Raw genomic sequence first — 57,324 nt, 5'->3', positions numbered from 1 at the left:
GCCTCGAGCACTGCTGTCATCGCTCCATCTCCTCCTTCACGAGCGCTGCGAGCTCGTCTGCGCTCATGCCGAGCGACTTCGCATGCGTGACGACCGGCGCCAGGTGGCGCTGGACGAAGTCCCCGCGCCGTTCGGCGAGCAGCTGGGCACGAGCCCCGTCGGTGACGAACATTCCGATCCCCCTTCTCTTGTGGAGCACCCCGGCGTCGACCAGCAGGTTGACGCCCTTGAGCGCCGTGGCCGGGTTGATCCTGTGGAACACAGCGAGCTCGTTGATCGAGGGGACTCGCGACCCCTCGGGCATCGAGCCGTCGAGCACTGCCGATTCGAGCGCCTCTGCGACCTGCTCGAACAGCGGGCGTCCGTCGTCCACGAGCACCTCCATGTTGGTTAGTTACCTGACTAATTAACCATAGAACCGGGAGGCCGTCAACAGGAGATGTCCGCCCGACGCTCTAAAGTGAGTGCCATGGCTTCTGATCATCTGGTGTGGATCGACTGCGAGATGACCGGGCTGGACCTTGAGAACGACGCGCTCGTCGAGGTCGCATGCCTGGTCACGGACGCCGAGCTGAACGTGCTCGGCGACGGCGTCTCGGTGGTGATCCGACCCCCCGCCGCTGCCGTGGAGCAGATGAACGACTTCGTGACGAAGATGCACGAGAAGTCCGGACTGCTGCCCGAGCTCGAGCACGGCACCACGATGGAGGACGCCCAGCAGCAGGTGCTCGCCTACGTCAACGCGCACGTGCCCTCAGGCACCCGCCCGCCGCTCGCAGGCAACACCGTCGGCATGGACAAGGCGTTCCTCGAGCGCGACATGCCGCAGCTCATGGAGCGCCTTCACTACCGTGTGGTCGACGTCAGCTCGCTCAAGGAGCTCGTCCGACGCTGGTACCCCCGCGTCTTCTTCCAGGCTCCCGACAAGACCGGCGGCCATCGCGCACTCGGCGACATCAAGGACTCGATCACGGAGCTGCGCTACTACCGGGAGACCGTGCTCGTCCCGCTGCCGGGACCGGACTCCGACGAGGCACGCGAGGCCGCCAAGAGCGTCTCCCCCTCCAAGGAGGCCGACGCAGCCACGACCACCGGCTGACGAAAGTGTCCCCAGCACCCGCCCAGGCAAGGTACACTTTTCGCTGGCCCTTCCCGTAAGGGTCGATGGTGGCTGTAGCTCAGCAGGTAGAGCATCGCGTTGTGGTCGCGAGGGCCGCGGGTTCAAGTCCCGTCAGCCACCCCAAGGAGGTCGAGAGGCCCCCGGCTGAGGCCGGGGGCCTCTCGCGTCTCCCGACCGATATCGTGGTGCCGTGCACCCCGCAAGGGGGACACCGATCCAGGAGGTGGACATGTTCGGCGCAGTGACCGGGGCCGCTCTGACAGGAGCAGGCCTCTCGGCGGCGGCCGGCCTCAACGCCTTCATCCCGCTGGTGATCGTCGGCGTCTTCGCCCGCTTCACCGACGTGATCGAGCTCCCCTCCGAGCTGCTGTGGCTCCAGTCCTGGCCCGCCATCATCATCGGCCTCGTCCTGCTGGCGGCCGAGATCGTGCTGGACAAGATCCCCGGGGTCGACACCGTCAACGACCTCATCCAGACCGCGGTGCGCCCGCTCGTCGGCGGCGTCATCTTCGCGGCGAGCTCCTCGGCCGCCGAGTTCGGCGACCAGACGTTCTGGACCGATCACCCGCTCGTGGCAGGCATCGTCGGCGCCGTCGTCGCCGCGGCCGTCCACATCTCCAAGACAGCGTCACGGCCTGCCGTGAACGCGTCGACCGGCGGCACCGGCGCGCCGCTCGCGTCGTTCGCCGAGGACGCGATCGCCGTAGGCCTGTCCTTCCTCGCGATCTTCATCCCGATCCTCGTGGTCGTGGTGTTCATCGTGCTCGGCATCATGGTCTACCGGATCGTCACGAGCGGACGTCGCCGCCGCAAGCACAAGTCGCTGCTCCAGACCAAGAACCGGCTCGCGCGCGAGGCGGAACAGGCAGAGGGCAAGGGCTCGCGCCGCGAACGCTGGAAGGCCTGGACCAACGAGTACCGCGAGCGTCGCGGCTCACGCGGGAGCAGCTCCGACTCGGACAGCGCCCCCACGCCCGCCACCGGCGAGACGCCTCCCAGCGCGGCGACCCCTGAGGCCGGCACGCCCGGGCCCACGACGCGCTCACGTCGCGAGCGGCGGGATCAGCCCTCGGCCTGACGCGGCTCCACGTCGAAGTCCGCCAGGAAGTCCTCCACGAAGTCGTTCGCGGGATTCTCCGTGACCTCCTCCGGGGTGCCCAGCTGCTCCAGCACACCGCCACGGCTCAGCACCGCGATCCTGTCCGCCAGCAGCACCGCCTCCCGGATGTCGTGCGTCACCATCATCACCGTGGTGCCCAGATCCTTCTGGATCGACGCGAACTCCCGCTGCAGCCTGCGTCGGCCCTGCGGGTCCACCGCGCCGAACGGCTCGTCCATCAGCAGCACAGGCGGCCGCACCGCGAGCGCTCGCGCCACGCCCACGCGCTGACGCTCACCGCCGGAGAGCTCGTGCGGATAGCGCGTGCCGTACTCGCCCACGGGAAGCCCCACGAGATCGAGCAGCTCCTCCACGCGGGCCTGTGAGTCAGCCTTGGACCATCCGAGCAGGCCGGGCACGGTGGCGACGTTCTGCGCGACGGTGCGATGCGGGAACAGCCCCACGTGCTGGATGACGTACCCGATCCCTCGGCGCAGCTGAACCGGGTCCTGGTCCATCACGTCGGAGCCCGCCACAGCGATGCGCCCGGCGCTGGGCTCCACGAGCCGGTTCACCATGCGCAGCGTGGTCGACTTCCCGCAGCCCGAGGGGCCCACGAGCGCGAGGATCTCGCCCTCACGCGCCTCAAGGTCGAGCGAGCCGACCGCGACAGTGCCGTCGGGGTACTCCTTGCGCACGCCCTCGAAGACGATCCCGGTGCTTCCCATCCGGCCACCGTAGCCGGTCCACGTCGCCGCGCGCACTCCTCGTGCCGCGCCCGGCCGGCTCGCGAGCGGCGCCGGACGCGCCCCTCGCCACCCTGTGTACGCTGGCACGATGGACGAGGTCCCCAACCCGTGGTTCTCGTGGACGTACCTCGAACGCAACTCCGATGAGGTGCTGCGCCAGCTCTCGATCCACACCACGCTGACGCTGCAGGCGATCGCGATCGCCGTGCTGATCGCGCTCCCGCTCGCGATCGTCGCACGCCGGATCCCGCGCCTCGCCGGCCCCATCATGGGCTTGAGCGGCGTGATGTACACGATCCCGTCGTTCGCCCTCTTCGCCCTCCTCGCACCGTTCACGGGCATCGGACGCACCACGGTGCTGATCGGCCTCGTCATCTACGCGCTGCTGGTGCTGGTGCGCAACACGCTCGTCGGACTCCAAGGCGTGGACGCCGACGTGGTCGACGCCGCCAAGGGGCTCGGATACACGCCCACCCGCCTGATGTTCGCCGTGGAGCTGCCGAACGCGCTCCCCTCGATCCTCGCCGGCCTCCGGATCGCCACCGTGTCGACCGTCGCGCTCGTGACGGTCGGCGTGGTCGTCGGCTATGGCGGCCTGGGCCAGCTGATGTTCCGCGGCTTCCAGTCGGACTACCGGGCCCAGATCCTCACGGCGTCGATCCTGTGCCTGCTGCTGGCGCTCGTGCTGGACCTGGCGCTCGTGCTGCTGGGACGGCTCGCGATGCCCTGGACGCGAAGGAGGCAGACCGCATGAGCGTGATCTCCGACGCGTGGGACTACCTCTCGGACCCGACGAGCTGGACCGGCCAGTACGGCGTCCTGCGTGAGGTGGCGCCTGGAGAGTGGGTGCTGCCGCAGGACTCGATCATCGCGTTGACGATCGAGCACCTGGGGATGTCGCTGGGAGCCGTCCTCGGCGCGACGGCGGTCGCACTTCCCCTCGGCGTCTGGCTGGGCCATCTGCGCAAGGGCGGCACTGCGACCGTGGTCGTCTCGAACGTCACGCGTGCCATGCCGACGCTTGCGCTCCTGACGCTCTTCGCCGCGTCCGCCATCGGATTCGGCAACCACGCCGTCGTCCTCGCCGCCGCGATCTTCGCGTTCCCGCCGATCCTGACCAACGCCTACACAGGCATGGCAGACGTGGACGCCGACCTGCGCGAGGCGGCACTGGGCCAGGGGCTCACACGCTTCCAGGTGGCGACGCGCGTGGAGCTGCCGCTCGCGTGGCCGCTCATCGCGGCGGGCCTGCGCGTCGCCACCGTGCAGACCGTGGCGACGGTGCCCCTCGCGGCGCTCGTCGCCGGAGGCGGACTCGGCGTCATCATCAACACGGGCCTCGCCACGCAGCGCTACGGACAGGTGCTCGCGGGAGGACTGATCGTGGCCGCGCTGAGCCTTCTGGTCGACTGGATCATGGGCCGCCTGCAGATCCGCCTGACGCCCGCACCCCTACGAGCGGATGCACGCGCCGCCGCATAGCGGTTGACTGGGGAAGGTGCCGGGTCGCGTCACCCGTCCCGCGGCGAGGCGGCTCCGAACACCATCGGCCCTGGTGCACGCCAGGGCGCAAGGAACAAGGGGGAACAATCCCGGCATCTCCGGGGTTGCAACCGTGACCGCCCACGACACGAGGAGCACCGATGCACACCCGTTCCGGCATCGTCGCCGCCGCGGCGATCTCCATGATCGCCCTCGCCGGCTGCACGAGCTACGAGGAGTCCGACACCTCGGGCTCGGCCACCGCCACCACCGGCTCCGACACGATGCAGGCCCAGGCCTGCGCACCCGTCGCCGGCGACACCCTCGTCGTCCTGGACGACGACATGAACCTTCAACTGTCCGACAACATGATCCCCGCAGTGAACGCCGACTCGGCGTCCGAGGCCGTGCTGGGCGCGCTCGACGCCGTCTCCGCCGCGCTCGACACCGACACGCTGATCCAGCTCAACAAGGCGGTGGACGTCGACCGACAGACGTCGGGTGACGTCGCCGCACAGTTCGTCGCGGACAACGGCCTCACCGCGCCGATGTCCGGTGAGGGCAGCCTCGTGATCGGCGCGGCCAACTTCTCCGAGAACATCACCGTCGCGGAGATCTACGGCGACGTCCTCACCGACGCCGGCTACGACGTCGAGGTGCGCACTATCGGCAACCGCGAGACGTACATGCCTGCGCTGCAGTCCGGCGAGGTGGACATCGTTCCCGAGTACGCCGCCACCGTCACCGAGTTCCTCAACAAGTCGATCAACGGCGCCGAGGCGGAGACCGTCGCGTCGGGCGACATCGACGAGACCGTCGCGGCGCTCGCACCGCTCGGCGAGGAGGTCGGGCTCGTCTTCGGCGCTGCCTCCTCAGCGCAGGACCAGAACGCCTTCGCCACCACACAGGGCTTCGTCGACGCCTACGGCGTCACCTCGCTGACCGAACTGGCAGAGGCCTGCGGCCCGATCGTGCTCGGCGGACCCGCCGAGTGCCCCGAGCGCGACTTCTGCCAGGTGGGGCTCGAGAACACCTACGGCATCGAGATCGACTCGTTCCTCTCGCTCGACGCGGGTGGCCCGCTCACCAAGACCGCCATCACCGAGGGCGACATCGCGCTCGGCCTGGTCTTCAGCTCCGACGGCGCGCTGGGCTGACGCCAGCGCCGCCACCATCACACGTTCGGGCACGCCGAGAGGCGCCCTGACGGGAACGCCGAGAGGGCGCCCCACGACGACGAGGGCCCGGTTCCGCGAGGAACCGGGCCCTCGTGGTGTCTCCAGGTGCACTTACCAGGCGCGATCGACCGGCCTTGGCTACTGTCGAGGTACGCCCACGAGAGGAGCACCGCCATGCCCGTCCCACCCGCACCCGAGGGTTACGCCCGGTTCCTGATGAAGAGCAAGTTCGGCGCGGGCCGCGACTTCAGGATCCTGGACCCCGCGACGGAGGCCGACCTGTTCCTCGTCGACGGGAAGATGGGCCCCAAGCCGCGCGCGGAGATCGTGGACACCCAGGGGACGCTGCTGTTCAAGGTGACAGGCAAGATGCTCGGCATCCCCAAGCGCATGGACATCGAGACCGCAGGCGGAGAGCATGTGGCCCACCTGCACGCCAAGCCGTTCCAGTTCGTCAAGGACAAGATCGAGGTGACGCTCGCCTCCGGCGAGGAGCTGCTGCTCGAGGGCAACATCATCGAGAAGGACTACACGGTCCGCCGCGCCGACGGGACGGTCGCGATGCAGATCACGCAGAAGTGGGTGACCGTGCGCGACAAGTACACGGTCGACGTGCTCGAGGGCGTGGAGCCTGGTATCGCCTTCGCGCTCGTGTGGGCGATCGACCGGTGGGTCGAGCGAGACTGAGCGGCCCTCGCACGAGACACCCGAGAACGACGAAAGCCCGGTCCGACTGGACCGGGCTTTCGTGACTGGTACGCCCCCAGGGACTCGAACCCTGAACCCGCTGATTAAGAGTCAGCTGCTCTGCCAATTGAGCTAGAGGCGCTTGCGACCGAGAGACAACATTAGCAGGCATCTGCCGATCTACGAAATCGAGCCGTCGCTAGGCGGCAGCACCCGTTCAGCGCAGTTCCTTGAGCCGTTCGTAGGTGGCCGCGAGCGCGATCAGCACCGCGCCCACGACAGCGAACGAGACCCATCGAGGGGCGAGCTGCTCGTCCACCGCGAACTGGGCGAGCGCGACCGCGATGGCCGTCGCTGCAGCGGCGACAGCGGGCGCGAGCCATCGCAGCAGCACCGTGGCGAAAGCCAGCAGAGCGACCGCGAATGTCAGGACCAGGGTGCGGGTCAACGCGCCTGGGAGCACGGCCAGCGCGATGATGCTGGGCACGAGCGCGATCGCAAGGCCGCCGCTCAGCGCAGTGAGGCTCGGCACCTGCGGGTCGCGCCGCATCCAGGCGACGCCCTCGGCGAGTGCCCAAGCGGCCGGCAGCACGGTGTAGGCCTCGACCGCGTAGAAGCCTGCCGAGAAGACGACCAGACCGAGTCCAACGCTGGCGAGCACGCCTGCGAGCCACCGAGCCTGGAGTCCTTCGTCCGGCATGACCGCGAGCCACGCGGCTGCGGCGACGAGCGCGGCGACGCCTGCTGACCTCAGGTCGGCGTCGCTGGCGGCATAGAGCGGGAGCACGAAGGAGGCGAGAAGCAACCCGATCAGCGCGTTGCCGGGCGCGACCCATCGCGCACGCAGCAGGGCTGCCAGTGCCGCCCCGTAGAGGCCGAGGGCCGCCGCCGCCGAGACGGGCGCGAGTCCCGCCGCGTGGCATGCCACCATGCCCGCCGCGCCGCACGCGATGGCTGAGGCGTGCGCCGTGATCTGTCTCGTCGCGGCGTCGTGCCACGCGAGGGCGAGGAGGACGCCTGCTGCGACGACGAGCACGCCCACCTGCGCCCACAAGTGAGGCCCAGCCCACAGCGAGGCACCGGCGATGAGCGCGACCGCGTGCCATCCGCGTATGGACAGGCGCGGCGCCACCGAGAGCACCAGCGCCGAAGCGGCCGCGGCTGCCACGAGGGTGAGCACGATCCATGCGGCCGTGGCGGGGACCGACGAGGCGGACGCGAGGAGCAGCACCGTGAGGATGGTGCCCAGCTGGCGGCGCCCGCGCTGGGTGGCGACCGCCGCGAGCGCCCCGGCAGATGCGAACAGGACCGGCTGCATGCTGAGGCTCGCCTCCGCTCCGGAGAGCCAGGGATCGGCGACCCCGACGATCCAGTCGCCGAGAGCGGATACGGCCGCGGGGAGAGCAGCCAGCGCGGGTGCGAGCACTCCCCACCCGGCGACGCGCGCGAGCTTCCGTGGGATCACCAGGAGCAGCCAGCATGCCGCCGCTGCCGAGAAGGCCGCTGCGACTCCTGCATCGATCCAGTCGCCGGTCGCCTGCCCGACGAGGGCTGGCGGAAGCAGCGGGCCGAGCGCGAAGGCGACCGGCAGGGTCGCGTGAGGGCGCCACCGCGCTCCGACCGCGAGCAGCGCCACCACGAGCGCCACGAGCAGGGCGCCCTGCCACCACGGAAGGGTGTCCTCCGACAGGCCCACCAGCGCCCGAGCGGCGAGCACGGCCGACCACGCGGATGCCGCGACGAAAGCGGAGGTCCGGGCGACGCGAACACTCCACCATGCCGCGGTCGCTGCGAGCAGCACTGCACCGACAAGCGAGGCGAGACCGACCGCGAGGCTCGTGGCGCCTGACTCCTCGAGGAGCCTCGTCGCCTGCACGAGCGCCGCGAGGAGCAGCACGACACCACCGATCTCGATGGCTGCGCCCGCGCCTGGGGTCAACGGATGGCCGTCGGCAGGTCTGCGGATCCTGAATGCCGCTGCCGCCACTCCCCCTGCGAGCAGCGTCGCCAGGACCGGTCCGCGCGCCACGACGACCTCGCGGGTCGAGTCGAGTGGCATCGTCAGCGCGAGCTCAGCGAAGGCAAGGCCGAAGGCCACGATCAGCGTCAAGGCCGCCGGCGCAAGCCCTGGCGCGGCCCAGGTCTGAGCGCGGGGAGCGAGGCGCGCGAGAATCCACACGGCCACGGCCCCTGCGAGGGTCACGGCTGCGGCCGCCCACGCCCATTCCTCCGTGAGGCGAGCGACCGTGGCGCCCACCGTCACCAGCGCCAGCCCGGTGCCGACTGCGGACAGCGCGCGCGGGAAGCGACGCACAAGGCCGAGCGAGGCCGCGAGCGGCAGCAGCACCGCCAGCCCTGCGATCACGAGGTGGGAGTCTGGGCTGCTCCACGCCGCGGCGCCACCGAGCCCCGCCAGGACGCCGATCACGACGGCCGCGATGCCGAGCACGCGACGGTCGCTCGCGTCGACCCATGCAAGCGCGGCCAGGCCTCCGACGAGCGCGGAGCCAAAGGCGGACAGCGCCAGCACGGCGCCGTCCGCCGGTGCCGCCACGAGCGCGAGCGCGGGAAGCGTCGCGGCGAGCAGCACGGCTCCCCCACGGCTCAGAACGCGCGCGGACGCCCAGCGCGGCCCGCTCTCCTCACTCCACGACCGCGTGAGGAGCGTGGAGCACGCGAGCGCCACGAGCCCGACCGGGACCCACGGCGAGAGCGATCCGCCCTCGTCGAGCGCCGCAGTGAGGCCGGCGCCGAGCGCGGCAGGGGCAGCGAGCGCAGCGGCTACCGCCGCGGGGAACAGCCCGGCGACCAGGTGGGCACGCAGCGCGACGAGCCGTCCGGCGAGGGCGAGCGCGGCAACGGCGACCACGGCCACCAGAAGCGGAGCGGCGCCGAGCACCCCCCACGCGTGCGCGGTGGCGGCAGCGACGCCGGATGCCACCGCGACGGTCGAGACCGCGCCCGCACGAGGCTCGCGCCCTGCGCTCGTGAGGAAAGCGCCGAGGCCGACCGGGAGCCACGCCCACAGGAGCGCGCTGCCCGACCAGCCGAGCGCGACAGCTCCTCCGGCGATCACGGGGACGAGCGCCCATGCGGCGAACAGCAGCGCGCGTCGCGGGGCTCCCTCGATCCACCAGGGCGCGAGCGCCGCCAGCGCGGCGGCAGCCGCGCTGCCCAGGAGCGTCCATCCGACGATGCCGAGGGAGTCGGCGCCTGCGACCGCGAGCCCGACGGCAGCGACTCCGAGCGCTCCCGTGGCGACGACGGGCACCCACGCGACGCGGCGGCGGGCGAGCAGCCAGCCTGCGGCGGCGCCCGCGGCGGCGGCCGCGGACGCGGTGAACGGCCCGAGCACGGTCAGCGCCCGCGCGAGCGCGACCACAGAGGTGCCCGCGAAGGCCATCGCCACCACTCCGACGGCACCCGCGGAGACCCCGAGTCCCTTTCGTGTGAGCCAGTGCGCGAGCCATCCGGTCCCGCCGGCGAGGGCGAGCAGCAGGAGCGCCTGCGCGGGAGGGAAGAAGGTCTGCCAGGTGACGGCGACGAACACCACCGCCGAGGCGATCAGCAGGACCGCGCCCGAGAGGCCCAACAGGACCGGCGCCGTCAACGACTCCCGCCACGCGCTCCGGCGGGGAGCGGCAGGCGCCCCTCCGTGGGGCACGGCCCGCGTCGGCGCGCCCGCAGCCGCAGGCCGCACGTCCGCGGGGGCTGCGCTCGCCTCAGGGGCGTCGTCCCGCCGAGCCGCGCCAGCCCACGCGGGCCCCGCAGCAGCGGATGTCTGGCCCGCAGCCGCCATGCTCTCGGCATAGGTGTGCGGCGCGATGCGCGTCTGGTTGAGGTGTGCGTAGGCGTTCTCGCGCTGGGCCGAGGCCTCTCGCCACCGCACGGCGAGCGCGTCGTACTCCGCCTGGAATCCCTGGAGGCGCGCGTCGAGCTCGGCGGTGCGGGCGAATGCGGGGTGCGTCAGGTCGGCCTGGCAACGCGGACAGCGGTCCTGCTCGCCGGGCCTGCACGGCCCTGTGCAGATCGGACATCTGACGTCCGTCGGCTCGTTCTGCTGCACCACGGTGCCCCCGTTCTCCCCGGCGCCAGAGTAGCGCCGCGTGGGACGCGGCCATCGGCACACGAAAGAAGCGGTGGATTCGTGTCGTGGGGCGGAATCCTGTGCACGGCGCCAGCGTTGTCGGCACCATGAGCGAGAACCGACTGAGCAAGGGCGACGCCGCCCCCGATTTCACCGCGACCACCGACCAGGGCACGTTCACCCTCTCGGAGCACCGTGGCGAGCACGTGATCCTGTACTTCTACCCTGCCGCGATGACTCCTGGCTGCACCACGCAGGCCTGCGACTTCCGGGACTCGCTGAGCGCGCTCAACGCCGCCGGCTACACCGTGGTCGGCATCTCGAAGGACTCTCCGGAGAAGCTTGCGGAGTTCCGCGAGAAGGAGGGCCTCACGTTCACGCTCGTGTCCGACGAGGACAAGAGCCTGCAGGAGACTTACGGCGCGTGGGGTGAGAAGAAGAACTACGGCAAGACCGTCGTCGGCTCGATCCGTTCGACCGTGGTCGTGGACCCCGAGGGCCACGTCGAGCTCGCGCAGTACAACGTGAAGGCGACGGGACACGTCGCCAAGCTGCGCCGTGACCTGAAGATCGACTGAGCGACCCCGCTACGCCGCGGCCGCTGCCCTGAGCGTCCCGACCACCGTGGCGTCGGGCTCGGGCCACGGCTCGGACGGCGCCGCAAGCAGGAAGCCCTGCGCGAAGGTGACGCCGTGCTCCGTGAGGTACCGCGCGTCGGCCAGGCGCTCCACGCCTTCGCCCACGAGCACCGCGCCTGCACGCCGTGCGAGGCCCACGATCATGTCCACGAGCGCCTGCTTGCCCGCGTCCTGAGCGACGCCTGTGACGATGCTCCGGTCGAGCTTGAGCGTCGCGGGCGCGAGCTCGGCGATCTGCTCGATCACCGCGTAGCCGGTGCCGGCGTCGTCGATCGCTGTGAGAGCCCCGCGCCTTCGCAGCTCGGCGACGGTCGGCTCGATCTCGGCCCAGCTCCAGCGCGCGTGCTCGGTGAGCTCGACGACGACTCCGGTGAGGTCAGCATGATCGAGCAGGGCTTCGCGCGTCTCAGGCCGCGCGAGCGTGTCGGGCTCCACGTTGAGCCCCAGGTAGGCCCCGTCGGGACGCGTAGGGAGCAGGCCCAGCGCGACACGGAGCACCGACGCCTGGAGCTCGGAGACGAGGCCGCGGTCGCGCGCCTTGGAGAACCAGACGTCGGGCGCCGCGCCCACGGCCTCATCGTGCTGGAAGCGGGCGAGCGCCTCGTACGCGATCACGCGGCCGTCGGACAGGTCGACCACAGGCTGGACGTGGATGCCGACCCCATGGCCTGCGATCGCGTCGTCGAGCAGCGCCGTCCAGCGCGCGTCGAGCCTGGTCGTGCCGAGCATCCGATCTCCCTTCGCGGCGCCCTCGCACCGTCCGCCCTATGAGACTGCGAACCGGGTCGGTGATGACGCGGATTCTCGACGTTTCGCGGAGCACCCGGTGACGGCCGAGGGCTCAAGCCGCCCCGTAGACTGGCGAGGCGCGCGAGTGGCGGAATTGGCAGACGCGCTGGATTTAGGTTCCAGTGTCCTCGGACGTGGGGGTTCAAGTCCCCCCTCGCGCACCATCCGTTCCCGGCACATGGCCGCGGAGACGACGACGCGGGGGCCGACCGTGTGGTCGACCCCCGCGGGAAGTCGGATGCCGGGCGCGTGCCCGACGGTGGGGTCAGTGACCCTCGGCGTCGTGCTCGGCGATCTTCTGGCGGACCTCGTCCATGTCGAGGCCCTCGACCGCGTCGACGAGCTGCTTCAGGGCGGGCCCAGGGAGGGCACCGGCCTGGTTGAAGACCATGATGCCGTCGCGGAACGCCATCAGGGTGGGGATCGCGGTGATCCCGTACTTGATGCTCAGCTCCTGGTGCTCCTCGGTGTCCACCTTGGCGTGCACGATGTCGGGGTGCTCGCCTGAGGACTCCTCGAAGATCGGCGCGAAGCGCTTGCAGGGGCCGCACCAGTCGGCCCAGAAGTCCACGAGGACGATGCCGTCCTTGGAGACGGTCTCCTCGAAGGTGTCGGTGCTCAGATTGACGGTAGCCATGTTTCCTCTCATCGGCGCTATATACCCTAGGGGGTATCGTAACGCATTCAGATCGACTCTTATTTCCCGGTGTTCAGGTTGTCACGCCCGGCGCGCATTTGCGAGGTGCCCGCCCCGGGCATGTAGAAAAGACTCATGACGGACATGGCCGAACTCCCCCCCGAGCCATCGGGCTGGCTCAGCGACAGAGAACTGCAGCACGTCCGAGGAGAGCTTCCCCTCCTGTACGTGAACGCAATCCCGGTCCGAATCAGTCCCACGGGCCAGCTCACGCATGTCGGACTGCTGCTGCGGGCCGACGACGGCATGATCTCCCGCGCCATCGTCGCCGGCCGCGTGATGTACCACGAGACCGTCCGCGACGCCCTCCTGCGCAACCTTGAGAAGGACCTCGGGACCGTCGCCCTGCCGCGGCTTCCGCTCAACCCGACGCCCTTCGCGGTCGCCGAGTACTTCCCCACCCCCGGCGTCACGCCGTTCCACGACACCCGCCAGCACGCCGTCGCGCTCGCCTTCGTCGTCGCCGTGGACGGTGACTGCGAGCCAAGCCAGAACGCGCTCGACATCTCCTGGCTCACGCCAGAGGAGGCCGCCTCCGAGGACATCGCGAACGAGATGGTCGGCGGGCAGGACGTGCTCGTGCGCCAGGCGCTCGCCTACTGCGGCGTGCTTCCGTAAGGGAGGGCCGACGACGCTGAACCTCCGGACACGCGGTGGCCGGGGTCAGCAGCGGGCCTGGCTCAGCGCGGCAGGAGCGCCGCGATGTGCGGGGCGAGCGCGCGGAACGCCGCCCCACGATGCGAGATCGCGTTCTTCACCTCAGGCTCGAGCTCCGCGTTCGTCACCTCCTGGCCGCACGCGATGAAGATCGGGTCGTACCCGAACCCACCCGCGCCCGCGGGCTCGCGCGTCAGCTTCCCGCCCATGATGCCCATCTCAGTGATCTCGCGGCCGTCCGGGTGAACCATCACCGCGGCGCACACGAAGGCCGCCTGACGGTTCGCGTCGGGGATGTCATCCATCTGCGCGAGCAGCAGCTCAAGGTTCTCGCGGTCGGCGCCGTGACGGCCGCTCCACAGCGCGGAGAAGATCCCTGGGGCGCCACCCATCACGTCGACGCTCAATCCTGAGTCGTCGGCGATCGCGGGAAGTCCTGTCGCCTGGGCGAGCGCCCTCGCCTTGATGAGCGCGTTCTGCTCGTAGGAGATGCCGCTCTCGACCGGCGCGGGAGCTCCGGCCTCGGCAGCGCTCAGCAGGTGCCCTCGCTCGAGGCCAGGCACGCGCTCGCGCAGGATGTCGTACACCTCATCGATCTTGTGGGCGTTGTGCGTCGCGAACGCGACGACCGGCGAGAGCCCTGACGAGTCGGCCATGCTCTCAGGCCTCCGTCGCGAGCGCGTCGTGCTGCAGCGCGGTCAGCTCGGCATTGCCGGCGGTGGCGAGCTCGAGCAGCGCATCGAGCTCCGCCTTGCTGAACGGCGCGCCCTCCGCGGTGCCCTGCACCTCGACGAAGCCGCCGTCGCCGGTCATGACGACGTTCATGTCGGTCTCCGCGCGCACGTCCTCCACGTAGGGGAGGTCCAGCATGGGCGTGCCGTCGATGATGCCCACGGAGATCGCCGAGACCGATCCGGTCAGCGGCTTCGCGTCGGCGGCGATCGCACCGTTGGCCTTGCCCCACGCGATCGCGTCGGCGAGGGCCACGTAGGCGCCGGTGATCGCAGCGGTGCGGGTGCCGCCGTCGGCGTCGATCACGTCGCAGTCGAGCACGATCGTGTTCTCGCCGAGGGCCTTCACATCCACGACAGCACGCAGCGAGCGCCCGATCAGGCGCGAGATCTCCATGGTGCGTCCGCCGATCTTGCCGCGCACGCTCTCGCGATCGTTGCGCGTGTTCGTCGCACGAGGAAGCATCGCGTACTCGGCGGTGACCCAGCCCTCGCCCGACCCCTTCTTCCAGCGGGGCACACCCACGGTGAAGGAGGCGGAGCACAGCACGCGGGTCCCGCCGAACGTCACGAGGCAGGAGCCCTCGGCGTTGGACTGGAATCCCCGCTCAAGGGTGACGGGACGGAGCTGGTCTGGGCGACGGCCATCGGCGCGAGAGGTCATGCTTCCCGAGACTACCCGGCCACGGAGACGTCACCTGACGCCCACAGCGCCCTCCGGCGGGAGGCTCCAGGGTCAGAGCGCGACGCGCATCCCCGCGTGCACTGCATCGAGCGGCCCGCTGTACTCGAGCGCGGCCTCGGCCACCGTCTCGTACGGGTCGATCCACGGGGGGACGTGCGTGAGCAGGAGCCGACCCACGCCCGCATCCTGCGCGACCTGCCCTGCCCGCATCCCTGTGAGGTGCATGCCGGGAGGGTTCTCGTCCTTCTCCAGGAACGACGCCTCGCACAGGAACGCGTCGGCGCCGCGCGCCACCTCGTCGAGCCCCGTGCACATGTCCGAGTCCCCCGAGTACGTCAGCGTGGTGGAGCCACCGCGCTCGGAGGGCCCCTCGATCCGCATCGCGTACGCGGGTACCGGGTGCTCGACCGCCGCGCAGGCGATTCTCATGGGTCCGATCGCCACCTCGGCGCCGGGCTGCCAGGGCGTGACCGGCAGGACGGAGGAATGCTCGTCCTCGCCGCGGAACTGTGCGATCCGGGTGGCGAGGCCGAACGGGCCATGGACCGGCATCTCCACGGGGCCGCGCGGGCTGTAGCGAAGGTAGACGTCGAGCGGCGCAAGATCTGCGCAGTGGTCGGGGTGCCCGTGGGAGATGAGGACGGCGTCCACGTCCACGGGGTCCACGTACCGCTGCAGGGCGCCCACCGATCCGGAGCCCAGATCGAGAACGACGCGCCACGTCCTGCCCGCGGCGTCGTCCGCCTCCACGAGATAGCAGGACGCCGGGGAGGCGGGGCCCGGACCGGAGCCGGAGCAGCCGACGATCGTGAGCCTCATCCCAACGCCTCCACCGTGCCGACGACGGGGCCGAGGAACCTCTGCGCGAGCGCCTCGAACCGCTCCGTCTCCCCCGTCGCGAAGAACCGATGCACCGGCACCGCCTGCGTGGACCGCTCGAGACCGGCCTTCACCAGCTCGCGGTAGACGTCGATCGCCGTCTCCGTCGCCGAGTCGACGAGGGTGACATCGGGCCCCATGACGTACCCGATCGCACCCGCGAGCATCGGATAGTGGGTGCAGCCGAGGATCACGGTGTCGACCTTCGCCTCCTTGAGCGGGGCGAGGTACTCCTCCGCCACCGCGATCACCTCGGGCCCGGAGGTCACGCCCGCCTCGACGAGCTCCACGAAGCGCGGGCAGGCCTGGCTCGTCACCTCGATCTGCGGTGCCGCCGCGAGCGCATCCGAGTACGCGCCCGACGTGACGGTCGCCCGGGTGCCGATCACGCCGACGCGTCCCTCCTTGGTGAGGGACGCCGCGCGCCTGGCGGCCGGGATGATGACCTCCACGACGGGCACGCCACGCTCACGCGAGAACCGCTCGCGGGCGTCGCGGAGGACCGCGGCCGACGCAGTGTTGCAGGCGATCACGAGCATCTTGACGCCGTCGGCCACGAGGCCGTCCATGATGTCGAGCGCGTGCTCGCGAACCTCCTGGATGGGCAGCGGGCCGTACGGGCCGAACTTGGTGTCACCCACGTAGTGAAGGGACTCGTGCGGGAGCATGTCCATGATGGCGCGCGCCACGGTGAGCCCCCCGACCCCCGAGTCGAACACCCCGATCGGAGCGTCAGACATCGTCCCCCTGTCCCGCCGCGAGGCATGCCACGAGCGTCTCCTGAAGCCAGCTGAGTGCCTGGTAGAGCATACCGAGCCAGACCCTCTCGTGATCGACCTCGGCCTCCTCGTCGGCATCGAGCGCACGCACTCCCGCGTCGATCTCCTCGTGCAGGCGGTCCACGTCGGCGTCGGAGTCGAGGCCCAGCCGCGTGGCGAGCACGAGCCTCACATCGGTGAGCGCGGCCGCGGTCGGCATCGCGTCCTCGAGCGAGAGGCGCCAGTCGGGTTCCCCCTCGGACAGCTGCCGCCACATGGTGCGCAGCCTGTCGACCTTGAGCGATCGCAGGTCGCCTTCGGTGAGCCGCCTGAACTCGTCGGAGACCTCGGCATCGTCAGGGGCGGCGGTGGGCAGCAGCCGGAGCACTGCAGGATCCCGCGGACGCGTGGGCGTCCCGCCGAGGTCGCTGAGTCCCGCGAACAGCGCCGCCTCGTCGTCACCGGAGCCGTCCTCGGCGTCTCCCTCGAGATCGAAGCGCACATCGCCGAGCAGGAGGCCCACATCCGCGACGATCCGCGCGATCACGGTGCGCTCCTCGTCATCGAGGACCGCGACGAGCACGTCCCCCTCGGCCTCGAAGCCCCTCACTCGCCGCTCCGCTGCAGCGTGGCCCACAGCCCATAGCCGTGCATCGCCTGCACGTCGACCTCCATGCGTTCCCTGCTGCCGGTGCTCACCACGGTGCGGCCGCGTTCGTGAACCTCGCGCATCCGACGCTCGGCATCGGCGCGCGAGAACCCGAAGTAGGTCTGGAACACGTGCGTCACATACGACATCAGGTTCACAGGGTCGTTCCAGACGAGCGTCACCCAGGCGTCGTCCGCACGGGTGGCGACGCTGCCCTCAGGCGAGAGGTCCTCCTGGAATGCCACGACGCAAGCCTACGGCCCGGGGTGCCAGAACGGGGTCAGGCTGTCAGGAGTCGTCGCCGTCGTCGTTCCCGAAGCGGCCGTCGATGATCTCCTTGCAGGCCGGGCACACGGGGAAGCGGTTCGGGTCGCGGCCGGGCACCCACACCTTGCCGCACAGCGCGATCACGGGGTCGCCGGTCATCGCCGACTCGAGGATCTTCTCCTTGCGCACGTAGTGCGAGAAGCGCTCGGCGTCGCCGGGCTCGACGAGCTCCTGCGTGTCGGTGCGCTCGATGGTCGAGGTGCCGCCCTGAGGCTGCTCGACGGGAATGTTCGGCTCGCTCATGGGCACCATGGTAGCCGCGCGCGTCGCCGCGGTCACCGACGATCCAGGCTCACACGACCGCGCTGAGCAGCCGCCCGGACCGCTTGTCGTACAGGTCTCCGCTCAACCTCACACCCAGCACCACGCCCAGCACCCCTAGCGCGAGCCCCGTGATCGCGGCGACCGCCGACCACGCAGGGTGGACGACCACCGCGAGGATGAACGGCAGCATCACGAGCGGCGCGGTGACCGCGGTCGCGAGCGACGAGAGCACCTGGGCGGCGAGGCCCGCGCCGACCGACCCGACCTCGGCCCCGAAAGGGTTCGCCCCGGGCTGCGGCGCGCGGTACGGCATCGCCACCGAGAGCACGGCGGAGATGCCCAACGTGGTGCCGAGCACGCCGAGCGAGGCAAGGCTCAGCCCGAGCGCCAGATCGAGCCGCTCCGCGACCAGCGCAGCGGCGACAGCGCTCACGACCACCACGGGCGTCGCCCACAGCAGCAGAGCCTCGAGGCGGCCTCGCATCACGCGGCGGCCCAGGCGGCCCGAGACCACGTCCACCCACAGCGCCGTCGAGTCGTAGGCGACGTCGTTGTGGCGTCCCCACGACAGGGACATCGCGACGGTCGCGGGCATGAGGAAGGCGGTCCAGCCCGGCAGCCCGAGCGCCGGCAGAAGGATGCCGAACAGCAGCACGGGGCCGACGAGGGCGCCGACTCCCGCCGCGAGATAGCGAGGGTCGCTGGCCCAGTAGCGGAGAGCACGGCTGCGCACCGCCCTCACCTCGGGCGAGGGCATCGCGCGCGCGAACCCGCGGGCGACCGGGCCGAGCAGGGGCACCGAAGCCGCCGCGAGCCGACTCCTCACACGGTCGGCGAGCTCGGCATGGAAAAGGATCCTGTCGTCTCTCCGCGCCGATCCGGAGGTGCGAGTGGGCGGTGTGACGAGCGACCGCGCGACGCTCGCACGCCAGGCCAACGCGAGCATGACGCTCCACCCGGCGGTGATCGCGAGCCGCCACCCCACCGAGAACCAGTCGTCGAAGCGGACGAACTCCGGGGCGGCGAGGCCGGCCGCGATCGGCGTGGTGCCGAGCGCGGTGATGAGCACCGGGACGTCCTCCTCGAGGATGCTCTCCAGCCCACGCGCGAGCAGTGCACGGCCGATCACGATCGCGAGCGCGATGCCCGCCAGGGCGGCGGCGGCCGCGGCGATGCGCGAGCGCCGACCCGTGAGGATGCGGCCCGCCCACGCGACGGCGACCCTGCCGGACAGGATCATCGTGGCGACCGTGAGGAGCGCGCCGACGAGCGCGACTGCGAACGCCGCCGCGTCTCCTCGCCATGAGGTCGCGAGCAGGGCCACCGCCAGGAGCGTGAAGACGGCGGGGACCGTAAGGAAGGCCGAGACCGTGAGCCCCGGCATGAGGCGCCGTGCGGGCATCCCCACGGAGGCGAAGCGCGTCGGATCGAGCGTGTCGTCGAGCCCCGTCACGAGCAGGGGCACCGATACCCATCCGAGCGCGATCACGGCGCCGATCACGGTCATCGCGTCCGCCCTGATGTCGGGCAGCTGGAGCCTGAGGAGATACTCCGCCCAGAAGATGCTCGGCACCATCGAGATCGACCAGATCGCGCCGGCGATCACCACGAGGATGCGCCACTTGTCGCGGCGCAGCGAGTGGAGGGTGGTGCGCCAGCGCAGGCTCAGGATCGTCGCAACCACGCCAGGTCTCTCTGGTCTGCCACGTCGCCGACGAGCTCGACGAAGCGGTCCTCCAGGTCACGGCCGGCTCGTACCTCCTCGAGCGTGCCCTCCGCGAGGATCCGGCCGGAGCCGACGATCGCGACGCGGTCGCACAGCCGCTCCACGAGCGCCATGACGTGCGACGACATGATCACCGTGCCGCCGTCCTCGACGAAGGCGGCGAGGATGCGCCGGATCGCGCCCGCGCTGACGGGGTCGACCGCCTCGAACGGCTCGTCGAGGACGAGCACGCGGGGAGCGTGCACCAGGGCGCACGCGAGCGCGACCTTCTTGGTCATGCCCGCCGAGTAGTCGGTCACGAGCACTCGACCCGCGGACTCGAGGTCGAGCGCCGCCAGGAGATCGTCGCGGCGCCGCCTCACCTCGTCCGCAGGCAGTCCCCGGAGCAGCCCCGAGTAGGAGATCAGCTCCGCGCCCGTGAGACGGTCGAACGTGTGCAGGCCGTCGGGAAGCACACCGAGCAGGGGTTTCGCCGCGTCGGGATCGCGCCAGAGGTCGATGCCGTGGACGTGGACGGTGCCGGCGTCGGGCGTGAGCAGGCCGGTCGCCATCGACAGCGTGGTGGTCTTGCCTGCGCCATTCGGTCCGACCATTCCGTAGAACGAGCCCTGGGGGATGGTCAGGTCCACGCCGTCGACTGCAACGGTGGCTCCGAAGGCCTTGCGCAGGCCGAAGAGCTGGAGTGCGGGGTTCACGCGGTCAGCGTAACCGCGGTCGCGCACCCCCGGACAGGCTCTCGTGGAGTACCCCACTCCCTCGTCAGGCGGTGAGCAGCAGGTAGACCGTGTACGCCACCCAGAGGACGAACAGGCTCGCACCTTCGCGTCGGCTGATACGCCCACGCGAGCGCGGCCACAGGGCGAATACCACGAGGAGGATCGTGAGGCCGAGCGTGAACGGCACGTCGCGGGTGACGACCTCGGGGGCGACGGCGGCGGGAGCGATGAGGCCGGCCACGCCGAGCACTCCGAGCGTGTTGAACAGGTTGGAGCCGATGACGTTGCCGAGCGCCATGTCGTTCTCGCCCTTGCGGACTGCGGCGAGCGCGGATGCGAGCTCGGGCGCGGAGGTGCCGATCGCGACGACGGTGAGGCCGATCACCAGATCGGACCATCCCAGGCGCTCCGCGATGTCGACTGCGCCCCACACGAGCAGGCGTGACGACAGCACGAGCAGCACCAGACCGGCGAGCAGCGAGGTCCAGGCCCGCCACGCGGCCATGGCTGGAGCCCTGCCCACCTCCTTCGCGAGCTCGTCGGCAGCGTTGCGGCGACCCTCGAGGATGGACCACACGATCTGGAGGAGCAGCGTGCCGAACAGGACGGCAGCGTCGAGCCTGGAGAGCTCGCCATCGGCGAGCAGCAGCCACGCGACGATGGTGACGACGATGAGGAACGGCAGCTCACGCTTGAGGACTCCTCGGTGCACGAGGATCGGCATGACGACCGCGGTGATGCCGAGGATGAGGCCGATGTTCGCGACGTTCGAGCCGAAGGCGTTGCCGATCGCGAGCTCAGGGTTGCCTCCCGCGGCAGCGAAGCCGGAGACGACGAGCTCCGGGGCGGAGGTGCCGAAGCCGATGACGAGCATGCCGACGAGCAGGGGGGACATCCCCAGGCGCCGAGCCACGGCGGAGGCGCCGCTGACGAAGTGGTCCGCGCTCCAGGCGAGCGCGGCGAGTCCGACGATCGTCGCGAGGACGGCGATGAGCATGCGCCGAGCCTACCGGCGCGGTCGCACGCGGGGCGGGCGCGCACGCGGTCGCGGGGGGTGAGACGCGGTCAGCTGCGGCAGGCGTCGCCGCTGAAGCCGCCTTCGCTCAGCAGCCGTCCAAGGATGCGCGCCAGGTCGGCACGGTCCTCCTCTGTCAGACCGTCGAGGACGAGCCGTCGGATGCCGGCCGTGTGGACGGGGACGGAGCAGCGCACCTTCTCAAGGCCGGCGTCGGTCAGCCTGGCGTAGACGGAACGCCCATCCGTCGGGCAGGCAGTGCGCGCCAGCAGTCCCCGCTCCTCGAGACGGGTGGCCGCGTGAGAGAGGCGGGATGCCGACGAGTGCGTGGCCCTCGCGAGGCTCGACATGGTGTCGGTGAGGTCGTCGCGGCGGGCCAGCATGGCGAGCATCGAGAACTCGAAGAGGCTGAGGTCCGCCTCACGCCGCATCTCCTCGTCGATCGCGGACGGGAGCAGCATGCTGAGCGCGAGGACGTCCTGCCAGAGGGCGTCCTCTCTCGTGTCGAGCTGCTCGGCTGTCATGGGGAGATCTTAACGGGGTGGCCGATGCCACCCATGGAGCCTCACTCCACGACGTGGACCGTCCGATGACGGTGACCGCGCCCCCATTCCCTCACCTCCGGCGGGTCGCTGCCGAAAGGTACGCCGGAGGGAAATGCAGCCATGACGCCAGACGCGACGATCGAGCCGCTCATCGAGCCGTGCCCGCTCGTACCCACGGACACCCCATGCTCGGAGATCGCCTCCCACATCTTCAGCCGGGGCAGCCGCCATCACATCCTCGTGCAACGGCCCGACGGCGAGGTCGGCGTGGTCGGCCGCGAGGCCTTCCTGGGTCACATCGCCAGAACGCCCGACCGGTCGACGCTGGCCCACCAAGCCGTCGGCGACCTCGCCGTGTGGGACCTCCCGACCGTGAGCGAGCGCACGTCGCTGACAGCTGCGGCGGTGCGCATGATGAGCGCGGACGGCGGCAACGGCTTCCGTGACCTCCCCGTCATCGACGCGGCCGGGGTCGCGTACGGAGTGATCCGTCCCGTGCGCCTCATGCGTGCGCTCGCCGACTCGTCGGCCCGGCATGCCGAGACCGACGGCCTCACCGGCCTCGCCTCTCGCGAGCGCCTCATGTCCGCGCTCGAGGAGGCCCTTCGCGCCCTCCGGACGAGCGACTCGCGCGTGCTCGTGGCGTACTTGACGCTCGACTCGCTCAGGATCATCAACGACTCGCTGGGCCACCACCACGGCGACGCGATGCTCCGCACGGCCGCACGGCAGATCCTCGCGGCAGCCGCCGGCGCGGACGTGGTCGCGCGCCTCGCGGGTGACGAGTTCGCGATCGTCACCCGCATCAACCTGCCGAGCACCGTCGCGGTCGAGGCCGCGGCGATGGCGTTCGGCGAGCGGCTCCGCGCCGTGCTCTCCCAGCCCGACCCGTCGCTCCCGTCGACTGCGCGAGCCCGCGCCAGCATCGGCGTCGTCGCGGCCGAGAACCCGACCGAGGACCCCGACGAGCTCCTGCGCCTCGCCGACGCCGCGATGTACTCGGCCAAGCTCGCGGGAGGCGACCGCGTCCAGTTCGGCCGCCGCACCGCCGAGGGCATCGACAAGATCCTCAACGACGCGCTGTACCTGACCTATCAGCCGATCGTCGACACCATCACGGGCGTGCCCACCGCGGTCGAGGCGCTGCTGCGCATGCACCGCGGCGCGGACGACGAGAGCTTCCCGCTCGACGTGAAGCAGCGTGCCGCCCGCCTGGGAGCCACGCTCGACCTGGACCGCTGGATCCTGGGCCACGCCTGCAGGGCGCTGCGCCACTGGGAGGCCGACGACTTCAAGCCCGCCCGCGGGCTCGTCATGCACGTGAACCTGTCCCCCGAATCACTCGTGGTGCCTGGGCTCGCCGACGGCCTGCTCAGCACGATTCGAGACTCGGGAGTCTCCCCCCAGCGGATCGTCCTGGAGCTCTCCGAGCTGTCACGGCTCGGCGACCTCGCGGCGGCCCGCGCAGAGCTCCGGGCCCTCGACGCCGCGGGCGTGCGTCTCGCGCTCGACGACGTGGGCATCTCGCTCGACACCCTCCGGTTCCTGCAGGAGCCGATCCCCTTCAGCATCATCAAGGTGGACAGGACGATCATCCGGGGCGCCGGCCGCGGCAGCGCGGTCGACGCGGAGGTGCTGTCAGTCATCTCCCGCATCGCCGACGAGCTGGACGTCGCCGTGATCGCCGAGGGCATCGAGACCGATCGTGAGCGAGACGCGGTGCGCCATGCCGGGATCGGGCTCCAGCAGGGATTCCTCCACTACCGACCCATGTCGGAGCCTCTGCTCAAGGCTCGGCTCGTGGCAGCCACCACGCCTCGCCAGCGGATCCGCGCGATCTGACCGCTTCGGCCGCGCCTTCCGCGGCTCGCGAGCGCTTCATCGCGGGGCGCTCGTCACATTTCGTGACATCCAACCTACGGTCGCGTAGCCTGAAGAGGCACCCCACGAGCGTCCCGGCGCTCGGCCTCGGCTGAGAAGTCGACGTTCCCCCCTCGACTTCTGGAGACCGCGTGGCCTCGTCGTACCCGTCCCCGCCCGTCAACCACGTCACCCGCTCCTTCACGGAGCTTGCAGCGACGGTCCGAGAGACCGGCCTGCTGCGGCGCGCACCGCTCTTCTATGCGCTCTACGGCGCGGCCCTCACGCTCGCGCTCGGCGGCATCATCACGGGCTTCATCCTGCTCGGTGACTCGTGGTTCCAGCTGCTCATGGCAGCCGCGCTCGGCCTGGTGCTCACCCAGGTCGCGTTCCTCGGACACGAGGCGTCGCACCGCGCCGTGCTCAGCACCGGCCCTGCGAACGACCGCCTCGGTCGCCTGCTCAGCACCGTCGTCGTCGGCATCAGCCACCAGTGGTGGATGACCAAGCACACGCGGCACCACGCGAACCCGAACAAGCGCGGCGCGGACCCGGACATCGAGCGGGACACGATCTCGTTCGTCGAGGAGGACGCGGCACGCGCCCGAGGCCCCCTGCGGTGGCTGACACGCCGCCAGGGCTGGCTGTTCTTCCCCCTGCTGACGCTCGAGGGGCTCAACCTCCACTACCGCTCGGTCTCGTCGCTGATCACGCACGGCAATCGCAAGCAGCGGTGGATCGAGCTGCCGTCCATCGCGCTGCACTTCGGCCTGTACCTGATCCCCGTGTTCGCGTTCCTGCCGCTCGGCATGGCCTTCGCGTTCGTGGGCGTGCAGATGGCGGTCTTCGGCGTCTACATGGGCGCCTCGTTCGCCCCGAACCACAAGGGCATGGCGCTCGTGCCGGCTGATGCCCGCCTCGACTTCCTCTCCAAGCAGGTGCTGACCAGCCGCAACATCCGTGGCGGATGGGCCATGAACATCCTCATGGGCGGCCTGAACTACCAGATCGAGCACCACCTGTTCCCGAACATGGCTCGCCCGCATCTGGCCCGAGCCCGCGAGATCGTGCGCGAGCACTGCGCGTCGATCGACATGCCGTACACGGAGACGAGCCTCGTCGAGTCGTACGCGATCGTCGTCGCGTACCTCAACCGCGTGGGACTCGCCGCCCGCGATCCGTTCGACTGCCCCGAGCGCGTGGCGATGGGTCGCTGAGCCCGCGCGCCGCACGTTCGACGCGTCGACCCCCTCAGCGCCGCCCAGCGGAGACCACAGACTCACTGCAGACGCGACAAGGCCCCCGCCCTCACCAGGAGGACGGGGGCCTTGCGTATGTCAGCGCGGGTTACGCAACCGAGGCGGGGACCACGAGGCCGTTGTAGGTCTCGAGGATCCAGGCCTGCGTCTCCTCCGAGGTCAGCGCGGCGTAGAAGGCGGCGACGCGCTCGTCGTCGGCGAGGTCGGCGCGGGTCGCGAGGATGTTGAAGTACGGCGACTCCTCACCCTCGGCCACGAGCTGGAGGTCCGAGGACAGGCCGGCGGCCGAGGCGAAGGAGAAGTTCACGATCGCCGCGTCCTGGTCGTCGAGCGCCGCGGGCAGGCTCGCCGCGTCGATCTCGAGGAACTCGAAGCTGCTCGGGTTGCTCGTAATGTCCGAGGCGGTGGAGGCACCCTCGGCGACCTCGATGAGGCCCGCGTCCTGCAGCAGCAGCAGCGCGCGCGACTCGTTCGAGGCGTCGTTCGGCAGCGCGATCGACGCGCCCTCGGGCAGGTCCTCGAGGGCGTCGACCGTCTTCGAGTACAGCGCGAGCGGCGGGAGGTAGACCTCGCCGACGCTGATCAGGTCGTCGCCCGCGTTGTCGTTGTAGAGGTCCAGGAACGGCTTGTGCTGGAACAGGTTGACGTCGGTCGCGCCCTCGGACAGCGCCGGGTTCGGCGTGTTGTAGTCCGAGAACTCGGTGACCTCGATCTCGAGGCCGGCGGCCTCGGCCTGGCCCGAGTCGATGACGTACTGCACGAGCTCGCCCGCGGGGACGGCGGTCGCGCCGACGGTGAGGACCTGGAGGTCGCCGACCGAGTCGCCCGACGCGTCGGTGTCGGAGTCCGCCGAGCCCGAGCACGCGGCGAGGGTCAGAGCCGCGGTCGCGGCGAGGGTGGTGAGGGGAAGGAGGTGCTTACGCATGGGTGTTTCCTGCTTTCTTGATGAAGGTGAAGGGGCCGCGACACGGCGCGGCGGAAGCTTCGGAGGCTGCGGGTCCAGGGACTGACGCGAGGGTCAGTCGGCCTGGGCGGGCGGCACCGCGGCGGCAGAGCGCGCGGAAGGGGTGCCGCCCCGGCGCATTCGCATGGACATCCAGCCGCCGAGGCCCTGGAGACACGCGACGATCGCGACGAGCACGACGATGACGACGACGATGTACTCGGTCGAGTAGCGCTGGTAGCCGTAACGCACGGCGACGTCGCCGAGGCCGCCGCCACCGATGGTGCCGACGATCGCGGAGTAGTTGACGACCGAGACGGCCGTGGTGGTGAAGCCGAGGATCAGCCCGGGCAGCGCCTCGGGCAGCAGCACCTTGGCGACCAGGTGCCAGCGCGTCGCGCCGAGCGACATGCCGGCCTCGAGCAGGCCGTCCGAGACCTCACGCAGCGACATCTCCACGATGCGGGCGAAGAACGGCACGGCGGCGACGGTGAGCGGGACGATCGCGGCGGTGACGCCGAACGCGGTGCCGAGCACCAGACGCGTGAACGGGATCAGCGCGATCATGAGGATCAGGAAGGGGATGGACCGACCCAGGTTCACGACCAGCTGCAGCACGACGTTGACGGTGCGTCCGAATGCGCGCGACCCGAACGGCGCCTCAAGCATGCCGCCCTTGTCGGTGACGACGAGAAGCACGCCGATGATGGTGCCGAGGATCGCGGTCAGCAGGAGCGTGACGCCCACCTGGTACAGGGTCTCCCCCGTCGCCTGCCACACGGTGGCGAACAGGTCGGGCCAGAAGTCGGGATCGGAGCTGTCGATCATCGCGCCTCCCTCACCCTGTTGACGGCGAGGCCCTGGCCCTGGAGGTCCGCGACCGCGGCGTCGACCTGCGATGCCGAGCCGGAGATCTCCAGGCGGGTGCGGCCGGTCTGACGGCCATGGATGGTCTCGATCGCGGCACCGAGCAGGCTCACGTCGAGCTCGTGGGTCCGTGCGAGGCGGGAGATCACGGGCTCCTCGGAGGCGAGCCCCACGAAGGTGATCTCGATGATCGTGGTGCCACGGGGCTCGGGAAGCTCACCCAGCGGGAACAGGTCCGGAGACATGAGCGAGTCCTCGCGCACGACGATGTCGTCCAGACGCCCCTGCTCCACGATGCGGCCGTCGCGCATGAGCGCGGCAGAGTCGCACAGCGTCTTCACCACATCCATCTCGTGCGTGATGAGCAGGATCGTGAGGCCCAGCTCCTTGTTGAGCTCGCGCAGCAGGCCCAGGATCGACGCGGTCGTCTCGGGATCGAGCGCGGAGGTCGCCTCGTCGGACAGCAGGACGCTCGGGTTGCCGGCGAGCGCGCGGGCGATGCCGACGCGCTGCTTCTGGCCTCCGGAGAGCTCGAAGACGCGGGCGCCTGCCCGGTCGCCGAGGCCGACGAGCTCGAGGATCTCGCTGGAGCGCGCGCGTCGGGCGGCGCGATCCACGCCCGCGATCTCGAGCGCGAGCTCGACGTTGCCGCGGACGGTGCGGGACGCGAGCAGGTTGAACTGCTGGAAGATCATGCCGATGCGCTGGCGGGCGCGTCGCAGCTCGGCGCCTTCAAGGCCGGTCAGCTCGAGGCCGTCGACGGTCACGGTGCCGGAGTCGGGCCGTTCGAGCATGTTGACGGTGCGGATCAGCGTGGACTTGCCCGCGCCGGAACGGCCGATGACGCCGTAGATCTCGCCCTGCTCCACGTGGAGGCTGACATCGTCGAGCGCGCGCACGGACCCGGAACGGGCGGCGAAGGTCTTGGAGACCTGCTCGAGCGTGATCATCGGTTCCTCATGGGTGCGCGGGGGGACGTGCGCACACCATCGAGCGCGGGGATGGCACCGAGGGTACCGACCCGCGAGACACCTTGTCCACATCGTGATACCGGCGGGGGCATCGAGTGTGGCCAGACGCACACCTCCGGCCCCGAACGCATCGCGGACATTTCCTCGACACCTGTGTACGAAACAGCGTAGAAATCCAGCAGCACTAGGTTCGGACGCGACGGCCCCGCACCCCGGAGGGACACGAGCCGACGGACTCAGGAGGCGCCCCGCAGTGACCACGCTCGACACCACCCTCACCACCGTCCAAGACGCCTACGCTGCGCGGAGACCACTCTCACGAGCCGCCTTCACGCGTGCCCAGCTCTCACTGCCTGGCGGCGAGACACGTTCCATCACGCACTACTCGCCGTTCCCCGCAGCGATCGCCCGTGGCCACGCGGCCGTGCTGACAGACGCCGACGGCCACGAGTACATCGATCTGGTGAACAACTACACCTCGCTCGTGCACGGCAACGCGCACCCCGCGATCGTGGAGGCGATCAAGTCGACCGCCGACGCCGGCACCGCCTTCGCGGCGGTGCATCCCGCGCAGCTCGATCTGGCAGAGGCGATCATCGGACGGCTCGCCTCGGTGCAGAAGGTGCGGTTCACGAACTCCGGATCGGAGGCGTCGTCCCTCGCGGCCCGCATCGCGCGCCGCGCCACCGGGCGGCGCGTCCTGGTGATGGCCGCCGAGGGCTATCACGGCGGCATCCCACCGTTCGCCGACGCCGACGAGCCCGACGTCGTCCGGATCCCCTACGGCGACGCCGACGCCCTCCGCGCCGCGGTGTCCACCGAGGTCGCCGCTGTCTTCCTCGAGCCGTTCCTCGGAGCCGGTGGAGTCGTGCCCGCACCCGAGGGATACCTCGCTGCGGCGCAGGAGGCCGCCCACGCCGCCGGCGCGCTCCTCGTGCTGGACGAGGTGCAGTCGCTGCGCAACGACCCGCGCGGCGCCCAGGGGACGCTCGGGCTCGCGCCCGACCTCACCCTCATGGCCAAGATCATCGGCGGCGGGCTCGCGATCGGCGCCGTGGGCGGGCGCGCGGACCTCATGGACATCACGGCAGCGACACGCACGGGCCATCTGCACCATTCGGGAACCTTCAACGGCCACGCGGCCGCCGCTGCCGCAGGCGTGGCGTCGCTCAGGCTGCTGGATGCCGATGCGATCCGGTCGCTCAACGCTGCGGCCTCGGCGCTCGCCGACGCCGTCACGCGAGCGTCCTTGGGCACGGCATACGTCACGCGAGCGGGCTCGATCATGAACGTCCACCCTGTGGTCGATGGACTGGTGATCACCGACCCGGGGGCGCACCCGGCGTGGCGCACCGCGCTGCACCTCAGCCTCATGGATCACGGCATCTACACGACGCCTCGAGGCATGATCAACCTGTCCACCGCGGTGACGGACGCGCAGCTCACGCGAGCCGCGGAGGCGTACGGGGAGGCGCTGGCGATCGTCGGCTCCGCCGCCTGACGACGCCGGGAGGACTACTCCTCGACGCCGACCTCCTTGGCGTTGGTGCGCCACTCGAGATCCGGGTCCACGACCGTGGGCTCCTGGCCACGCGTGATCTTGCCCGCCACGTAGGCGTAGGCCACGCCGATCACGATGCCGCCACCGACCAGGTTGCCCAGGCCGACCGCTCCCATGTTGATGACGAAGTCGCCGAGCGTCACGTCGAGGCCGCCCTCGCCCATCAGGCCGAGCGCGAACGTCGTCATGTTGGCGACCACGTGCTCGAAGCCGGAGGCGATGAAGGCGAGCACGCCCCAGAAGATGATGACGGCCTTCGCCACCTCGTTGCGCAGGCGGGCGGCGGCCCAGATGGCGACGCACACGAGGATGTTGCACATCACGCCGCGGAAGAACAGCTCCGCGGGGGTGTGGTCGATCTTTCCCAGCAGGTACTCGGCATAGAAGTCGCCGGCGGCCCCGTGGTTGAGGATTCCCGTCTGCATGATGCCCCAGGCGAACAGGAACGCGCCGAGCATGTTGGAGAAGAACACCCCGAGCAGCAGCGCTCCGGCGCGCGCCCAGGTCACCGTCCTCCGGATGGCGCCGATGGGGAGGATCATCATGGCCGACGTCGCGAGCTCGGAGCCTGCGAAGACGACGATGGTCAGCGCGGCAGCGAACACCGCGCCGGCGACGAGCTTGCCGGCAGGGTCGCCCGCCTCGATGAACGGTCCCGCGGCGGACCACATGAGGACGTCGCCGACGCCGATCCACATGCCGGCGAGCATGCCGGACACGACGAGCCGGGTGGGCGTCCGCGCGAGGTCGGACTTGTGGGCAGCGGCGTGGGCGTGGACCTCGACGGTCTCCTCAAGCGAAAGCACAGAGCGACACTAAGCGACTACTTCACGAGTCATGAGGTACCGAGGTCCCGGAATGCGGGACGCGATGTCCAGCAATGACGTGGGTCGCGCTAGAGCCAGCCCCGCCGCACGGCGACGACTCCCAGCTGGAGCCTGGTCTCGACGTCGGCACGGTCCATGAGATCCCTCACGCGCCTCTGGACGGTGCGCATGGAGACGCCGGCCCTCGTCGCGATCGCGCGATCCGTGAGCCCGAGGTCCAGCATGGCGAGCACCTCCCGCTCCTCGGGTGCGAGCTCGGACGCCGTGACGCTGCCTGTCGGGTCGGCCGTGAGCCGGGAGGCGGTCAGCCACCTGCTCTCGAAGAGGTCGATCGCGAGGTTCACGAGCCCGCCCGCGTGGAGCAGCAGCGCGCCGGTGGACTGATCCTGGCCTGCGGCAGCGAGAGGCACCATCGCCACGGCACGATCCACGATGAGCAGGCGCGTGGGAAGCTCCGTCGTGACGCGCACGTCGAGACCTTCGGAGATGGCGGACCGCACGGCCTCGATGAGCCCGGGAGCCTCGAGGCGGGAACGTTCCAGCAGATACCGATAGCGGACGCCACGCTCGATCGCGAGCGCCTCCTCGACGTTGTCGTCACGCTCGACGGCGACGGCGTCGCCCTTGATGAACAGGAGCACCTCGCGCTGCGCGCTCCGCTGAAGCTGGTTGAAGCGATGCCGGACCGCCTCAGGCCCTCGGACGAGGTCGACGAACTGCGCTTCCGACGAGCCTGCATCGCGGTACTCCTGCTCCAGGAGGAGCATCTCGGCCTCGGCCCGTCTCAGCTGGTCCTCATGCTTGAGGATCAGAGCGCCAAGCGCGACGTCGGGGGGTGCGGCGATGACGCGCTCCTCTCCCGCCGCGTCGCGCGCGACGAGGCCACGCTCCGCGAGCGCGTCGAGAGCCTGGCCGACGACCGACGACCGCATCCCGAGCTCGCTGCAGAGCGCGTCGGGAGCGAGCGCTCGCCGCCGCACCAGGTGCTCGTACACACGATGCTCGACGTGGCCCAGGCCGAGCACTTCAAGACTCATCACGCCTCCACCCTGGTCGTCTCACGCTGCCGTCCACGACGTTTCGACAGGCGAGAAGTAGTCATGTCGTATACCCGCCACCCTACAGAGGCCCATCCGATGTCACTGTTATGCCACCCGTTCCAAGAACCGACAATGCGGAGAAGAAGGCACACATGCTCAATCCCCTGACACCCCGGAGGGGCACCGCGCGCCTCGCGGCGGGCACGGTGGCGACAGCCCTCGGCTGCACGCTGCTGCTGCCCGCGGCGGCGACCGCCGCGCCTGCCCCGGACGCCTACGACGTGCTCGACTCGACCACCGCCGCACAGCGGCAGGCGCTCGCCTCCACGCTCGCCCTCACGGCACCGGACGAGGTGCTGGTCGCCGACGGCGTGGACCTGAGCTCCGCCGATCGGCTCGACGTCATCGTCATGCTGCGTCAGCCCGTCGCCTCGACCGCGATCGCGATGGCCGCGGCGAACGGCGACTCGCTGTCCAAGGCCGACGCGAAGGCGGCCGCGAAGGCGGCCCAGGACCGCTTCGTCACCTTCGCCAAGGGCAAGGGCCTCGGCAAGCGGATCACCTCGACCTACGACGAGGCGCTCAACGCTGTGGCGCTGAGCGCGACCGGCGACGAGATCAGCGTCCTGCTCGATTCGCACGACGTGGCCGGAGTCTGGCCGAACGAGACCATCACGCTCGACCTGCCGACCGAGGAAGAGGCTGGCGGCCTGACCGGTGGCGGCGTCACGTACGACGAGGTGGCCGCGCTGCACGCGGAGGGCATCACCGGAGATGGCATCAAGGTCGGCGTGCTCGACACGGGAATCGACTACCTCCACCCCGCGCTCGCAGACGTCTACGCGGGCGGCTGGGACGCCGTCGACGGCGACGACGACCCGATGGAGACCACCTACGCCGACTGGAAGGCGTCCGGCAAGGTCGAGAAGGTGCAGGGCTCGCCGTACTACACGAGCCACGGCACCCATGTCGCAGGCATCATCGCGGGCCAGGACGACGAGTTCGGCGGCCGCGCCGCGTGGGGCGTCGCGCCCGAGGCTGAGATCTACGGCTACCGCGTGCTCGGCCCGTACGGCTCCGGCAGCACCGAGGACATCCTCGAAGGCATGGAGCATGCGCTCCAGGACGGCATGGACGTGATCAACATGTCCCTGGGCGGCTCGTACAACGACCACCAGTCCGTGCTCAGCGTCGCCGCCGACAACCTCACCCTCGCGGGAGTGACCACCGTGATCGCCGCGGGCAACGACGGGGACGGCGCGCAGACGCTCGGCTCCCCCGGCACCTCCGCGCTCGCCATCACGGTGGGCGCGAACGACAGCCCGCTCACCCTCGCCGCGACCGACGCGACCGTCGACGGTGTCTCCGGCGACGTCCGGCTTCTCGCACAGACCAGGGACGACGCGGACCTCGCAGCCCTTGAGCTCGCGTCCTATCCGATCATCGACGTGGGCGACGGCACGTGGAGGGGCTACAGCGGCAAGAACCCGACCGGCGCTGTGGTGCTGATCGAGCGCGGCGCGACCACCTTCAACGACATGGTCACCTACGCGAAGCGCCGCGGCGCGGTGGCGGCGATCGTGGTGAACAACCGCCCCGACGGCCACATCGCCTACTACCTGGGTGAGGACGCGACGTTCGTGCCGACGTTCAGCATGAGCGCTGCCGACGGCGCGGCGCTGCGAGCGCAGCTTGCCGCAGGCGCCGCTGAGGTCTCCTTCGGCGAGCTCGGAAGCGAGACGACCGAGGGCGACACCCTTGCGAGCTTCAGCTCCCGCGGTCCGGTGAACGGCACCACCGACATCAAGCCCGAGATCACCGCACCCGGAGTCTCGGTCATGTCGAGCGTGCCCACGTGGCACATCGAGCCCGGGGTCGAGCTCGACTACGCGGAGTCGTACGCCCGCATGTCCGGCACCTCGATGGCCACGCCGTTCGTGGCGGGCCTCGCGGCGCTGATGCTTGAGGACGACCCGACGGCCGCGCCCGCGGATGTCAAGACCCGACTCATGAACACGGCCGACGGCCTGCGGGACGACTCGGGCGTGTTCGAGTCGGGCGCCGGCCAGGTGGATCCGCGCCAGGCCGTGCACGGCACCGCCGACGCGCAGGTGATCGCGGACCTGTGGCGTGAGGACGCGCAGGGCAACGCTCACACGACGGACGACGTCTCTGGCGCCCTGGTGTTCGGCATGCTTCCGCAGTCCGAGCCGACCAAGACGAAGGCGACGATCGAGCTCACGAACCGCGGCTCGTCCTCGGTGACCTACACGCTTGCCGTCGACACCGAGAACGGCGCGGGCACCGTCGACATCGCCGGATCCGGCGTGTCGATCTCGACGCCCTCGAAGGTGACGGTCCCGGCCGGCGCCACCCGCCCGGTGCAGGTGACCCTTGAGGTCCCCGCAGGGGCCGAGGAGGGCACCTACGGCGGCTTCGTCACCGTCGGCCAGAAGGGTGAGGAGGACCTGCGCCTCCCGTTCGGTTTCGACATCGACACCCCTGAGATCGTGGGCTTCCAGATGCTGAAGCCCGTGATGTCCACCTCCACCGAGGACGTCTGGGACCCGGCGCTGAAGCTCGCCTTCGGTGTCGCCACGCCCACCCGGGTCGTGGACCTGTTCCTGGTGGACTCCGCCACGGGCGAGGACGTCGGCTACCTCGGAGCGCTCGACGCGACGCTCATGCGCGATGGCCTGCTCTACGGTCCGTTCGCCTGGTACGGCGGCTACCTTCCGCTGACCGGGGACAAGGACTTCCCGATCAGCCACAAGGAGGTGACGGTCGAGCCCGGCCTGCATTCGCTGCGCGTGATCGGCACCGACGACGCCGGCCACCGCTTCGAGAGCACGGCCGACTTCTACGTGGACAACACCGCCCCCGAGTTCACCACGAACCTCGAGGACGACGGGATCTACGAGTTCGCCAACGGCCAGTCCTCGTTCGCGCTGAACGGCTCGCTGGTGGACGGTGAGGTCGAGGCGATCCGGGCCGCCGGCATCGACGTCGACCAGTCGGACAACACGGTCCAGTTCTTCTCCACCATGACTCTGCCGACAGGTTCGACCCACGCCGACGAGACCGGCGCCTTCGCTGCGGACGTGCCTCTGTACTGGAGCCCGGTGCAGTCGCACCGCTTCCTCGGCATGGACGCGGCAGGGAACATCGGCGGGCTGGTGCAGTCGATGTGGTTCAAGGAGACCCAGGCGTACGTCGTCGGCCGCGCGAGCGCGACCGAGGCACGCGAGGGCGACACCGTGACCATGTCGTTCACCACGAACGGCGCGGACCGGTTCGGCTCCATGACGCTCACGGCGTACTACAACCCGCGCGACACCACGCCCCTCGCGGCGGTCGCGCAGGAGGCGTTCGCCGAGTACGGCCGCATCGATGGCGAGATGACCACGAGGCAGACCTCGGCCAACGCGTGGCTGCTGTCGGTGCCCGTCGTCTTCGACGGCGAGAAGGAGTACACAGGCGACGACCTGCCGCTCATCGACATCGAGTTCGCGGTTCCGGACACCGCGGCCGCCGAGACGACCGGCTTCCTGTCGGTCAGCACGTACGTGAAGAACCTCGACGGCCGTGGCGTCTCGATGCAGCGCGCCTACGACCAGGTCCAGCTGATGGCGACCCGCGGCATCGCGGCGGGCGGCTTCTACGCTCAGGGCCTGCTCACGGAGGCCGGGGCACCGGACGCTGAGCTCGACCACTCGGCGGTCGGCGCCTCGGCGACGCTCACCAGCGTGGACGGCCAGACCGTCGCCATGGAGATCGGCTCCGACGGCTCACTGACCGCTCGGGTGCCGCTCACGGCGGAGGACTGGAATGCGGAGATCAGCCTGCCCGGTCACCTGACCGCGCACCTGGCGCTGCCGCTGTCCACCGAGACGGCCGACGGGGGCCTCGCCGGCACCACGGTGTCGTTCGGCGCCTCGCTCGCGGCGGGCGACGTGAACGGCGACGACGTGGTCGACATCCTGGATGCGATCGCGATCCGCGATGCAGCGAGCACGAGCGATCGTGCCGCCGACATCAACTACGACGGTGTGGTGGACTCCGCCGACCTCGCGTTCGTCGAGCTCAACTGGCTCGTGCGCAACCCGACGGCCGACACGGTGCCCACTCCGAAGGACAAGCACCGCGGCGTGACCCTGGACGAGGTGCTGGCGACCTTCGCCGGCTGACGCCTCACCTGACGAAGGGGGTCGGAGCGCACGCCCCGGCCCCCTTCGGGCTGTCCGACGACGCTTCGCCGTGCGAAGGTGTGGCTCTACCGTGTCGGGAGATTCACACGCCGAGGAGAGGACTTGTCATGGGAGAGCACAGAAGGAGCATCGGCCGGCGCAGCAGGCAGGGCTCCGGCGCAGGCTCGCCCCCCGCCCCGGGGACCGGCTACCTGGTGCGATACGTCGAGGACGGCCGCGTCGTGGACACCCTCGACGACGGCTCTCCCGCGGACGCGCTCACCTATGCCGCCGGCTCCCCCTCGCGGCTCGCCATGTCCCTCTACCCCGCGCCGACCACCGCGCAGGTCGAGTCGCTCGCGGACGCGTGGGATCTCCATCCCGTGTTGCGGGAAGACCTCCTGCTGGGCAAGCAGAGACCCAAGGCGGAACGCTATGGGGACGTGTTCTTCCTTGTCGCGCGTGCCGCGCGATACCTCGACGCGGCCGAGCGCGTCGAGCTCGCGGAGTTCCACATCCTGGTGCGACCCGGGGCCGTGGCGATCCTCTGCCAGGACGACCAGTGGGTGGACGGCACCGACGCTGAAGGGATCGCCGCCGCGGCGATCGGCAACCCCCGCTACGGCGCCGCCCTGTTCGAGTCGGAGCACCTGCTGCGCATGGGCCCCGAGGCAGTCGCCTATTGGCTGCTGGACATCATCGTCGACGCCTACGCCCCGGTGCTGGAGGGTCTGGAGATCGACAAGGAGCAGGTCGAGCGCCAGGTCTTCGCTGGAGACGCAGCGGCGACGGAACGCATCTACCGGCTGGGCCAGGAGGTGATCGACCTTCAGCATGCGGTGACAGGGCTCGGCGCGGTGCTTGAGGCGCTCCGCAGGGGAATCGACAGGCACGGACTGTCGCACGATCTCCAGACCTACCTCCAGGACGTCTCCGACCATCACTCGCACGCGGCGACCCGTGTCGTGGAGCTGAGGGAGAGCTTCGCGCAGATCCTGGACGTCAACGCGACTCTCGTGGCGCAGCGCCAGAACGAGGACATGAAGAAGATCTCGGGCTGGGCTGCGATCCTCTTCGCACCGACGCTGATCGCCGCGATCTACGGGATGAACTTCCGCACGATGCCCGAGCTGGGATGGGCGTGGGGCTATCCCCTGGCGCTGGGTGGCATGGTGGCGTTCGCGTGCGTGCTGTGGCTGGTGTTCAAGCGCAACCGCTGGATGTGACGCGGCGCGAGCATGGCGAAGGCCGCCACCCCGGACGGGGCGGCGGCCTTCTGCCTGCAACAACAGGGATGAGTGGAGATGGCGGGAATCGAACCCGCGTCCGCATGTGCAAACCCAGGTCTTCTCCGGGCGCAGCCTGAGATCTGTTTCTCGGCCCCTCACCCGCATCAGGCGAGCAAGTGAGATAGGCCCAGTCGTCTAAGAGTCCCGCACCCCCCGACGACGAGGAGGTGCAGCCAGTTCCCTAGATGACGCCAGGGTCCAGGTCGGGATCTAGCCTGGGCTGACGGACTTCGAGGCTCGCTTAGGCAGCGAGGGCGAAGTCGGTGCGCTTGGAATCGGCACCTATGTTTTGCAGAGGGCGTTAACGAGATAACTCTGCATTCTCGGCCCGCTTCCCCTAGGAAGTACACACACGTCGAAACCGATCATCCCCTGTGGAGTTGTGCCTCCAGTGTACGGGTTCGCACCGACAGCTCGGTAGGGCCGTTCGCCCAGGGCCGACGGGCGGGGTGACGTGGACGCCCACCCACCCGTCGGCCGTGGTGGCGGGCTACAGCTCGAGTGCGACCGCGGTCTCGAGCGCCGCCTCGATCGAGGCCATCCAGCCTTCCTTGAGCCGCGAGTTCTTGTCTCCGTAGAGGCTGTCCCCGGTGACGAGGTTGGACGAGCAGGCGCAGATCATCCCGGCGCGGAGGCCTCGAAGCCGTGCGACGACGTACATCGCGGAGCTCTCCATCTCCACGTTGAGGATCCCCATGCGGTTGAGCTCGGAGATCCATTCGGGCCCTTCCGCGTAGAAGGCGTCGTCGGTCGCGTTCAGCCCTGAGAAGACGGAACGCTCACTGTCGGCCATCACGGCTGCGGCCGTGTCCTTGAGGGACTGCGCGATGGCAAGGTCGGGGATCGCGGGATACCCCGGGTGCACATAGGCGGCGGTGGTGCCGTCGTTGCGCAGCGACCCCTCGGAGACGAGCAGGTCGCCCGGCTCCACGCCCTCCTGCAGCGCCGCTGAGGATCCCACGCGGATGAACGAGGTGACGCCCACCCGGGCGAGCTCCTCGACCGCGATCGCGGTGGACGGGCATCCCATCCCCGTGGAGGTCGCGGTGATGAGCCGGCCCTTGTAGTAGCCGGTCATGGTGCGGTGCTCGCGCTTGTGCGCGACGTCCTTCACGTCGGTGAGGAACTCCGCGACGAAGGGGACTCGGAACGGATCGCCGGGCAGCAGCGCGACCGTCCCCACCTCCCCCGGCGCGATGTCGATGTGGTACTGGCGGGCATCGAGTCCGACGGCGGACTTGTCGACGATGTCGGTCATGGTCGGGGACCTTCCGGCGCAGGACCCGAGAGGCGGGGCCCGCCTCTAGCGGAGGGCCTGCGTGCGACCGATGCTACGACTCGGGTGTTTCCGCGACGTGACGCTGCTCCAGGGTCCGGCCGGGGCCGAACAGTGCGGCCCACGCCCACTCCGCGGCCACGGCTGGCGGCTCGAGCGGCTCGCGCTCGAGCCACGCGGTGATGACGCCCAGGACGGAGCCCGCCACACCGGCCGACATGACATCGACGGGGAGCCGGTCCACCTCGAAGCCGACCGCGGGGGCGCTCTCGCGGATCATCTCGCTCACGCGCGCCCGCATGCGCACGATCACCGCGCCGCTGGCCGCGCCCGTGAGCGCCTGGCGGTAGATGTCGACGTTGAGCGAGATGTGCGACAGGAAGTCGACGAGGACCGCGGGCGGGACGTCGGGGTCGAGCTCTGAGTGATTGAGCTGGGCGCCGGCCTTGGCGATCTCAGCGTCGAGCGCGTCGGCGAGAAGCGTGTCCCTGTCCGCGTAGTGCTGGTAGAACGTGCTGCGGTTCACGCCTGCACGGTCGGCGATGTCGGAGATCGACACCTCGGACGCGGGCCGCTCGCGCGCGAGCTCGAGCAGCGCCTCCTGGAGGCGTGCGCGAGTGCGGGCTACCCGGGCATCCATGGGCCTATCGTGCCAGGTTCCTCCGCACCATGCGAGACATATCCAACGTTTGTTGGTTATCTCTCTCCCGCCGGGTTAGAGTGGGCTCAGGCATCGTCGCCATCCGTCCCCCTCGACATCTTCGAAAGGCTTTGACGTGGCCAACTTCCTCTATCGCCTCGGGCACTCGTCCTCGAGGCACCCCCTCGTGGTGATCGCCGCATGGGTCGCCACCCTGCTCATCGCAGGAGGCGCCTTCCTCGGCTTCGGCGGCTCGCTGACCGACTCGTTCTCCATCCCGGGCACCGAGACGGAGCGGGTCACCGACCAGCTCCGCGAGGAGATCGACGGCCTCGACGGGCTCAGCGCCCGCGTCGTCTTCCAGTCGGCCGACGGCGCCGAGATCACGGAGGCCCAGCAGACGGAGATCTCCGACGCGCTCAACGCGGCGATGGCCACCGACTCCGTCGAGGCCGTGATCGACCCCTTCGCCACGCAGGCGGAGCTTGAGGGGCAGCTCCAGCAGCTGTCCGACGGCGCCGCACAGATCGAGGAGGGCCGCGCGCAGCTGGATGCCGGTCAGGAGCAGCTCGACGCCGCGCGCGCCGAGCTCGAGGCCGGCCAGGCGCAGCTCGACGAGGGCCAGGCACAGCTGGACGCCGGTCAGGAGCAGCTCGACGCCGCGATCCAGGCCGCGCAGGAGGATGGCACCTACGCCTTCGCCGAGGCGCAGTTCCAGGAGCAGCAGGCGCAGCTCGACGCCCAGCAGGCGCAGATCGACGAGCAGCAGCAGCAGATCGACGCTGGCCTCGCGCAGATCGAGGAGCAGCAGGCGCAGATCGACGCGAACGCTGAGGAGCTCGCCACCCAGTCCGAGCAGCTCGAGCTCGGTCAGCGTCTCGCTGACGCGGCCGCGGAGATCCGCACCGTCTCGCAGGACGGCACCACCGCGCTCGGCATCGTCCAGTTCGGCGAGTCGGCCTTCACGCTCGCGCAGGAGGACAAGACCGCGGTGATGGACGACATCACCGCCGCGACGCCGGACGACCTGAACGTCTACTTCTCCGCCGACATCGCCACCTCCGTCGAGGGCATCATGGGCGTCGGCGAGGTCGTGGGCGTCCTGCTCGCGCTCGTGGTCCTCATCGTCATGATGCGCACCCTGCTCCCGGCGCTGCTGCCGATCGTCACCTCGGTGGTCGGCGTGGGCGTCGGCGTGCTCACCGCGCTCGCCTTCTCCGACGTGGTGGAGATGTCCTCCGTCACCCCGATCCTGGGCGTGATGCTCGGCCTCGCGGTCGGCATCGACTACTCGCTCTTCATCGTCAACCGTCACCGCACCCAGCTGAGGCGCGGCATGGAGGTCCACGAGTCCGTGGGGCTCGCCAACGGCACCTCCGGCAACGCCGTCGTCTTCGCGGGCACCACCGTGCTGATCGCGCTGCTCGCGCTCAACATCACCGGCATCCCGTTCCTCGGGATCATGGGCTCCGTCGGCGCGTTCTCCGTGGCGATCGCCGTCGCTGTCGCCGTGTCGCTCACGCCCGCGCTCCTCGGCCTGCTCGGCCCGCGCGCGCTGAGCAAGAAGGCGCGTGCCACGATCGGTGCGCCCGAGCACCACGAGAAGCCCGTCGAGCCGATGCGGACGGGCCGCGCGATCCTCGGCGCCGTGGGCGCCGCCGCGATCCTGCTCGTCATCGCCATCCCGGCGCTGTCGATGCGTCTCGGCCTGCCCGACGGCACGCAGGAGCCCACCGACTCCACGCAGTACCAGGCGTACAAGATCACGGACGAGAAGTTCGGCGAGGGGCTCAACGGCACCCTGCTCGTGACTGCGGACCTTCCGGACGCCGTCTCTGACGACGAGCTTCTGGCCACGCAGGTGGAGATCACCGACACGCTGATGGAGAACGAGGACGTCGTCGCGGTCAGCCCCGCGGGCACCTCCGCGGACAACTCCTTCCTCGCGTTCCAGGTGATCCCCGCCGAGGGGCCGTCCAGCCAGTCCACCGAGGACCTGGTCCACGAGCTTCGAGCCCTGTCGCCGCTCGACGACGGCACGGTCCTGGGGGTCGCGGGCGAGGCCAGCGGCAACATCGACATCTCCGAGAAGCTCGCCGACGCGCTGCCGATCTACCTGGTCGTGGTCGTCGGTCTCTCGCTCGTCATCCTGATCGTCGTGTTCCGCTCAATCCTGGTGCCGCTCATGGCGACTCTCGGCTTCGTGCTCTCGCTGTTCGCCGCGTTCGGCGCGGTCACGGCCGTCTACCAGTGGGGTTGGCTCAGCAGCATCTTCGGCGTCCACGACCCGGGCCCCGTGCTGAACTTCCTGCCGATCATCCTCACGGGCATCCTGTTCGGCCTGGCGATGGACTACCAGCTGTTCCTCGCCTCCGGCATGCGCGAGTCGTATGTGCACGGCCTGGACGCCCGACGCGCTGTGGTCGCGGGCCGACGCCACGGTCGCGCGGTCGTCACCGCCGCGGCGATCATCATGATGTCCGTCTTCGGAGGCTTCATCTTCAGCCACATCGCGATGATCCGCCCGATGGGCTTCGGCCTCGCCGTGGGCGTCCTCGCAGACGCGTTCGTGGTGCGCATGCTGATCGTCCCGGCACTCATGCACCTGGCCGGCGAGAAGGCCTGGTGGCTGCCCGCGTGGCTCGACCGGATCCTCCCGAACGTCGACGTGGAAGGCGCTGCACTCGAGCGCAGCCACCCCGTGCCGCACCAGTACGACGACGAGGAGCACACCACGGCGGAGCCTGCAGAGGCCTCCGGAAAGCCGTCGGCCTGACCGACTCCTGACCAAGAAGGGCCGCGATCCCCACCCGGGATCGCGGCCCTTCTTCCTGTCTACGAGCGCAAACTGTGCCACGATACGCGTGAGAGGGGGTGCCGATGGCCGAGACCTCACGGACGCGCGAGGATGCGCGCACCCCGGGGCAGGACGGCGCCTCGCGCGCCGAGCTCGTGGAGCACCTGGCGCGCACGTTCGCCGCCACGGGCGGCTACGGCGACACCCTTGAGGCGATCGAGCGCGATGCGCACGTCGACCTCGCTCTGCTCGTGCGCCACTTCGGAGACAGGGCGACGCTGCTCGTCGCGCTCCTCGAATGGCACGACATGCGTGGCGTCCCCGAGGGCTACGAAGACCTGCCGCCGAAGATCTCCATGTTCGAAGACATGCCCGTCGAGGACCTGGTGACCGAGTTCGTGGAGACCGCACGGCGCAACACGGAGCTTCCCGGCTACGTCCACCTGATCTCGATCCTCACAGCAGAGTCCTGCGCCCCGCGCCATCCCGCCCGCGACATGCTGAAGCAGCGGCACGAGCTGTTGCGGGGAATCCTCGCGCACGCGATCGCCGCCCAGCGCGAAAGGGTGGGACGGGCCGACGACCCCCTGACACCGGAACAGCGCGCAGCCGCGGCCATCGCCACCTGGGAGGGCCTGCAGGCGTACCAGGCCCTCAACCCTGACCACTTCGAAGTCCCGCAGGTCCTCGAGCTGACGCTCCGCTCCGCGCTGGAGCTGCCAGTCGCGGAAGGACCTCACACCGCACGGCCGGCAGTCCACTCCGACTCCCCCTGAGGGACCCGGCCCCGCTTCGATCCGCACAGGGCGGGAGATCGACCGCGCGCGCCGTGGCCGCGGCGCTGGTCGTGCCGCCTGCTCGTGCGCTGTGCCACGATTGCCGCAGGAGGATCCGATGACAGAGCGTCCCGCATCACACGACGAGGCGACAGACCGCGCGGCGCTCGTCGACCACCTCGCACGCGCCCTGTCGGGCACCGGCGCCTACGGCGAGACGCTGGAGGCGATCGCGCACGAGACCCAGGTCGACCCTGCGCTGCTGAGACAGCACTTCGGCGACCGCATGTCCGTCCTGCTCGCCCTGCTCGAATGGCACGACACTCGCGGGGCACCAGGAGGCTACGGCGCCCTCACTGACAGGATCGCGGTGTTCGACACCATGTCTGCCGAGGAGCTCGTCGGCGCGCTGATGGGCACGGCGCGCCGCCACGCGACGACACCCGGCTACGTGCGGCTCACGGCGCTCCTCAAGGCCGAGGCGAGCGCGCTGCGACATCCCGCGCAGGACATCCTTCGTCAAAGGCAATCGATCTTCCACGGGATCATCGCCAAGAGCATCCAGTCGCAGCGCGAGGCGCTCGGAAGCACCGCGGACCCGCTCACGCCCGAGGAGAGGGCCTCGACGGTGATCGCCACCTGGGAAGGGCTCCTCGTCTACGGCGATCTGAACCCGGGCAGGCTCGACGTGCTGTGGGTCCTGGAGCTGACCCTGCGGCAAGCGCTCGAGCTGAGCACACCCGCGCGTCCCGCGCCTCGGACGGCGACACCCGCCTCACCCGACGACGCGCCGGGTGACGACGGATGGGCCGGCCACTAGCCGCACTCTCTAGGAGGCCGTGCTCTCCGCAGGCTCGGACGCGCCCTGACGCGGCTCCGACCTGGAGGCCCGATGCCGGACCGCCCTCCCCCTGTCGCGGTCGAGCAGCGGCGCGAAGGCCCACCAGAGCAGGGCCGCAGCGGAGGCGCCGGCGACGATCCCGGCGATCGTGTCCGACAGCCAGTGCGCGTTGATCAACGTGCGCTGCCAGATCATGCCGACGGCGAGCACCGCTCCGGCGATCCACCACCATCGGCGGTACAGCGCGGGAAGCAGCGCCGCGACTGCCACGACGAAGGCTCCCATCGTCACGGAATGGCCCGAAGGGAAGGAACCGTGGTCGGTGGCGAAGAGCGGACCGACCAGCCCGGCGGCCTCGTCGGCCGCGGGGCGCTCACGGTCCACCAGATGCTTGCCTGCCTGCGAGACCAGCCCGTTCGCGAACAGCATGGTCGCGAGCCAGAACAGCCCGGTGCGCCAGCGGCGGATCGAGAAGAGCACGATCGGGACGACCAGCGCGTACACCACGGCGCCGGCCAGCTCTCCGAAGTGCTGGAAGAACATCGGCAGCGGGCCGGACGCCTCTTCAAGGGTGCCGGCGCCCACGAGGCTTCGCCACGCGTCGTCCATCGGCTGCGTGAAGGGGTGGTCCAGCGTCGCCGCCATCACGGCGCCGAGCGTGACATAGAAGGTGAGCCCGGCCAGACCGAGCCAGAGCGCGAGACGCGGGCGGACGCTGCGGCGGGTGCCGGCGTGCGCGGGTACAGAGGAGGTCGCCATTGATCTTCCTTGGTGGGGGTGTGCGGTGTGCCCCGCGTCGGCTGCCAGCAGGCGGTGCGAGGGTCATGCGGCGTGGGCGCCGTGGCGCCCACAGAACGGCGGGATGGACGGTCCCGGGGGCGGGCCGTCCATCCCGCACGATCAGCTCACGCGGTCCGTGAGGGCCACGGAGTAGAGGACTGCATGGACGCGGTCACGCAGCGCGTGACCCAGGCCCACCGGGTCCTCCTCGATCGCCTCGGACATCGAGGCGACGGTCGCGGACGGGAACACTGCGAGCATCAGGTCGTTGCCATGCAGCGCCGCCTGAACCGGGTCCATCCATCCGCCGAGCACAGCGTCGGTGGTGACGAAGCCCTCGAAGCCCCACTCGCCACGCAGGACCTCCTGCAGAAGCTCGTCGCTGCCGCCGGCCCACTTGCCGCCCAGGTTGATGAAGGAGGACATCGCGCCGGTGGGAGCGGACTCCTTGACCGCGACCTCGAAGGGCTGCAGGTAGAGCTCACGCAACGCCTGCTCGGAGAGCGACACGTTGATGCCGGAGCGTGCGTTGACCTCCTGGTCGTTCAGCACGAAGTGCTTGATGGTGGTGAGCACGCCCTGGTCCTGCGCGCCCGAGACCATGCCGGCGGCCATCATGCCCGAGATCAGCGGGTCCTCCGAGAAGTACTCGAAGTCGCGGCCGCCCATCGCGGTCCGGTGCAGGTTCATGCCGGGCGCGTACCAGACGTCCACGCCGTACAGGTCGGCCTCGTGTCCGATCGCGGCGCCGACCTCGTAGGCGAGAGCGTCGTTCCACGTGGAGGCGATCACGATCTCCGACGGGTACGCGGCCGCCTCGAGCGAGGCGAACAGGGAGTTCAGTCCTGCGGGGCTGTCGAGCATGACCATCGACGGGATGCCGAGGCGATCCACCTCGTAGGTCTTGTACGCACCGTAGGAGAACAGGTGGATCTGCTCCTCCACGGTCAGCTGGTCGAGGAAGGCGTCCCACTGCGGGTCGTCGTAGTCGAGGCCGACCATGTCGGCGAGCGTCAGGCCGTTGTCGGCTCCGTAGGTCGGGGCGTCGCCATCGGCAGGGACGAGCTCGGGATCCATGAGCGCGAGCGCCTCGTCGGATGCGGTCTCGGTACCGTCGGGACCGGCCGGGTAGGTGCCCTCCCAGTCCGCGCGCGACAGGAACTCGAGGTCTCCCTCGGCGAACTCGAACAGGCGTGCGTAGTCGTAGCCGGTGTCGGCGTCGGCCGTGTAGACCACCGACTCGCCCACGTCGTGCGTGAAGCTGGCGATCGGCGTGTGCACGTCCGTGGACGCGCTGATCTCGTAGGCGCCCGCGTCGAGCACGTACGCGCCCTGACCGGTGTCCCACGACGCCATGTCCTGCACGCCGAACGAGACGGTGACGGTCTCCTCGTCTCCCGGGGCGAGCAGGTCGGTCTTCGCGTAGCCCGCGAGCTCGATCGATGACTTCTCCACGCCGCCGTCGAGGTAGGGCGCCGAGAAGTAGACCTGCACCACGTCCTTGCCCGCGGCGTCGCCGACGTTGGTGACGGACACGTCGACCGTGACCTCGCCGTCGGCGATGACAGGCTCGGAGGCCGCCCACTCGAAGTCGGTGTAGCTGAGCCCATACCCGAACGGGAACTGGACAGCGGCCTCATAGCCCGCCTCATCGCCCTCGTAGCGCGTCTCGTAGTAGCGGTATCCGACGTAGATCCCCTCCTCGTAGTCGAGGAAGGCGCGGTTCGTGTTCGTGTAGCGGTGGCTTCCGAGGTTCTCAGTCGCCGGCGCCGACGTCACGTCATACGCGTACGTGTCGGTGAGGCGGCCCGACGGGTTCACCTCTCCGGTGAGGATCTTCGCAAGCGAGACCGCGCCCTGCGGGCCGGGCGTGCCCATCCAGACGGCGGCCTTGATCTGCGGGTAGTCGTCCAGGAAGCCGAGCTCCATCTGGTTGCCCGCGTTGATGACGACGATCACGTCATCCTGGTGCGCGGTCACGGCGTCGAGCAGCGCGACCTGCTCGTCGGACAGCTGAAGCTGCTCCTGCGTGAGGTCGGTGCCCTCGCCGCCGCTCACACCGAACACCACGATCGCGGTGTCGGAGTAGTCCGCCGCCTGCGCCATGACGTCGTCCGTGAGGTAGTCGGGCGCGGGCTCCGAGGAGCCTCCGCCCATCGCGAGCTGCGCCATCTGGACGAAGGCGTTCGAGGCGCCCTCGCTGTGCGCCGCACCCGCGTCCTCCATGGTCGCGTAGAGGTCCTCGTTGTAGGCGACGCCCTGCGCCTCGAGCGCCTCGTACAGCGTGGGCGCTCCCGCGACGGTCGAGCCGCCCGAGCCGCCGCCGCCCAGCAGGAGGTTGAACGACGCGAACGAGAAGACGTTGACACGGTCGCCTGCGAGCGGGAGGACGTCGCCCTCGTTCTTCAGCAGCACCATGCCCTCGTCCGACACGTTCTCAGCGACGACGAGCGCGTCCTCGCGTGCCTGGAGCGCCTCGACGGTGCCGTCGGCGAACTCGAGCGACGCGACGCGAGCCAGCCCGCCGACGTACGGCGCCGCGAGCGCGCCGATGCCGACGACCGCCACTCCGGCCACGCCCCATCCGATCGCACGCCTGCGGCGGTGCGCGACCTTTCGGGTGATGCGCGCGCGACGCGAGTCCTCGCGCCGCTCCTTGCGGTTCATGCCCGCACGGGCGGCCTTGCGCTCAGCCTTCGCGGAGGCCTTCGCCTCGCGTGCGTCGCGGGCGTCCTGCGCCTTCGCAGCCTTGCGCTCCTCAGGCGTCATCGCCTTCAGCTGGGTACGGCGCTCGCGCGTCGCTGCGCGGTCCGCCTGGACGCGTGCGACCGCGTCCCTCTTGATCTCTCTACGGGTAGCCATGTTCCTCTCGGCTTCTCGGTGGGGCCGCGTTCAGCGGCGGTGTGCAGCGCGCGTGCGTCGGCGCAGCGCGCGCCATGCGGTCGCGGTCCGGCGCAGGCCGCGCCAGAACTGTCCGTTGACCATGAGCAGGAGGCCGTCGACCATGTCGTCGTCGGCCGCTCCCCCGCTCAGGCGCGCGACAGACCTGAAGGGCATGTCGAGCGCGAAGTTCGTGTTGTTGGCGGCGAGCGGCATGCGCAGGCGCATCAGCACCTTGCCCGCGGCCGTGATGACCCAGTGGAGGAAGCCCGCGAAGCCTCCGCGCCCCTGCGTCTGGGCGATGATGTCGTCCCTCGTGAGCGGCACACCGGTGGGCCAGTCACTCGGCGGCAGCGGGCGCCCGAGCAGCGCCTCGAACTCGGTGGCGTCCACGTGCTCGACCGTCCCCACGATGTAGTGAGGCAGCACGTCGACGCTGACCGTCGGCATCGGGGCGCCGGTCACGACGAGCGCCTCGCTCAGTCGAAGGTCGCGCGACGACGCGCCGACGTGGACCGTGTACTCGCCGCCCACGGCCCTCCAGTCGGAGGACTCGACGTCGAAGACCTCGAAGGCGTGGTCCGCGAAGGCGATCTCAACCTCGGCGCTCTCCCCCACGTCGAGCGCGACCTTGGCGAAGCCACGAAGCTCGCGCGGAGCACGGAACTGACCAAGCCCCGCGTCGGGGGCCTCGACGTAGACCTGCACGGTCTCGACGCCTGCGCGCTCGCCTGTGTTGGTGACCGTCACGCGGACGCCGTCTCGGTCGACTCGGAGGTCCGAGTAGGCGAAGGCCGTGTAGGACAGGCCGTGCCCGAACGGGTAGCGCACCTCCATGCCGACCTTGTCGAAGTAGCGATAGCCCAGGTAGATGCTCTCGCGATGCTCCGACGTGGCCTCGGTGCGGCCGAAGGACGCGGACGACGGGACGTCCTCGTACTGGAGGGGGTAGGTCTCCGCGAGCCTCCCGCTGGGGTTCACCTCGCCGGTGAGCACGTCGGCGATGGCACGGCCGCCACCCTGCCCCGGGAGGTAGCCGTGCAGGATCGCCTCGACCGAGTCGGCGAACGGGAGCTCGACGGGGGCGCCGCCCGCCAGCACGACGATCACGCGCGTGCCTGCGCGGGTGAGCTCCCTCACGAGCGCGAGCTGGTTGTCCGCGAGCCGCATGTGCGTGCGGTCCACCGCCTCGGCCTCGGCGGACTCGTCGAGTCCCAGGAAGAGCACGGTGACGTCGGCACGCTGTGCGAGCGCGAGGGCCCGACGGCGACGCCGCTTCGACGGCCCGTCCATGCGGCTGAAGCCGGGCTCGTAGCCGACGATGTCCAGCCCGGTCTCCCGGAGCGCGTCGAGCGCGGAGTCGAGCCGGGTGGGGTTCACGAGCGAGCTGCCCGCACCCTGGTAGCGCGGGGTACGCGCGAAGTCTCCGATCACGGCGACGCGGCCGCTGGACGGACCGAGGGGAAGGACGTCGTTCTCGTGGCGCAGGAGGACGACCGCGCGTCGTGCGGCCTCGATCGCGAGCGCGTGGTGGGCGTCGTGATCGGCGGAGGCGGCGTCGGAGCGGCCTGAGGTCCGGTCGATCAGGGTGAGCAGCTCGTCGACGCGGGCGTCGAGGACGCTCTCCTCGAGGTGCCCTGCGTCGACGGCGGCGACGATCTCCTGGTCGGTGACGCCCGAGGTCGACGGCATCTCGAGGGCGTTGCCCGCGCGGAGGCCGGCGACCCTGTCGTTGTTGCCACCCCAGTCGGTGACGATGAGCCCGTCGAAGCCCCAGCGACCCCGCAGCGTGCGCTCGAGCAACGCGTGGTTCTCGTTCGCGTAGACGCCGTTGACCTTGTTGTAGGAGGTCATGACGGACCAGGCATCGCTCTCGGCGAGCGCGATCCTGAAGCCCTCGAGGTAGAGCTCGTGCAGGGCACGCTCGTCGACGATCTCGTCGACGCTCATGCGGTGGGTCTCCTGGCTGTTGACCGCGAAGTGCTTGAGGCACGCGGAGACGCCCTGGGACTGGATGCCCCGGGCGAGAGCGCCTGCCAGGGTCCCCGAGACGAGCGGGTCCTCGGAGAAGTACTCGAAGCTGCGACCTCCGAGCGGGTTGCGCTTGATGTTGAGGCCGGGGCCGAGCAGGACGCTGACGTCCTCGGCGGCCGCCTCGGTGCCGAGCGCGCGGCCCACCTGCTCGATCAGGTCGCGGTCCCAGGTGTTGGCGAGGGTGGCGGCCGGCGGGAAGCACGTGGCGGGGATGCTTGCGTTGAGGCCGAGGTGATCGGCGGCGCCGCCCTGCTTGCGGAGTCCGTGGGGGCCGTCGGTGAGCATGATGCTCGGCACGCCGAGCCGCTCGAGCGGCTTGGTGTTCCAGAAGTTCGCGCCCGACATGAGCGACGCCTTCTCGTGAAGGGTCATCTGAGTGCGGGTGCCTGCGCGACGGTCGACGTTGGCCATGTTGAGAATGATACCTCAACCTCCACCACGTGGTGGACTTTGAATGTGGCACCATTCAGGGGTGGACAGAGAGACAGCGCCGGCAGCGGCATCGCCCGCGCGACCCGAGGGATACGCCAAGGGTCGCGTCACCAAGCAGGCCATCGTCGAGCGCGCCGCCGACGCCTTCGCCGAGAAGGGCTTCTACGGCGCCTCACTGCGATCCATCGCACGCGAGGCAGGGATCGACCACTCGACGCTCATCCACCACTTCGGCAACAAGACCGCCCTACTGCTCGCCGTGATCGAGTGGCACGACACCCGCGGGCTCCCCGAGGGCATGCAGGGCGTCGGCGAGGCACTCGAGATGATGCGCAGCCTGCCCGTCCAGACGATCGCCGACTCGCTCGCCGCCAACGCCCGCCGCAACCTCGACTCCCCTGGACTCGTCCAGCTCCTGTCACTGCTCACCGCCGAGGCAGGATCGGCCAACCACCCGGCACGCGCAGTGCTCCAGGAGCGCCACGACACCCTGCGCGACATCCTCGCGCACACCATCGAGCGCGGCCGCGCCGCCAACGGCGGGACCGACGACCCTCTCACCCCCGAGCAGCGCGCCGTCGCCGTCATCGCCGCGCAGGAGGGCCTCGAGACCTACAACGCGCTTCACCCCGGCGAGATCGACATGCCCACGCTCTTCGCGCAGGTCCTCGCGTCCGCCTTCGAGCTGCCGGCGCCCGACGAGAGTCGCTGAGCGAGCGCCGCGACCGACCGCTCCGCCTAGGCGAGCCCCGCGTCGTACGCGAAGACCACCAGCTGGGCGCGATCCCTCGCACCCAGCTTCATCATCGCGCGGTTGATGTGCGTCTTCACCGTCGCCGGGCTGATCACCAGCCTCGCCGCGATCTCCTCATTCGACAGCCCCTCCGCCGCGAGCGCCACGAGCTCCCGCTCGCGCTCCGTCAGCTCCGACAGCCCCGAGACATCGCGCCGCGGGCGTCGCGGACCGTCATCGACGACCCGTTCGATCAGCGCCCGCGTCGCCGCCGGGGACAGCAGCCGCTCGCCGTCCGCCGTCGTCCGGATCGCCTCGATCAGGTCGGCGGGGCTCACCCCCTTGCCAAGGAACCCGCTCGCTCCCGCACGCAGCGCGGCCAGGACCAGCTCCTCCGTCTCGAAGGTGGTCAGCACAAGCACCTTCGTGTGCGCCAGATCCGGATCCGACGCGATCTCCTCGGTCGCAGCGACGCCATCCTTGCGCGGCATGCGCAGATCCATCACCACCACGTCGGGCCGCGCCGACCGCACCACGGCCACCGCCTCCTCGCCGTCCGAGGCCTCGCCCACGACCTCGATGTCCTCCACGGCGTTCAGCAGAAGTGTGAAGGTGCCCCTCAGCAACGCCTGATCGTCAGCAAGCACCACTCGGATGGTCATGACTCCTCCTCCTTGGCCCGCGGCAGACGTACCTCGACCACGAAGCCTATGCGCGGCCTCAACCCCGTGGTCAAGGAACCCCCTGCCGCCCGCGCCCGCTCCGCCATCCCCACCAGCCCGAAGCCACCTGAGGTCGCCGCAGGCTGCTCCTGGCTCACGGGATTCGTCACGGCGACCCGCACCGCATCGACGTCCCATTCGATCTCGATCGAGACGGGCAGCCCCGGGGCATGCTTGCGCGCATTCGTCAACGCCTCCTGGACGATGCGGTAGCCCGCCGCATCCGCCGACGCGGACAGATGCCCTGGCACGCCGCGCGTCTGAAGGGTCACCGCTCCCCCGCCGGCCTCGTGGTCTCGCACGAGCTCGTCCACACGGGACAGCGTGGGCGCAGGCCTGAGCCCCTCGCCCCCGCCCTCGCCTTCGTCCTCATCGCCGGAACGCAGCACCCCGATGGTCGCGCGAACCTCCTCGAGCGCCTGACGGGTATGGACGCTCACGCCATGCAGCGCCTTCGCGGCCGCCTCTGCATCAGTCGGAAGCAGATACTCCGCGACCGACGCCTGCGCATTGACCAACGTCAGATTGTGGGCGAGCACGTCGTGGAGCTCGCGCGCGATCCGCAACCGCTCGTCCTCGACGGCGCGGCGCCGCTCCTCCTCCCGCCAGGCCTCCTTATGGGCCAACCGAGCAGCACGCGCGTCAAGCGCGACTCCGATCCCCGTCGCCAGCACGATCGTGTTGAGCATCAGCACGTCGACGCCCGGCTCAGGCGCGGCGCCCCACGCATGCGCTGCGATCGCCAGAGCGAGCCCCGCGGCGCTCGCGAGCACCCAGGCGCGCACCCTCGAGGCACGCCGACCGAGGGTGTACGCGGCAAGCATCGTGCCGACCGGTGCCGGCAGGTACAGGGCTATCGACAGGCCGTCCGGCGCGTCCCCGGCGATCGCCGCGATCGACGCCACATGCCACAACTCGATCCCCGCGACGGCCACCAGGACCACGGACGGCGCCCACGTGCGCCACGGCAGGACGAGCCCCACCAGCACAAGCGTCCTCACCATCAGCGCGACGGTGTCCGCCCCCTGATGCCACGGGATCACCGAGAGCGCGACAGCGGCGGCGAAGCCCCCGATGGTGAGCGCGACCTCGGCCCGGGTGGGGGATCCCACCCGGGCCGAGCCCTGGATCACACGGGCCGCGAGCTCACGCGGCGTGCGGTTCATCGTTCCTCCTCGAGACCTCAGCGCTGGCGAGCGCCCACCAGGGCGGGCTCAAGGTCCGCCTCGTCGGCGTCATCATGCGCGGCGCCCTCCACCGAGACGTGAGGCGAGATGCGCTCGGCCCAGCCAGGATACGACCAGGTACGCTCGCCGATCAGCGTCATCAGCGCCGGCATGAGAGTCAGGCGGACAGCGAACGCGTCGAGCAGGACCGCCACTCCCAGCGCCACACCGATCGCCGAGACGATCCGGTCACCGCTGAAGGCGAAGGAGGCGAACACCGACACCATGATCAGCGCGGCCGCGGCGATCACCTTGGCCGTGTCGGAACCGCCCACGCGCACCGCGCGGCGGTGGTCGCCCGTCCTGGTCCACTCCTCGTGCATCCGCGACACCAGGAACACCTGGTAGTCCATCGCGAGCCCGAAGACCACGCCCGCCACGAGCACGGGCACCATGTAGATGATCGGCGCTCCGCCGCCCACTCCGAAGATCGAGCTGCCCCAGCCGAACTGGAAGACGGCGACCGCCGCGCCGATGCCCACACCGATGCTGAGCAGGTTCGTCAGCACACCGAGCAGCGGCACCATGAAGCTGCGGAACGCCACCGCGAGCAGCAGGAACCCGAGGACCGAGATCGCGAGCAGGTAGGTCGGCAGGTTGCCGAGCAGGCCCTCCGCGATGTCCATGTTCGCGGCCGTCGTCCCGGTGACGAGGACGTCGATGTCGGCTGCGGCTGCAGCCTCGGGGGCCAGGACGTCGCGGATCTCGTTGACAAGATCCTCCGTCTCCTGCATCTGGGCGCTCGTCGTGGGCGTCACTGCAGCGATCGCCACGTCGCCGAGCATGCCCGCGGGAGCCGCCTGCACCGACGCCACGTCGTCGAGCGCGGGAAGCTCAGCGACCAGCTGGTCGAAGGCGTCGGCAGCACCGCCGCCGGTGATGTCCGCGACGACCACGACCTGCGCGTCGATCCCAGCGCCGAAGGCGGGCGTCATCAGGTCGTAGTAGTCACGCGTCGGCGTGCCCACCGAGTCGGCCGACGCGTCGGCCCGGCTGATGTGCATCTGGGTGAGCGGTGCCGCCACGATGCCCACGAGGAGCAGTGCCGCCACAGCGGCGCGACGCGGTGCCCGCTGGACCGTGGTCACCCACCTGGTCGCGAAGCGCGGCTGGCCCATCGAGGCGACGCCGGACTCGGCCAGCTCGGCCCGCTGACGACGCGACAGCGCCTTCGTGCCGAGCATCGCGAGCAGCGCAGGAAGGAGCGTGATCGCGGCGAGCACGGTGAACAGGACGGTGACGGCCGCGGAGATCGCCATCGCGGTGAGGATGGCCATGCCCAGCAGGAACATGCCGACAAGCGCGATCATCACGGTGATGCCTGCGAACACGACCGATCGGCCGGAGGTGTCGACGGCTTCAGCGATCGAGTCCTCCACAGAGCGCCCGGACGCGAGAGCCTTCCTGAAGCGGTGCGTGAGGAACAACGAGTAGTCGATGCCCACTCCGAGCCCGATCAGGGCGCCCATCGTGATCGCGTCCTCCGAGATGTCGAACAGGTGCGCACCGAGGACCACGACAAGGATCGAGGCGACGACGCCCACCACGCCGGTCAGCAGCGGGAGGAGGGCCGCGCGCTTGGCACGGAACATCGCGTACAGCAGGATCAGGGCGGCGATCAGGCCGATGACCTCGGCTCCGTGCTGGCCACCAGGGTCGGCGGTGAGCGCCGTACCGCCCATCTCGATCTGGAGCGTGTCCGTCTCCGACGCCTCGATCACGTCCCGGACCTGCTCCATGTCGAAGCCGTCGGTCACGGCGACCGTGGCGAAGGCGGTGTCGGTCTCGGCGCTGATCTGCGCGCCCGACGGGTCGTCGTAGGGAGACACGACCGAGGTCACGCCCTCGAGGCCAGCGACCCGGTCGAGCATCGCATCGACCTGCGACACGACCGCAGGGTCGTCGATCGAGGAGCCGTCGGCCTGCCACACGATGTGGCCGGTGGTGCCGCCCACGCCGTCGACGGTCGACAGCATCTCGATGGCTCGGGCCGACTCCGAGTCGGGCATGTCGGGGACGTCGGAGAACGCGGCGCCGGCCGCTCCCGCGGCACCGCCGAGCCCGAAGAGCAGCAGTACCCAGGCGACGACCACGGCAATGCGATGCCTGGCCGTCCAACGGGCGAATCGGGACATGGGGATGGTCCTTTCCTTCGAATGAGGTGTACCTCTCGAAGGTAGGGATCAGCCCCGTCAGCGGTCATCGGCCATGCGCGGTGACCTCACGTACCGCAACCGCGGTACGCGTGTGGGTCACCAGCCGCCGCCACCACCGCCGAAGGACCCGCCGCCGACCGAGCCTCCCGAGAAGCCGGACCCGCCGGAGGAGCCCGGAGTGGGGGCCGTGAGCGCATTCGACGCCAGCGACTCGAACCTCTCGATGCGGTGCGACAGGCCGGCCGAGTACATCCAGAAGGCCCCGTACGCGTAGCCGTGGTACCAGGTGGGTTCAGGCAGCGAGACGCCTCTCGCGGCAAGCTTCTCGAACACCGACACCCACCGCTCGGTGTGCCCGAAGGCGATCGCGTACGGGAGGTACCGCGAGAAGATGTCATGGCCCTCCTCGAAGCGGATCTGGTCCGCCTCCGCGGTGGCGAGGTACAGCTCGAAGCCTCGGGTCTGCGCGAGCACGCGGCTCCCCTCGGCGGTGCGGGCGGGCGCCACCCCGGTGGTCGCGAGCACGACGACGCCCACGATCGCGAGCGGAAGCCCCAGCACCCCGAGCGACACGCTCAGCGCGAGAAGCACCGTGACGCCGACGCCGGCGAGGAGAAGCAGAGCGCCGAGCCCGGCCCACCTGGACCGCGCCTTGTGAGGATCACCCTTGAACCAGCCGCGGACCGTCACCTCGTCGTAGAGCGACTTCTGAACCTTTTCCATGTCCTCCGCGAACGTGGTGCGCAGGTCGTCGAGCGTCACGGCGTCGCGCCCGTCGAACAGCGCGTCGAAGAGCAGCCGCTCGTACGGCGCGAGAGCCCCATCGGCGTCGCGCTGCCTGGTGAGGGTGAAGTCGCCATCCTTGCTGTCCAGGTCGCCCACAGGCTCGATCGACAGATAGCCGCGCACCGCGAGGTCGATCATCGTCGCCGTCACGTCACGCGTGTCAGCCTTCTCGTCGATCAGCGTGCCCAGCAGCCCCGGGCGGAGTCCCGCCGGCGGCTCGAACTGCACGGCGACGGGAGCCTTCCTGTCCCGCGTCCGCACGGGAGCCGTCGCGCCGAGCGTGGGCGCGAGCCCCGGCGTCACCTGGTCGTACTCGACGTCGAGCCCGTTGCGGCGCAGGTACCGGACCACCAGGCCCACGCCGAGCGCGAGCAGCAGCACCGCCGCGCCAACCGTGTACCAGCCCAGGCCCAAGGAACCGACGAACGTCCGACGCTCGACGAGCTCCGGCGTCGTGTCGAAGCTGCCGGGCGGATACGCCACCGCGACGGTGAGGCCCTGATACGGCTCCAGCCGCTCCTGCGTCACCACAGCCGAGGACCCCTCATGCTCGGAGGATCCGCACCGCTGGTCGGAGCCGGCGTCCCCGGCCCAGCACACGAGGTCCAGGACCTCCACGGGGGACTCGATCGTCACCGTGATGTCCGACAGGGGGATCGTCCAGTCGGTGCCGACGACGTTCGTGAACAGCTCGTCCTGCACGATCTGGTCACCCTCGCCGCCGAGCTCGGCCGCGGTGGTGGCGTTCATCACGTGATCCACCGTGAAGGCGAGGACGTAGCGCTGGGTTCCCGAGACGTCGTCCACGTCCTCGTCGCCGATCCTGATGGTGACCGCGCCGCCCGACTCGTCCACATAGGCCTGCGCCGGAGCTCCCGAGGGGCTTCCCACCCTGATGTCGTGCACGTCGAACAGGCGCGTGTGCACTCCGTCGCCGTAGTCCACCTCGGTGGGGAACGTCAGGTAGGGGCCATGCCCGGGGTCATCGCCGAAGTCGAAGTCGAAGTCGATCGTCACCTCGGCCGAGCCGTCGGCCTGGAGATCCCAGACCGCATCCCACCTGGTGACCTGGTTGCCGGTGGTGTCGCTCGCCGCATAGGCGGCGGTGCCGGTCCAGACGAGAGCGAGCATGAGCGCGGCGAGCGCGCGGAGGGTCCCCTTCATGCCCTCCATCATGCCGAAGCCCACGCGCCGCCCCGACAGGAACGACGCGCCTGTGGACGGCTCGCTCCCGGCGGGGGTACGGGGATCAGCCTCGAGCGCGCTCCGCGGAAGGCTCAGTCCCGGGCGCGGCGCAGGCTCATCGCCCGCTCGGCCTCGCGGCGGTCCTGCTTCTCCCGCAGCGTCTGACGCTTGTCGTGGAGCTTCTTGCCTCGCGCCAGACCGATCTCGAGCTTCACACGGCTGCCCTTGAAGTACAGCTTCAGCGGGACGATCGTGTAGCCCTTCTCGCTGGTCTTGCGCATGAGGGTCTCAATCTCGTGCGCGTGCAGCAGGAGCTTGCGCTTGCGACGCACCGCATGATTCGTCCAGGTGCCCTGCACGTACTCGGGGATGTGCAGGTTCTCCGCCCACACCTCGCCGCGGTCCACGTACACGTAGCCCTCGCCGATGGTCGCGCGGCCCATGCGCAGCGACTTCACCTCGGTGCCCATCAGCGCGACGCCAGCCTCGAAGGTGTCGTCGATGAAGTAGTCGTGGTGCGCCGACCGGTTGGTGGCGATCACCTTGACGCCGTCGCCCATCGCTCACCTCCTCGACCTTGCGGGGCAGGACTGCCCCGGCGCGCGGACACGGACCTCTCAGTCTAGGCCAACACGCGTGGACGACGCGACGGCCGCACTTGGCCGACGCCGGCGCAGGCTACGGGATCGGGCCCAGGATCGTCATCGGGTCCACAGTCGAGCCGTTCACGTACACCTCGAAGTGCAGGTGGCACGCGACCGAGGATCCAGTGTTGCCCGAGTAGCCGAGCAGGTCGCCCTGAAGCACCGTCTGACCGGTGCTGACGGCGTAGCGCGTGAGGTGGTTGTAGCTCGAGGCGAGCGTGTCGCCCGCATACGTGCCGTGGTCCAGCATCACCTGGTTGCCGAATCCCGCGCGCCACGACGCCCACAGCACCTTGCCGTCGGCCGCCGCGTAGATCGGGGTGCCGCAGTAGGCGCGGAAGTCGGTGCCCGCGTGAAGACGCCAGTAGTGGTAGATCGGGTGATACCTCATGCCGTAGCTCGAGGTGATGTACGGCACCTTGGTGGGGAAGTTCATCACTCCCCTGCCCACCGGGGTGGCGCTCGCCGCAGCCTCCTCGGCCGCCTTCTTCGCCAGCAGGTCCCGCAGCTCGTTGCGCACCGCCCTCTGCTGCGACTCGAGCCTCTCCTGCTGCGCCAGGTACGACGCTCGCTGCGATTCGAGGTACGCCTGGAGCTCGCGCTGCTCCGCGAGCGCGTCCTCGACCTCGGCCTTCTTCTCCTCAGCCACCTGCCTGGCGGCCTCGGTCTCCGCGACGAGCCTGTCCGCCTCGAGCTTGAGGCGCTCGATCTCCTCGCGCACGGCCTCCTGGCGCGTCTCGCGGTTGCGGTTCACCGCAGCGATCTGCTCCATCTCGGCGAGCGCGTTCGCCTGGACGCGCGCGGCGGCGTCACGCGCCGCATAGTCCTCGACGAACTCGTCCGACGACTGCGCGCCGAACACGACGCCCAGGCTCGTGAGCTCCTCACCCGTGTAGCTGTCGCGCGCGATGATCGCGATGGCGTCGCGGATCGACCCGATCCGGTCGTTGTCCTTCGCGATCTGCTCGGTGAGCGCCTCATCCTGCGCCTGTGCCGCCTCGAGCTTGTCGGCGACGATCTGCTGCTCGAGCACGGCGGAGTCGTAGCGTTCCTGCGCGAGGTCCAGCTCCTCCCGGAGGCCGGGCAGCCGGTCCTCGAGCGCCTGCAGCTTGCGGTTGGCCTCGACGATCGCCG

At 70.2% G+C, this 57,324-nt stretch carries 50 protein-coding genes, 3 tRNA genes and 1 other RNA gene (2 of these 54 running past the window's edge); 19 read left to right on the top strand and 35 right to left on the bottom strand.

What is annotated here, in order from left to right:
* Positions 1–20 carry the 5' end (the start) of an ABC transporter ATP-binding protein gene (locus QQX04_RS08070; protein ID WP_301127992.1) on the bottom strand. 868 nt of this gene lie to the left of the window's left edge, so 20 of the gene's 888 nt are visible here — the first part of the coding sequence; it begins with the start codon at positions 18–20; the stop codon falls past the left edge of the window.
* Complete coding sequence (locus QQX04_RS08065; RefSeq protein ID WP_301127990.1) at positions 17–385, bottom strand: GntR family transcriptional regulator; 369 nt, start codon at positions 383–385, stop codon at positions 17–19. Before QQX04_RS08065 ends, QQX04_RS08070 begins: the two co-directional genes overlap by 4 nt.
* An 84-nt stretch (positions 386–469) precedes the next feature.
* Between QQX04_RS08065 and orn the strand changes: the two genes are divergently transcribed.
* The 3 genes from orn (at position 470) to QQX04_RS08050 (ending at position 2,198) form a co-directional block, all read left to right on the top strand.
* Positions 470–1,099 (top strand): oligoribonuclease, encoded by a 630-nt coding sequence (orn, locus tag QQX04_RS08060; protein WP_301127988.1) that lies wholly within the window; start codon positions 470–472, stop codon positions 1,097–1,099.
* Positions 1,100–1,167: 68 nt separating this feature from the next.
* Positions 1,168–1,243, top strand: a tRNA-His gene (locus tag QQX04_RS08055).
* A 106-nt stretch (positions 1,244–1,349) separates the two neighbouring features.
* Complete coding sequence (locus QQX04_RS08050; protein WP_367312948.1) at positions 1,350–2,198, top strand: DUF4126 domain-containing protein; 849 nt, start codon at positions 1,350–1,352, stop codon at positions 2,196–2,198.
* Here the strand turns inward: QQX04_RS08050 and QQX04_RS08045 are convergent.
* Complete coding sequence (locus tag QQX04_RS08045) at positions 2,183–2,947, bottom strand: ABC transporter ATP-binding protein (RefSeq protein WP_367312947.1); 765 nt, start codon at positions 2,945–2,947, stop codon at positions 2,183–2,185. The two genes, QQX04_RS08050 and QQX04_RS08045, sit on opposite strands and share 16 nt — an antisense overlap.
* A 109-nt stretch (positions 2,948–3,056) precedes the next feature.
* Here QQX04_RS08045 and QQX04_RS08040 point away from each other — a divergent pair, with 109 nt between their 5' ends.
* The 4 genes from QQX04_RS08040 to QQX04_RS08025 all read left to right on the top strand — a co-directional run bounded on the left by QQX04_RS08040 (position 3,057) and on the right by QQX04_RS08025 (position 6,315).
* Positions 3,057–3,722: an ABC transporter permease gene (locus QQX04_RS08040; protein WP_301127986.1), complete on the top strand. Its 666-nt coding sequence runs from the start codon at positions 3,057–3,059 to the stop codon at positions 3,720–3,722.
* The gene (locus QQX04_RS08035) at positions 3,719–4,450 is read left to right on the top strand and encodes an ABC transporter permease (protein WP_301127984.1); all 732 of its coding nucleotides are present in this window, start codon (positions 3,719–3,721) and stop codon (positions 4,448–4,450) included. Before QQX04_RS08040 ends, QQX04_RS08035 begins: the two co-directional genes overlap by 4 nt.
* Positions 4,451–4,611: 161 nt before the next feature.
* Positions 4,612–5,607 (top strand): glycine betaine ABC transporter substrate-binding protein, encoded by a 996-nt coding sequence (locus QQX04_RS08030; RefSeq protein ID WP_301127982.1) that lies wholly within the window; start codon positions 4,612–4,614, stop codon positions 5,605–5,607.
* A gap of 195 nt (positions 5,608–5,802) precedes the next feature.
* Positions 5,803–6,315 carry an LURP-one-related/scramblase family protein gene (locus QQX04_RS08025; RefSeq protein ID WP_301127980.1) on the top strand — a complete coding sequence of 171 codons (513 nt, stop codon included), beginning with the start codon at positions 5,803–5,805 and terminating at the stop codon, positions 6,313–6,315.
* Positions 6,316–6,381: 66 nt separating this feature from the next.
* On the opposite strand, the gene QQX04_RS08020 is transcribed toward QQX04_RS08025, so the two are convergent.
* Both QQX04_RS08020 and QQX04_RS08015 read right to left on the bottom strand, forming a co-directional pair.
* A tRNA-Lys gene (locus tag QQX04_RS08020) sits at positions 6,382–6,457 on the bottom strand.
* A 75-nt stretch (positions 6,458–6,532) separates the two neighbouring features.
* Positions 6,533–10,384 carry an SCO7613 C-terminal domain-containing membrane protein gene (locus QQX04_RS08015; RefSeq protein ID WP_301127978.1) on the bottom strand — a complete coding sequence of 1,284 codons (3,852 nt, stop codon included), beginning with the start codon at positions 10,382–10,384 and terminating at the stop codon, positions 6,533–6,535.
* Between the two features lie 125 nt (positions 10,385–10,509).
* On the opposite strand from QQX04_RS08015, the gene bcp reads away from it, so the two are divergent.
* Positions 10,510–10,980, top strand: coding sequence for a thioredoxin-dependent thiol peroxidase (bcp, locus tag QQX04_RS08010; protein ID WP_301127976.1), 471 nt, complete (start codon positions 10,510–10,512; stop codon positions 10,978–10,980).
* A 9-nt stretch (positions 10,981–10,989) separates the two neighbouring features.
* Here the strand turns inward: bcp and QQX04_RS08005 are convergent, their stop codons facing one another.
* Positions 10,990–11,769, bottom strand: a complete 780-nt coding sequence (locus tag QQX04_RS08005) for an EAL domain-containing protein (protein ID WP_301127971.1) — start codon at positions 11,767–11,769, stop codon at positions 10,990–10,992.
* Positions 11,770–11,908: 139 nt separating this feature from the next.
* Between QQX04_RS08005 and QQX04_RS08000 the strand changes: the two genes are divergently transcribed.
* Positions 11,909–11,993, top strand: a tRNA-Leu gene (locus QQX04_RS08000).
* 101 nt (positions 11,994–12,094) lie between these two features.
* On the opposite strand, the gene trxA is transcribed toward QQX04_RS08000, so the two are convergent.
* Positions 12,095–12,466 carry a thioredoxin gene (gene trxA / locus QQX04_RS07995; protein ID WP_301127969.1) on the bottom strand — a complete coding sequence of 124 codons (372 nt, stop codon included), beginning with the start codon at positions 12,464–12,466 and terminating at the stop codon, positions 12,095–12,097.
* Positions 12,467–12,601: 135 nt separating this feature from the next.
* Between trxA and QQX04_RS07990 the strand changes: the two genes are divergently transcribed.
* Positions 12,602–13,144: a DUF4916 domain-containing protein gene (locus tag QQX04_RS07990; RefSeq protein ID WP_301127964.1), complete on the top strand. Its 543-nt coding sequence runs from the start codon at positions 12,602–12,604 to the stop codon at positions 13,142–13,144.
* Positions 13,145–13,206: 62 nt separating this feature from the next.
* Here the strand turns inward: QQX04_RS07990 and rdgB are convergent, their stop codons facing one another.
* From rdgB to QQX04_RS07935, 11 genes are all read right to left on the bottom strand, one after another.
* A complete protein-coding gene (gene rdgB, locus QQX04_RS07985) occupies positions 13,207–13,839 on the bottom strand; it encodes an RdgB/HAM1 family non-canonical purine NTP pyrophosphatase (RefSeq protein ID WP_301127961.1) in 633 nt (210 codons plus the stop codon).
* Positions 13,840–13,843: 4 nt separating this feature from the next.
* On the bottom strand, positions 13,844–14,578 hold the full coding sequence (rph, locus tag QQX04_RS07980; RefSeq protein ID WP_301127959.1) for a ribonuclease PH: 735 nt from the start codon (positions 14,576–14,578) through the stop codon (positions 13,844–13,846).
* Positions 14,579–14,650: 72 nt separating this feature from the next.
* The gene (locus QQX04_RS07975) at positions 14,651–15,418 is read right to left on the bottom strand and encodes an MBL fold metallo-hydrolase (RefSeq protein ID WP_301127958.1); all 768 of its coding nucleotides are present in this window, start codon (positions 15,416–15,418) and stop codon (positions 14,651–14,653) included.
* Entirely contained in the window at positions 15,415–16,218 is an 804-nt protein-coding gene (gene murI / locus QQX04_RS07970; protein WP_301127956.1) for a glutamate racemase, read from the bottom strand. The genes QQX04_RS07975 and murI overlap by 4 nt, the downstream gene beginning before the upstream one ends.
* Positions 16,211–16,846, bottom strand: a complete 636-nt coding sequence (locus QQX04_RS07965; protein ID WP_301127954.1) for a DUF2017 family protein — start codon at positions 16,844–16,846, stop codon at positions 16,211–16,213. Before QQX04_RS07965 ends, murI begins: the two co-directional genes overlap by 8 nt.
* Positions 16,843–17,130 carry an ATP-dependent Clp protease adapter ClpS gene (gene clpS, locus QQX04_RS07960; protein ID WP_301127952.1) on the bottom strand — a complete coding sequence of 96 codons (288 nt, stop codon included), beginning with the start codon at positions 17,128–17,130 and terminating at the stop codon, positions 16,843–16,845. Before clpS ends, QQX04_RS07965 begins: the two co-directional genes overlap by 4 nt.
* A gap of 43 nt (positions 17,131–17,173) precedes the next feature.
* Positions 17,174–17,464 (bottom strand): DUF3039 domain-containing protein, encoded by a 291-nt coding sequence (locus QQX04_RS07955; RefSeq protein WP_301128224.1) that lies wholly within the window; start codon positions 17,462–17,464, stop codon positions 17,174–17,176.
* Positions 17,465–17,504: 40 nt separating this feature from the next.
* Positions 17,505–19,160 (bottom strand): hypothetical protein, encoded by a 1,656-nt coding sequence (locus tag QQX04_RS07950; RefSeq protein WP_301127950.1) that lies wholly within the window; start codon positions 19,158–19,160, stop codon positions 17,505–17,507.
* Positions 19,142–19,897 (bottom strand): ABC transporter ATP-binding protein, encoded by a 756-nt coding sequence (locus QQX04_RS07945; protein ID WP_301127948.1) that lies wholly within the window; start codon positions 19,895–19,897, stop codon positions 19,142–19,144. Before QQX04_RS07945 ends, QQX04_RS07950 begins: the two co-directional genes overlap by 19 nt.
* Before the next feature lie 64 nt (positions 19,898–19,961).
* On the bottom strand, positions 19,962–20,915 hold the full coding sequence (locus tag QQX04_RS07940) for a calcium/sodium antiporter (RefSeq protein ID WP_301127946.1): 954 nt from the start codon (positions 20,913–20,915) through the stop codon (positions 19,962–19,964).
* Positions 20,916–20,983: 68 nt separating this feature from the next.
* Positions 20,984–21,457 carry a MarR family winged helix-turn-helix transcriptional regulator gene (locus tag QQX04_RS07935; RefSeq protein ID WP_301127944.1) on the bottom strand — a complete coding sequence of 158 codons (474 nt, stop codon included), beginning with the start codon at positions 21,455–21,457 and terminating at the stop codon, positions 20,984–20,986.
* Positions 21,458–21,598: 141 nt separating this feature from the next.
* Between QQX04_RS07935 and QQX04_RS07930 the strand changes: the two genes are divergently transcribed.
* On the top strand, positions 21,599–23,320 hold the full coding sequence (locus QQX04_RS07930; RefSeq protein ID WP_301127942.1) for an EAL domain-containing protein: 1,722 nt from the start codon (positions 21,599–21,601) through the stop codon (positions 23,318–23,320).
* 170 nt (positions 23,321–23,490) lie between these two features.
* On the top strand, positions 23,491–24,555 hold the full coding sequence (locus QQX04_RS07925; RefSeq protein WP_301127940.1) for a fatty acid desaturase family protein: 1,065 nt from the start codon (positions 23,491–23,493) through the stop codon (positions 24,553–24,555).
* A 130-nt stretch (positions 24,556–24,685) separates the two neighbouring features.
* Here QQX04_RS07925 and QQX04_RS07920 read toward each other — a convergent pair whose 3' ends face one another.
* The 3 genes from QQX04_RS07920 to QQX04_RS07910 form a co-directional block, all read right to left on the bottom strand.
* Positions 24,686–25,522 carry a MetQ/NlpA family ABC transporter substrate-binding protein gene (locus tag QQX04_RS07920; protein WP_301127938.1) on the bottom strand — a complete coding sequence of 279 codons (837 nt, stop codon included), beginning with the start codon at positions 25,520–25,522 and terminating at the stop codon, positions 24,686–24,688.
* A 93-nt stretch (positions 25,523–25,615) separates the two neighbouring features.
* Positions 25,616–26,368, bottom strand: a complete 753-nt coding sequence (locus tag QQX04_RS07915; protein ID WP_301127937.1) for a methionine ABC transporter permease — start codon at positions 26,366–26,368, stop codon at positions 25,616–25,618.
* Entirely contained in the window at positions 26,365–27,357 is a 993-nt protein-coding gene (locus QQX04_RS07910) for a methionine ABC transporter ATP-binding protein (RefSeq protein ID WP_301127936.1), read from the bottom strand. The genes QQX04_RS07915 and QQX04_RS07910 overlap by 4 nt, the downstream gene beginning before the upstream one ends.
* Before the next feature lie 274 nt (positions 27,358–27,631).
* Between QQX04_RS07910 and QQX04_RS07905 the strand changes: the two genes are divergently transcribed.
* A complete protein-coding gene (locus QQX04_RS07905; RefSeq protein ID WP_301127934.1) occupies positions 27,632–28,879 on the top strand; it encodes an aminotransferase class III-fold pyridoxal phosphate-dependent enzyme in 1,248 nt (415 codons plus the stop codon).
* A gap of 14 nt (positions 28,880–28,893) precedes the next feature.
* Here the strand turns inward: QQX04_RS07905 and QQX04_RS07900 are convergent, their stop codons facing one another.
* Positions 28,894–29,745: a formate/nitrite transporter family protein gene (locus QQX04_RS07900; protein WP_301127932.1), complete on the bottom strand. Its 852-nt coding sequence runs from the start codon at positions 29,743–29,745 to the stop codon at positions 28,894–28,896.
* 89 nt (positions 29,746–29,834) lie between these two features.
* A complete protein-coding gene (locus tag QQX04_RS07895) occupies positions 29,835–30,803 on the bottom strand; it encodes a helix-turn-helix transcriptional regulator (RefSeq protein ID WP_301127930.1) in 969 nt (322 codons plus the stop codon).
* A gap of 155 nt (positions 30,804–30,958) precedes the next feature.
* Here QQX04_RS07895 and QQX04_RS07890 point away from each other — a divergent pair, with 155 nt between their 5' ends.
* Positions 30,959–34,993: a S8 family serine peptidase gene (locus tag QQX04_RS07890; RefSeq protein ID WP_301127929.1), complete on the top strand. Its 4,035-nt coding sequence runs from the start codon at positions 30,959–30,961 to the stop codon at positions 34,991–34,993.
* Positions 34,994–35,121: 128 nt separating this feature from the next.
* Positions 35,122–36,219 (top strand): magnesium and cobalt transport protein CorA, encoded by a 1,098-nt coding sequence (locus tag QQX04_RS07885; RefSeq protein WP_301127927.1) that lies wholly within the window; start codon positions 35,122–35,124, stop codon positions 36,217–36,219.
* 70 nt (positions 36,220–36,289) lie between these two features.
* On the opposite strand, the gene ssrA is transcribed toward QQX04_RS07885, so the two are convergent.
* From ssrA to QQX04_RS07870, 3 genes are all read right to left on the bottom strand, one after another.
* Positions 36,290–36,655: a transfer-messenger RNA gene (ssrA, locus tag QQX04_RS07880) on the bottom strand.
* A 117-nt stretch (positions 36,656–36,772) separates the two neighbouring features.
* Entirely contained in the window at positions 36,773–37,540 is a 768-nt protein-coding gene (locus QQX04_RS07875) for a nucleoside phosphorylase (protein WP_301127925.1), read from the bottom strand.
* 73 nt (positions 37,541–37,613) lie between these two features.
* A complete protein-coding gene (locus tag QQX04_RS07870) occupies positions 37,614–38,198 on the bottom strand; it encodes a TetR/AcrR family transcriptional regulator (RefSeq protein WP_301127923.1) in 585 nt (194 codons plus the stop codon).
* A 136-nt stretch (positions 38,199–38,334) separates the two neighbouring features.
* On the opposite strand from QQX04_RS07870, the gene QQX04_RS07865 reads away from it, so the two are divergent.
* The 3 genes from QQX04_RS07865 (at position 38,335) to QQX04_RS07855 (ending at position 42,591) form a co-directional block, all read left to right on the top strand.
* Positions 38,335–40,974: an MMPL family transporter gene (locus QQX04_RS07865; RefSeq protein ID WP_301127921.1), complete on the top strand. Its 2,640-nt coding sequence runs from the start codon at positions 38,335–38,337 to the stop codon at positions 40,972–40,974.
* Positions 40,975–41,078: 104 nt separating this feature from the next.
* Positions 41,079–41,771 (top strand): hypothetical protein, encoded by a 693-nt coding sequence (locus QQX04_RS07860; protein WP_301127919.1) that lies wholly within the window; start codon positions 41,079–41,081, stop codon positions 41,769–41,771.
* Between the two features lie 118 nt (positions 41,772–41,889).
* Positions 41,890–42,591: a TetR/AcrR family transcriptional regulator gene (locus QQX04_RS07855; RefSeq protein ID WP_301127917.1), complete on the top strand. Its 702-nt coding sequence runs from the start codon at positions 41,890–41,892 to the stop codon at positions 42,589–42,591.
* A 9-nt stretch (positions 42,592–42,600) separates the two neighbouring features.
* On the opposite strand, the gene QQX04_RS07850 is transcribed toward QQX04_RS07855, so the two are convergent.
* The 3 genes from QQX04_RS07850 to QQX04_RS07840 form a co-directional block, all read right to left on the bottom strand.
* Entirely contained in the window at positions 42,601–43,371 is a 771-nt protein-coding gene (locus QQX04_RS07850) for a phosphatase PAP2 family protein (protein WP_301127915.1), read from the bottom strand.
* A 141-nt stretch (positions 43,372–43,512) separates the two neighbouring features.
* Complete coding sequence (locus tag QQX04_RS07845; protein WP_301127913.1) at positions 43,513–46,254, bottom strand: glycoside hydrolase family 3 protein; 2,742 nt, start codon at positions 46,252–46,254, stop codon at positions 43,513–43,515.
* A gap of 30 nt (positions 46,255–46,284) precedes the next feature.
* Positions 46,285–48,717, bottom strand: a complete 2,433-nt coding sequence (locus tag QQX04_RS07840) for a glycoside hydrolase family 3 C-terminal domain-containing protein (protein ID WP_301127911.1) — start codon at positions 48,715–48,717, stop codon at positions 46,285–46,287.
* A 61-nt stretch (positions 48,718–48,778) separates the two neighbouring features.
* Between QQX04_RS07840 and QQX04_RS07835 the strand changes: the two genes are divergently transcribed.
* Entirely contained in the window at positions 48,779–49,450 is a 672-nt protein-coding gene (locus QQX04_RS07835) for a TetR/AcrR family transcriptional regulator (protein WP_301127909.1), read from the top strand.
* Positions 49,451–49,476: 26 nt separating this feature from the next.
* Here the strand turns inward: QQX04_RS07835 and QQX04_RS07830 are convergent, their stop codons facing one another.
* The 6 genes from QQX04_RS07830 to QQX04_RS07805 all read right to left on the bottom strand — a co-directional run.
* A complete protein-coding gene (locus QQX04_RS07830) occupies positions 49,477–50,133 on the bottom strand; it encodes a response regulator transcription factor (protein ID WP_301127907.1) in 657 nt (218 codons plus the stop codon).
* A complete protein-coding gene (locus QQX04_RS07825) occupies positions 50,130–51,359 on the bottom strand; it encodes a sensor histidine kinase (RefSeq protein WP_301127905.1) in 1,230 nt (409 codons plus the stop codon). The genes QQX04_RS07830 and QQX04_RS07825 overlap by 4 nt, the downstream gene beginning before the upstream one ends.
* A 17-nt stretch (positions 51,360–51,376) precedes the next feature.
* Complete coding sequence (locus QQX04_RS07820; protein WP_301127904.1) at positions 51,377–53,554, bottom strand: MMPL family transporter; 2,178 nt, start codon at positions 53,552–53,554, stop codon at positions 51,377–51,379.
* A 117-nt stretch (positions 53,555–53,671) separates the two neighbouring features.
* A complete protein-coding gene (locus tag QQX04_RS07815; protein ID WP_301127903.1) occupies positions 53,672–55,525 on the bottom strand; it encodes a DUF2207 domain-containing protein in 1,854 nt (617 codons plus the stop codon).
* A gap of 113 nt (positions 55,526–55,638) precedes the next feature.
* Positions 55,639–56,106 carry an SsrA-binding protein SmpB gene (smpB, locus tag QQX04_RS07810; RefSeq protein WP_301127901.1) on the bottom strand — a complete coding sequence of 156 codons (468 nt, stop codon included), beginning with the start codon at positions 56,104–56,106 and terminating at the stop codon, positions 55,639–55,641.
* 118 nt (positions 56,107–56,224) lie between these two features.
* Positions 56,225–57,324: the 3' portion of a M23 family metallopeptidase gene (locus QQX04_RS07805; protein WP_301127899.1), read on the bottom strand. It continues 214 nt past the right edge of the window; only the last 1,100 of its 1,314 coding nucleotides appear in the window; its start codon lies off the right edge, out of view; the stop codon is at positions 56,225–56,227.

Source organism: Demequina zhanjiangensis (genome assembly GCF_030418315.1).
In the GTDB taxonomy this organism is placed as follows: domain Bacteria; phylum Actinomycetota; class Actinomycetes; order Actinomycetales; family Demequinaceae; genus Demequina; species Demequina zhanjiangensis.
Note: the sequence above shows the minus strand (reverse complement) of the source record. Positions and strands in the feature narration are given on the sequence as shown.

Coding starts and splice junctions, on each gene's coding strand:
- QQX04_RS08065 (WP_301127990.1), bottom strand. CDS start 385: ATGGAGGTGCTCGTGGACGACGGACGCCCGCTGTTCGAGCAGGTCGCA.
- orn (WP_301127988.1), top strand. CDS start 470: ATGGCTTCTGATCATCTGGTGTGGATCGACTGCGAGATGACCGGGCTG.
- QQX04_RS08050 (WP_367312948.1), top strand. CDS start 1,350: ATGTTCGGCGCAGTGACCGGGGCCGCTCTGACAGGAGCAGGCCTCTCG.
- QQX04_RS08045 (WP_367312947.1), bottom strand. CDS start 2,947: ATGGGAAGCACCGGGATCGTCTTCGAGGGCGTGCGCAAGGAGTACCCC.
- QQX04_RS08040 (WP_301127986.1), top strand. CDS start 3,057: ATGGACGAGGTCCCCAACCCGTGGTTCTCGTGGACGTACCTCGAACGC.
- QQX04_RS08035 (WP_301127984.1), top strand. CDS start 3,719: ATGAGCGTGATCTCCGACGCGTGGGACTACCTCTCGGACCCGACGAGC.
- QQX04_RS08030 (WP_301127982.1), top strand. CDS start 4,612: ATGCACACCCGTTCCGGCATCGTCGCCGCCGCGGCGATCTCCATGATC.
- QQX04_RS08025 (WP_301127980.1), top strand. CDS start 5,803: ATGCCCGTCCCACCCGCACCCGAGGGTTACGCCCGGTTCCTGATGAAG.
- bcp (WP_301127976.1), top strand. CDS start 10,510: ATGAGCGAGAACCGACTGAGCAAGGGCGACGCCGCCCCCGATTTCACC.
- QQX04_RS08005 (WP_301127971.1), bottom strand. CDS start 11,769: ATGCTCGGCACGACCAGGCTCGACGCGCGCTGGACGGCGCTGCTCGAC.
- trxA (WP_301127969.1), bottom strand. CDS start 12,466: ATGGCTACCGTCAATCTGAGCACCGACACCTTCGAGGAGACCGTCTCC.
- QQX04_RS07990 (WP_301127964.1), top strand. CDS start 12,602: ATGACGGACATGGCCGAACTCCCCCCCGAGCCATCGGGCTGGCTCAGC.
- rdgB (WP_301127961.1), bottom strand. CDS start 13,839: ATGGCCGACTCGTCAGGGCTCTCGCCGGTCGTCGCGTTCGCGACGCAC.
- rph (WP_301127959.1), bottom strand. CDS start 14,578: ATGACCTCTCGCGCCGATGGCCGTCGCCCAGACCAGCTCCGTCCCGTC.
- QQX04_RS07975 (WP_301127958.1), bottom strand. CDS start 15,418: ATGAGGCTCACGATCGTCGGCTGCTCCGGCTCCGGTCCGGGCCCCGCC.
- murI (WP_301127956.1), bottom strand. CDS start 16,218: ATGTCTGACGCTCCGATCGGGGTGTTCGACTCGGGGGTCGGGGGGCTC.
- QQX04_RS07955 (WP_301128224.1), bottom strand. CDS start 17,464: ATGGTGCCCATGAGCGAGCCGAACATTCCCGTCGAGCAGCCTCAGGGC.
- QQX04_RS07940 (WP_301127946.1), bottom strand. CDS start 20,915: ATGCTCATCGCCGTCCTCGCGACGATCGTCGGACTCGCCGCGCTCGCC.
- QQX04_RS07935 (WP_301127944.1), bottom strand. CDS start 21,457: ATGACAGCCGAGCAGCTCGACACGAGAGAGGACGCCCTCTGGCAGGAC.
- QQX04_RS07930 (WP_301127942.1), top strand. CDS start 21,599: ATGACGCCAGACGCGACGATCGAGCCGCTCATCGAGCCGTGCCCGCTC.
- QQX04_RS07920 (WP_301127938.1), bottom strand. CDS start 25,522: ATGCGTAAGCACCTCCTTCCCCTCACCACCCTCGCCGCGACCGCGGCT.
- QQX04_RS07915 (WP_301127937.1), bottom strand. CDS start 26,368: ATGATCGACAGCTCCGATCCCGACTTCTGGCCCGACCTGTTCGCCACC.
- QQX04_RS07910 (WP_301127936.1), bottom strand. CDS start 27,357: ATGATCACGCTCGAGCAGGTCTCCAAGACCTTCGCCGCCCGTTCCGGG.
- QQX04_RS07895 (WP_301127930.1), bottom strand. CDS start 30,803: ATGAGTCTTGAAGTGCTCGGCCTGGGCCACGTCGAGCATCGTGTGTAC.
- QQX04_RS07890 (WP_301127929.1), top strand. CDS start 30,959: ATGCTCAATCCCCTGACACCCCGGAGGGGCACCGCGCGCCTCGCGGCG.
- QQX04_RS07885 (WP_301127927.1), top strand. CDS start 35,122: ATGGGAGAGCACAGAAGGAGCATCGGCCGGCGCAGCAGGCAGGGCTCC.
- QQX04_RS07875 (WP_301127925.1), bottom strand. CDS start 37,540: ATGACCGACATCGTCGACAAGTCCGCCGTCGGACTCGATGCCCGCCAG.
- QQX04_RS07870 (WP_301127923.1), bottom strand. CDS start 38,198: ATGGATGCCCGGGTAGCCCGCACTCGCGCACGCCTCCAGGAGGCGCTG.
- QQX04_RS07860 (WP_301127919.1), top strand. CDS start 41,079: ATGGCCGAGACCTCACGGACGCGCGAGGATGCGCGCACCCCGGGGCAG.
- QQX04_RS07855 (WP_301127917.1), top strand. CDS start 41,890: ATGACAGAGCGTCCCGCATCACACGACGAGGCGACAGACCGCGCGGCG.
- QQX04_RS07850 (WP_301127915.1), bottom strand. CDS start 43,371: ATGGCGACCTCCTCTGTACCCGCGCACGCCGGCACCCGCCGCAGCGTC.
- QQX04_RS07845 (WP_301127913.1), bottom strand. CDS start 46,254: ATGGCTACCCGTAGAGAGATCAAGAGGGACGCGGTCGCACGCGTCCAG.
- QQX04_RS07840 (WP_301127911.1), bottom strand. CDS start 48,717: ATGGCCAACGTCGACCGTCGCGCAGGCACCCGCACTCAGATGACCCTT.
- QQX04_RS07830 (WP_301127907.1), bottom strand. CDS start 50,133: ATGACCATCCGAGTGGTGCTTGCTGACGATCAGGCGTTGCTGAGGGGC.
- QQX04_RS07825 (WP_301127905.1), bottom strand. CDS start 51,359: ATGAACCGCACGCCGCGTGAGCTCGCGGCCCGTGTGATCCAGGGCTCG.
- QQX04_RS07820 (WP_301127904.1), bottom strand. CDS start 53,554: ATGTCCCGATTCGCCCGTTGGACGGCCAGGCATCGCATTGCCGTGGTC.
- QQX04_RS07815 (WP_301127903.1), bottom strand. CDS start 55,525: ATGAAGGGGACCCTCCGCGCGCTCGCCGCGCTCATGCTCGCTCTCGTC.
- smpB (WP_301127901.1), bottom strand. CDS start 56,106: ATGGGCGACGGCGTCAAGGTGATCGCCACCAACCGGTCGGCGCACCAC.